64 protein-coding genes and 2 pseudogenes (2 of these 66 only partly in view) are annotated in these 55186 nt (G+C 47.7%); 37 read left to right on the top strand and 29 right to left on the bottom strand.

Features of this window, described 5'->3' with window-relative positions; all coding sequences use genetic code 11:
• Window positions 1-1057 carry the 5' portion of a zinc-dependent alcohol dehydrogenase gene (locus FSB76_RS01850; RefSeq protein WP_147051909.1) on the bottom strand. It extends 152 nt beyond the left edge of the window, so 1057 of the gene's 1209 nt are visible here — the first part of the coding sequence; the start codon lies at window positions 1055-1057; its stop codon lies beyond the left edge, outside the window.
• A 108-nt stretch (window positions 1058-1165) separates the two neighbouring features.
• Here FSB76_RS01850 and FSB76_RS01845 point away from each other — a divergent pair, with 108 nt between their 5' ends.
• The 5 genes from FSB76_RS01845 to FSB76_RS01825 are packed head-to-tail and all read left to right on the top strand — an operon-like array spanning window position 1166 to window position 5901.
• Window positions 1166-2713 (top strand): FAD-dependent oxidoreductase, encoded by a 1548-nt coding sequence (locus FSB76_RS01845; RefSeq protein ID WP_147051908.1) that lies wholly within the window; start codon window positions 1166-1168, stop codon window positions 2711-2713.
• Complete coding sequence (locus tag FSB76_RS01840; protein ID WP_147051907.1) at window positions 2703-3146, top strand: hypothetical protein; 444 nt, start codon at window positions 2703-2705, stop codon at window positions 3144-3146. Before FSB76_RS01845 ends, FSB76_RS01840 begins: the two co-directional genes overlap by 11 nt.
• Window positions 3143-4189, top strand: coding sequence for a glycoside hydrolase family 130 protein (locus tag FSB76_RS01835; RefSeq protein WP_147051906.1), 1047 nt, complete (start codon window positions 3143-3145; stop codon window positions 4187-4189). Before FSB76_RS01840 ends, FSB76_RS01835 begins: the two co-directional genes overlap by 4 nt.
• Window positions 4190-4195: 6 nt before the next feature.
• A complete protein-coding gene (locus FSB76_RS01830; RefSeq protein WP_147051905.1) occupies window positions 4196-5176 on the top strand; it encodes an SDR family oxidoreductase in 981 nt (326 codons plus the stop codon).
• Complete coding sequence (locus tag FSB76_RS01825; protein ID WP_147051904.1) at window positions 5173-5901, top strand: DUF3891 family protein; 729 nt, start codon at window positions 5173-5175, stop codon at window positions 5899-5901. The genes FSB76_RS01830 and FSB76_RS01825 overlap by 4 nt, the downstream gene beginning before the upstream one ends.
• Here FSB76_RS01825 and FSB76_RS01820 read toward each other — a convergent pair.
• The 3 genes from FSB76_RS01820 to FSB76_RS01810 form a co-directional block, all read right to left on the bottom strand.
• Window positions 5888-6358, bottom strand: coding sequence for a CinA family protein (locus FSB76_RS01820; RefSeq protein WP_147051903.1), 471 nt, complete (start codon window positions 6356-6358; stop codon window positions 5888-5890). The two genes, FSB76_RS01825 and FSB76_RS01820, sit on opposite strands and share 14 nt — an antisense overlap.
• 156 nt (window positions 6359-6514) lie before the next feature.
• Window positions 6515-6760, bottom strand: coding sequence for a hypothetical protein (locus tag FSB76_RS01815; protein WP_147051902.1), 246 nt, complete (start codon window positions 6758-6760; stop codon window positions 6515-6517).
• Window positions 6761-6814: 54 nt separating this feature from the next.
• A complete protein-coding gene (locus FSB76_RS01810; RefSeq protein ID WP_147051901.1) occupies window positions 6815-7765 on the bottom strand; it encodes a manganese catalase family protein in 951 nt (316 codons plus the stop codon).
• Window positions 7766-7995: 230 nt separating this feature from the next.
• Between FSB76_RS01810 and FSB76_RS01805 the strand changes: the two genes are divergently transcribed.
• The 5 genes from FSB76_RS01805 (at window position 7996) to FSB76_RS01785 (ending at window position 12467) form a co-directional block, all read left to right on the top strand.
• On the top strand, window positions 7996-10212 hold the full coding sequence (locus FSB76_RS01805; RefSeq protein ID WP_147051900.1) for a hypothetical protein: 2217 nt from the start codon (window positions 7996-7998) through the stop codon (window positions 10210-10212).
• Between the two features lie 134 nt (window positions 10213-10346).
• Window positions 10347-10538, top strand: a complete 192-nt coding sequence (locus FSB76_RS01800) for a hypothetical protein (RefSeq protein ID WP_147051899.1) — start codon at window positions 10347-10349, stop codon at window positions 10536-10538.
• A gap of 20 nt (window positions 10539-10558) precedes the next feature.
• Window positions 10559-11044 carry a DUF421 domain-containing protein gene (locus FSB76_RS01795; RefSeq protein ID WP_147051898.1) on the top strand — a complete coding sequence of 162 codons (486 nt, stop codon included), beginning with the start codon at window positions 10559-10561 and terminating at the stop codon, window positions 11042-11044.
• Between the two features lie 86 nt (window positions 11045-11130).
• Window positions 11131-11688 carry a YciE/YciF ferroxidase family protein gene (locus FSB76_RS01790; RefSeq protein WP_147051897.1) on the top strand — a complete coding sequence of 186 codons (558 nt, stop codon included), beginning with the start codon at window positions 11131-11133 and terminating at the stop codon, window positions 11686-11688.
• A gap of 53 nt (window positions 11689-11741) precedes the next feature.
• Window positions 11742-12467, top strand: a complete 726-nt coding sequence (locus FSB76_RS01785; protein WP_147051896.1) for a DUF72 domain-containing protein — start codon at window positions 11742-11744, stop codon at window positions 12465-12467.
• A 14-nt stretch (window positions 12468-12481) separates the two neighbouring features.
• On the opposite strand, the gene FSB76_RS33030 is transcribed toward FSB76_RS01785, so the two are convergent.
• The 5 genes and pseudogenes from FSB76_RS33030 to FSB76_RS01770 all read right to left on the bottom strand — a co-directional run bounded on the left by FSB76_RS33030 (window position 12482) and on the right by FSB76_RS01770 (window position 14882).
• On the bottom strand, window positions 12482-12574 hold the full coding sequence (locus FSB76_RS33030) for a hypothetical protein (protein WP_449406758.1): 93 nt from the start codon (window positions 12572-12574) through the stop codon (window positions 12482-12484).
• A gap of 112 nt (window positions 12575-12686) precedes the next feature.
• Window positions 12687-12803, bottom strand: a pseudogene (locus FSB76_RS32900) (hypothetical protein); the annotation flags it as partial.
• Window positions 12804-13058: 255 nt separating this feature from the next.
• The gene (locus FSB76_RS32895) at window positions 13059-13217 is read right to left on the bottom strand and encodes a helix-turn-helix transcriptional regulator (protein WP_147060818.1); all 159 of its coding nucleotides are present in this window, start codon (window positions 13215-13217) and stop codon (window positions 13059-13061) included.
• 12 nt (window positions 13218-13229) lie between these two features.
• Window positions 13230-13397: a hypothetical protein gene (locus tag FSB76_RS32005; protein WP_158642813.1), complete on the bottom strand. Its 168-nt coding sequence runs from the start codon at window positions 13395-13397 to the stop codon at window positions 13230-13232.
• An 18-nt stretch (window positions 13398-13415) separates the two neighbouring features.
• Complete coding sequence (locus tag FSB76_RS01770; protein WP_147051894.1) at window positions 13416-14882, bottom strand: sensor histidine kinase; 1467 nt, start codon at window positions 14880-14882, stop codon at window positions 13416-13418.
• Between the two features lie 297 nt (window positions 14883-15179).
• On the opposite strand from FSB76_RS01770, the gene FSB76_RS01765 reads away from it, so the two are divergent.
• Entirely contained in the window at window positions 15180-18641 is a 3462-nt protein-coding gene (locus tag FSB76_RS01765; RefSeq protein WP_147051893.1) for an ABC transporter permease, read from the top strand.
• A gap of 308 nt (window positions 18642-18949) precedes the next feature.
• On the opposite strand, the gene FSB76_RS01760 is transcribed toward FSB76_RS01765, so the two are convergent.
• From FSB76_RS01760 to FSB76_RS31995, 4 genes are all read right to left on the bottom strand, one after another.
• Window positions 18950-22192 carry an ABC transporter permease gene (locus FSB76_RS01760; protein ID WP_158642812.1) on the bottom strand — a complete coding sequence of 1081 codons (3243 nt, stop codon included), beginning with the start codon at window positions 22190-22192 and terminating at the stop codon, window positions 18950-18952.
• Between the two features lie 850 nt (window positions 22193-23042).
• On the bottom strand, window positions 23043-23207 hold the full coding sequence (locus FSB76_RS32000) for a hypothetical protein (RefSeq protein WP_158642811.1): 165 nt from the start codon (window positions 23205-23207) through the stop codon (window positions 23043-23045).
• 229 nt (window positions 23208-23436) lie between these two features.
• On the bottom strand, window positions 23437-23610 hold the full coding sequence (locus FSB76_RS01750; RefSeq protein ID WP_147051891.1) for a DUF3606 domain-containing protein: 174 nt from the start codon (window positions 23608-23610) through the stop codon (window positions 23437-23439).
• A 458-nt stretch (window positions 23611-24068) separates the two neighbouring features.
• Window positions 24069-24209 (bottom strand): hypothetical protein, encoded by a 141-nt coding sequence (locus FSB76_RS31995; protein WP_158642810.1) that lies wholly within the window; start codon window positions 24207-24209, stop codon window positions 24069-24071.
• A 16-nt stretch (window positions 24210-24225) separates the two neighbouring features.
• Here FSB76_RS31995 and FSB76_RS01745 point away from each other — a divergent pair, with 16 nt between their 5' ends.
• The 12 genes and pseudogenes from FSB76_RS01745 to FSB76_RS01690 all read left to right on the top strand — a co-directional run bounded on the left by FSB76_RS01745 (window position 24226) and on the right by FSB76_RS01690 (window position 31265).
• On the top strand, window positions 24226-24618 hold the full coding sequence (locus FSB76_RS01745) for a single-stranded DNA-binding protein (protein ID WP_147051890.1): 393 nt from the start codon (window positions 24226-24228) through the stop codon (window positions 24616-24618).
• 46 nt (window positions 24619-24664) lie between these two features.
• Window positions 24665-25723: pseudogene (locus FSB76_RS01740) on the top strand (DUF932 domain-containing protein).
• A gap of 65 nt (window positions 25724-25788) precedes the next feature.
• A complete protein-coding gene (locus FSB76_RS01735) occupies window positions 25789-26304 on the top strand; it encodes a hypothetical protein (protein WP_147051889.1) in 516 nt (171 codons plus the stop codon).
• Window positions 26270-26941 (top strand): hypothetical protein, encoded by a 672-nt coding sequence (locus FSB76_RS01730; protein ID WP_147051888.1) that lies wholly within the window; start codon window positions 26270-26272, stop codon window positions 26939-26941. The genes FSB76_RS01735 and FSB76_RS01730 overlap by 35 nt, the downstream gene beginning before the upstream one ends.
• A gap of 4 nt (window positions 26942-26945) precedes the next feature.
• The gene (locus FSB76_RS01725) at window positions 26946-27542 is read left to right on the top strand and encodes a PRTRC system protein E (protein WP_147051887.1); all 597 of its coding nucleotides are present in this window, start codon (window positions 26946-26948) and stop codon (window positions 27540-27542) included.
• A gap of 14 nt (window positions 27543-27556) precedes the next feature.
• A complete protein-coding gene (locus FSB76_RS01720) occupies window positions 27557-27775 on the top strand; it encodes a PRTRC system protein C (protein WP_147051886.1) in 219 nt (72 codons plus the stop codon).
• Window positions 27776-27833: 58 nt separating this feature from the next.
• Complete coding sequence (locus FSB76_RS01715; protein WP_147051885.1) at window positions 27834-28250, top strand: hypothetical protein; 417 nt, start codon at window positions 27834-27836, stop codon at window positions 28248-28250.
• A 41-nt stretch (window positions 28251-28291) separates the two neighbouring features.
• Entirely contained in the window at window positions 28292-28933 is a 642-nt protein-coding gene (locus FSB76_RS01710; RefSeq protein ID WP_147051884.1) for a hypothetical protein, read from the top strand.
• Window positions 28926-29669, top strand: coding sequence for a PRTRC system protein B (locus tag FSB76_RS01705; protein ID WP_147051883.1), 744 nt, complete (start codon window positions 28926-28928; stop codon window positions 29667-29669). The genes FSB76_RS01710 and FSB76_RS01705 overlap by 8 nt, the downstream gene beginning before the upstream one ends.
• Window positions 29666-30553 carry a PRTRC system ThiF family protein gene (locus FSB76_RS01700; protein ID WP_147051882.1) on the top strand — a complete coding sequence of 296 codons (888 nt, stop codon included), beginning with the start codon at window positions 29666-29668 and terminating at the stop codon, window positions 30551-30553. The genes FSB76_RS01705 and FSB76_RS01700 overlap by 4 nt, the downstream gene beginning before the upstream one ends.
• Window positions 30554-30563: 10 nt before the next feature.
• Entirely contained in the window at window positions 30564-30746 is a 183-nt protein-coding gene (locus FSB76_RS01695; protein WP_147051881.1) for a hypothetical protein, read from the top strand.
• Window positions 30747-30887: 141 nt separating this feature from the next.
• Window positions 30888-31265 (top strand): DUF1810 domain-containing protein, encoded by a 378-nt coding sequence (locus tag FSB76_RS01690; RefSeq protein ID WP_147051880.1) that lies wholly within the window; start codon window positions 30888-30890, stop codon window positions 31263-31265.
• 27 nt (window positions 31266-31292) lie between these two features.
• Here the strand turns inward: FSB76_RS01690 and FSB76_RS01685 are convergent, their stop codons facing one another.
• Together FSB76_RS01685 and FSB76_RS01680 are read right to left on the bottom strand one after the other, a co-directional pair.
• Window positions 31293-32063, bottom strand: coding sequence for a DNA-formamidopyrimidine glycosylase family protein (locus FSB76_RS01685; RefSeq protein ID WP_147051879.1), 771 nt, complete (start codon window positions 32061-32063; stop codon window positions 31293-31295).
• A 17-nt stretch (window positions 32064-32080) separates the two neighbouring features.
• Window positions 32081-32311: a hypothetical protein gene (locus FSB76_RS01680; protein WP_147051878.1), complete on the bottom strand. Its 231-nt coding sequence runs from the start codon at window positions 32309-32311 to the stop codon at window positions 32081-32083.
• A gap of 203 nt (window positions 32312-32514) precedes the next feature.
• Between FSB76_RS01680 and FSB76_RS01675 the strand changes: the two genes are divergently transcribed.
• Window positions 32515-33276 (top strand): DUF72 domain-containing protein, encoded by a 762-nt coding sequence (locus FSB76_RS01675; RefSeq protein WP_147051877.1) that lies wholly within the window; start codon window positions 32515-32517, stop codon window positions 33274-33276.
• Between the two features lie 38 nt (window positions 33277-33314).
• Here FSB76_RS01675 and FSB76_RS33025 read toward each other — a convergent pair whose 3' ends face one another.
• On the bottom strand, window positions 33315-33389 hold the full coding sequence (locus FSB76_RS33025; protein ID WP_317131379.1) for a hypothetical protein: 75 nt from the start codon (window positions 33387-33389) through the stop codon (window positions 33315-33317).
• Window positions 33390-33887: 498 nt separating this feature from the next.
• On the opposite strand from FSB76_RS33025, the gene FSB76_RS01665 reads away from it, so the two are divergent.
• The 3 genes from FSB76_RS01665 (at window position 33888) to FSB76_RS01655 (ending at window position 36343) form a co-directional block, all read left to right on the top strand.
• Entirely contained in the window at window positions 33888-34370 is a 483-nt protein-coding gene (locus tag FSB76_RS01665; protein ID WP_147051876.1) for a PA2169 family four-helix-bundle protein, read from the top strand.
• A 35-nt stretch (window positions 34371-34405) separates the two neighbouring features.
• A complete protein-coding gene (locus FSB76_RS01660; protein ID WP_147051875.1) occupies window positions 34406-35554 on the top strand; it encodes a bromodomain-containing protein in 1149 nt (382 codons plus the stop codon).
• 192 nt (window positions 35555-35746) lie between these two features.
• Window positions 35747-36343 (top strand): PAS domain-containing protein, encoded by a 597-nt coding sequence (locus tag FSB76_RS01655; RefSeq protein ID WP_147051874.1) that lies wholly within the window; start codon window positions 35747-35749, stop codon window positions 36341-36343.
• 83 nt (window positions 36344-36426) lie between these two features.
• On the opposite strand, the gene FSB76_RS32650 is transcribed toward FSB76_RS01655, so the two are convergent.
• Window positions 36427-36561 carry a hypothetical protein gene (locus FSB76_RS32650; protein ID WP_262713500.1) on the bottom strand — a complete coding sequence of 45 codons (135 nt, stop codon included), beginning with the start codon at window positions 36559-36561 and terminating at the stop codon, window positions 36427-36429.
• A 250-nt stretch (window positions 36562-36811) separates the two neighbouring features.
• On the opposite strand from FSB76_RS32650, the gene FSB76_RS01650 reads away from it, so the two are divergent.
• Window positions 36812-37111, top strand: a complete 300-nt coding sequence (locus FSB76_RS01650) for a hypothetical protein (protein ID WP_147051873.1) — start codon at window positions 36812-36814, stop codon at window positions 37109-37111.
• Entirely contained in the window at window positions 37060-37995 is a 936-nt protein-coding gene (locus FSB76_RS01645; RefSeq protein ID WP_147051872.1) for an SOS response-associated peptidase, read from the top strand. The genes FSB76_RS01650 and FSB76_RS01645 overlap by 52 nt, the downstream gene beginning before the upstream one ends.
• Here the strand turns inward: FSB76_RS01645 and FSB76_RS01640 are convergent, their stop codons facing one another.
• From FSB76_RS01640 to FSB76_RS01625, 4 genes are all read right to left on the bottom strand, one after another.
• Window positions 37996-41217: an error-prone DNA polymerase gene (locus tag FSB76_RS01640; RefSeq protein WP_147051871.1), complete on the bottom strand. Its 3222-nt coding sequence runs from the start codon at window positions 41215-41217 to the stop codon at window positions 37996-37998.
• 68 nt (window positions 41218-41285) lie between these two features.
• Window positions 41286-42788, bottom strand: a complete 1503-nt coding sequence (locus FSB76_RS01635; protein ID WP_147051870.1) for a Y-family DNA polymerase — start codon at window positions 42786-42788, stop codon at window positions 41286-41288.
• Complete coding sequence (locus FSB76_RS01630) at window positions 42781-43515, bottom strand: ImuA family protein (protein WP_147051869.1); 735 nt, start codon at window positions 43513-43515, stop codon at window positions 42781-42783. The genes FSB76_RS01635 and FSB76_RS01630 overlap by 8 nt, the downstream gene beginning before the upstream one ends.
• Window positions 43516-43526: 11 nt before the next feature.
• Window positions 43527-43823, bottom strand: a complete 297-nt coding sequence (locus tag FSB76_RS01625; RefSeq protein ID WP_147051868.1) for a hypothetical protein — start codon at window positions 43821-43823, stop codon at window positions 43527-43529.
• Between the two features lie 89 nt (window positions 43824-43912).
• On the opposite strand from FSB76_RS01625, the gene FSB76_RS01620 reads away from it, so the two are divergent.
• The 3 genes from FSB76_RS01620 to FSB76_RS01610 are packed head-to-tail and all read left to right on the top strand — an operon-like array spanning window position 43913 to window position 45037.
• Window positions 43913-44173, top strand: coding sequence for a hypothetical protein (locus FSB76_RS01620; protein ID WP_147051867.1), 261 nt, complete (start codon window positions 43913-43915; stop codon window positions 44171-44173).
• 1 nt (window position 44174) lies between these two features.
• Window positions 44175-44762 carry an alpha-ketoglutarate-dependent dioxygenase AlkB family protein gene (locus FSB76_RS01615; protein WP_147051866.1) on the top strand — a complete coding sequence of 196 codons (588 nt, stop codon included), beginning with the start codon at window positions 44175-44177 and terminating at the stop codon, window positions 44760-44762.
• A 26-nt stretch (window positions 44763-44788) separates the two neighbouring features.
• The gene (locus FSB76_RS01610; RefSeq protein WP_147051865.1) at window positions 44789-45037 is read left to right on the top strand and encodes a hypothetical protein; all 249 of its coding nucleotides are present in this window, start codon (window positions 44789-44791) and stop codon (window positions 45035-45037) included.
• On the opposite strand, the gene FSB76_RS01605 is transcribed toward FSB76_RS01610, so the two are convergent.
• The 3 genes from FSB76_RS01605 to FSB76_RS01595 form a co-directional block, all read right to left on the bottom strand.
• A complete protein-coding gene (locus FSB76_RS01605; protein ID WP_147051864.1) occupies window positions 45026-45445 on the bottom strand; it encodes a hypothetical protein in 420 nt (139 codons plus the stop codon). The genes FSB76_RS01610 and FSB76_RS01605 overlap by 12 nt on opposite strands.
• Before the next feature lie 5 nt (window positions 45446-45450).
• Window positions 45451-45642, bottom strand: coding sequence for a hypothetical protein (locus tag FSB76_RS01600; RefSeq protein WP_147051863.1), 192 nt, complete (start codon window positions 45640-45642; stop codon window positions 45451-45453).
• 66 nt (window positions 45643-45708) lie between these two features.
• The gene (locus FSB76_RS01595; RefSeq protein WP_147051862.1) at window positions 45709-47091 is read right to left on the bottom strand and encodes a PAS domain S-box protein; all 1383 of its coding nucleotides are present in this window, start codon (window positions 47089-47091) and stop codon (window positions 45709-45711) included.
• A gap of 226 nt (window positions 47092-47317) precedes the next feature.
• Here FSB76_RS01595 and FSB76_RS01590 point away from each other — a divergent pair, with 226 nt between their 5' ends.
• The 3 genes from FSB76_RS01590 (at window position 47318) to FSB76_RS01580 (ending at window position 48310) form a co-directional block, all read left to right on the top strand.
• On the top strand, window positions 47318-47755 hold the full coding sequence (locus tag FSB76_RS01590) for an Hsp20/alpha crystallin family protein (protein ID WP_147051861.1): 438 nt from the start codon (window positions 47318-47320) through the stop codon (window positions 47753-47755).
• Between the two features lie 61 nt (window positions 47756-47816).
• Window positions 47817-48110 (top strand): hypothetical protein, encoded by a 294-nt coding sequence (locus tag FSB76_RS01585; protein ID WP_147051860.1) that lies wholly within the window; start codon window positions 47817-47819, stop codon window positions 48108-48110.
• The gene (locus tag FSB76_RS01580) at window positions 48107-48310 is read left to right on the top strand and encodes a hypothetical protein (protein WP_147051859.1); all 204 of its coding nucleotides are present in this window, start codon (window positions 48107-48109) and stop codon (window positions 48308-48310) included. Before FSB76_RS01585 ends, FSB76_RS01580 begins: the two co-directional genes overlap by 4 nt.
• On the opposite strand, the gene FSB76_RS01575 is transcribed toward FSB76_RS01580, so the two are convergent.
• Together FSB76_RS01575 and uvrA are read right to left on the bottom strand one after the other, a co-directional pair.
• Complete coding sequence (locus tag FSB76_RS01575; protein ID WP_147051858.1) at window positions 48307-49101, bottom strand: HAD-IIA family hydrolase; 795 nt, start codon at window positions 49099-49101, stop codon at window positions 48307-48309. The genes FSB76_RS01580 and FSB76_RS01575 overlap by 4 nt on opposite strands.
• A gap of 29 nt (window positions 49102-49130) precedes the next feature.
• Window positions 49131-51641 (bottom strand): excinuclease ABC subunit UvrA, encoded by a 2511-nt coding sequence (uvrA, locus tag FSB76_RS01570; RefSeq protein ID WP_147051857.1) that lies wholly within the window; start codon window positions 51639-51641, stop codon window positions 49131-49133.
• An 89-nt stretch (window positions 51642-51730) separates the two neighbouring features.
• Between uvrA and FSB76_RS01565 the strand changes: the two genes are divergently transcribed.
• Window positions 51731-52504 carry a DNA-formamidopyrimidine glycosylase family protein gene (locus FSB76_RS01565; protein ID WP_147051856.1) on the top strand — a complete coding sequence of 258 codons (774 nt, stop codon included), beginning with the start codon at window positions 51731-51733 and terminating at the stop codon, window positions 52502-52504.
• A 10-nt stretch (window positions 52505-52514) separates the two neighbouring features.
• Here the strand turns inward: FSB76_RS01565 and FSB76_RS01560 are convergent, their stop codons facing one another.
• Together FSB76_RS01560 and FSB76_RS01555 are read right to left on the bottom strand one after the other, a co-directional pair.
• The gene (locus FSB76_RS01560) at window positions 52515-53582 is read right to left on the bottom strand and encodes an SDR family oxidoreductase (RefSeq protein WP_147051855.1); all 1068 of its coding nucleotides are present in this window, start codon (window positions 53580-53582) and stop codon (window positions 52515-52517) included.
• Window positions 53579-53872, bottom strand: coding sequence for a hypothetical protein (locus FSB76_RS01555; RefSeq protein WP_147051854.1), 294 nt, complete (start codon window positions 53870-53872; stop codon window positions 53579-53581). The genes FSB76_RS01560 and FSB76_RS01555 overlap by 4 nt, the downstream gene beginning before the upstream one ends.
• 76 nt (window positions 53873-53948) lie before the next feature.
• Between FSB76_RS01555 and xth the strand changes: the two genes are divergently transcribed.
• Window positions 53949-54719 carry an exodeoxyribonuclease III gene (gene xth / locus FSB76_RS01550; protein ID WP_147051853.1) on the top strand — a complete coding sequence of 257 codons (771 nt, stop codon included), beginning with the start codon at window positions 53949-53951 and terminating at the stop codon, window positions 54717-54719.
• A 3-nt stretch (window positions 54720-54722) separates the two neighbouring features.
• Here xth and ligD read toward each other — a convergent pair whose 3' ends face one another.
• Window positions 54723-55186 carry the end of a DNA ligase D gene (gene ligD / locus FSB76_RS01545; protein ID WP_147051852.1) on the bottom strand. The gene runs 2260 nt beyond the window's last position, so 464 of the gene's 2724 nt are visible here — the last part of the coding sequence; its start codon lies beyond the right edge, outside the window — the gene reads right to left on this strand; its stop codon occupies window positions 54723-54725.

Raw genomic sequence — 55186 nt, 5'->3', positions numbered from 1 at the left:
CGTCGAGCACCACTTTTTCTGTCTTTACCAATTCGATCAGGTGATCAATATAATTCAATACCGGCGCCTGGCCCATTTTTAGGGTAATGCCTTTATCAAAGACTCGGTGAAGTGGGAAGTTATCATAAGTTGAGCCATAAACGCCCATAATAGAAACCGTACCCATGCGGCGAACGGCTTTGAATGCCATATCCAGTACCTTCATGCTGCCCACTTCGAAATTGAAAAGTGCTTTAGCTTTATCCAGGATGTCACGTTCGGGTTCGAATCCCACAGCGTCTACGCATACGTCCGCGCCGCGGCCGCCGGTCATGGCTCTGATAGCTTCCACTACGTCTACTTCATGCGGATTGAGGGTTTCTACTTTATTAACCGCTTTAGCTTTTTCTAATCGGTAGTTGAGCGGATCAATAGCGATTACACGGCTGGCGCCATTCAGCCAGGCAGCTTTCTGCGCCATCAGGCCCACCGGGCCCGAACCAAATATCGCCACCACCTCGCCGCCTTTTAATTGCGCCCAGTCGATAGCTGACCAGCCGGTAGGGAAAATGTCTGTCAGAAACAAGACCTGTTCATCTGTCATGTTCTCGGGCACAACTCTTGGACTGATATCGGCATAAGGTACACGCACATATTCAGCCTGGCCACCGGAATAGCCTCCATACAGGTCGGTGTAACCAAATAAGGCTGCACCTTTTTGGTCGGCGATGTCGCCGTCAGGGCCATAATGTTTGTAATTGGAATTTTCGCAGGCAGGCGAGGCATCGTGCTGGCAGAAAAAACAATGTCCACAGGAGATCGGAAAGGGAACCACCACACGATCACCTTTTTTCAGATTTTTGACGCCTTTGCCCACTTCTTCAACGATGCCCATAAATTCATGCCCCATCACCATGGGTTTGGGTTGCGGTACACCTCCACTTAATATGTGGAGATCTGAACCGCAGATGGCGGTGGAAGTAACTTTTAAGATCACATCCGTGTCCTGTTTCAGTCGCGGGTCTTCAACGGTATCATAACGGATATCGCCGGGTTTGTGAAATACTGCTGCTTTCATAAGTTTAGTTAAGTTTTGATGTCTATAATTAACTTTAAGTAAATTTTTTTGTTTAATAATATGTAAGATAGTTTCAAACACAGTGCCCGCGTTTTTTGTAGTTAGTCTATGGCAACAAAAACTCAACCGATCACCCCTCGCGACGGAGCGCAGGAAAGCCCCTGGCAGGCAGCTATAATTAATAGAAATATAACCGGGAAAACAGCAGCCGGACAAATCTATGATGCCTTGATTGTTGGCGCCGGCATCACCGGGCTGAGCACAGGGCTGCTGCTCCAGCAGGCAGGTAAAAAAGTGCTTATCGCTGATGCGCATTCCCCGGGCTTCGGTACGACTGGCGGCACCAGTGCACATATCAATACTTTTGCAGATACCACTTATCCGGAGGCAGAAAGCGCTTTTGGCGAAAAAGGTGCTCAGTTATTCAGGGAAGCTATCGCTGAAGGGCTGAATCTTATCAAGACTCAGACAGCAACGCTTAAAATAGCTTGCGACCTTGAATCCAAAACAGGCTTTCTTTACGCTGAAACTGATGATGAAGTCAAACAACTGGACGAGATCTACAAGGGTGCGGTGAAAGTCGGCGTACCCGTAAGCTATACGAATGAAGTACCCACACCCGTGCCCTTTGAAAAAGCATTGAAATGGGATGACCAGGCACAGTTTCACCCATTAAGATATCTGCAAGGACTTCAAAAAACTTTCGTGGCTGAAGGTGGTGTTATTCTTGAAGAAACGCTGATCACCGGTGTGGAAACTAAAGGCGGTATTCATACGGCTGCATCAGCAGAGGGCAATATTCTGGCAAAAGCAGTTATCTACGCTACGCATTTGCCGCCAAATATTAATGTCTTTAATTTCGAGTGCGCGCCCTACCGTAGTTATGTGATGGCCTTTAAACTTAAAAGCGGCGATTATCCGGATGCCTTGATCTATGACAGCCAGGAACCTTACCACTACGTTCGATCGCACATCATTGATGGCCAACAACTATTGCTTGCGGGTGGTCATGATCATAAAACCGGTCATGGGGATCCGGAAAAAGCGTTCGCAGACCTTGAAAAATATGTTTGTAAATATTATAACATAGCCTCTGCTAAATACCGCTGGTCGTCGCAATACTATGTGCCTGTCGACGGACTGCCTTATATCGGGCAGATGCCAATGGCTCCCGAAGGTATATACTGCGCGACCGGTTACAACGGCAATGGAATGATGCTGGGCAGCGTAGCCGGGAAAATTTTAAGTGACCTCGTCTTGAAGAAACCTAATAAATTCAGTGAGCTTTTTTCACCTGGCCGTATAAAACCAGTGGATAGCTTCAGCGAATTTGTAAAAGAAAATGCGGATGTAGCTTATCATTTTATTGCGGACCGTTTAGGTACGCATGAAACTGATTCGCTGAAAAGATTGCAGCCGGGCACCGGTAAAGTTGTCGAGGTGGATGGTAAAAAAATTGCGGCTTACCGCGACGAGGCTGGTGCCATTCATGCGCTCAGTCCTGTATGTACCCATGCAGCCTGTATAGTTAACTGGAATGGCCAAGAAAAAAGCTGGGATTGCCCTTGTCACGGTGCGCGTTATGATATTCACGGACAAGTTTTAACCGGGCCGGCGACTAAGAACCTTATGAAAATAAATCCCGATGAAAACTAAAGAGATACTAGTGAGTGGCATTGCTGGGACGAGCTTTATGACGCTATTCAGCTACCTCGTATCGCTGGCAGACGGTGAAAACTTTAGTGAGCCCGAACGCTTGGGGCAACTGGTCGGCCGTCTGATTCCAAAATTAGATGAAAAACAAAGTCAGGCATTGGGTTGGCTAGGCCATTATGGGGTTGGTTTGCTATTTTCGCTGGTTTACGTTGAACTTTGGCGTGAGGGTAAAATCAAACCTGACTGGAAAACTAACCTTTGCCTTGGCGGTATTAGCGGTCTGATAGCAGTGGCTATCTGGAAGTCTACTTTCAAAATGCATCCCTTGCCGCCTAAACTTAACTTTGACAAATACTATTTACAACTGGTTCCGGCACATGTCATTTTCGCCCTGTTTGCCAGGATTGGTTACCAGCTCATCCGGAAAAAATGAACGATATCACTAAACGTTTTCCTGAAAATCCGCTCCTGCTGCCCAAAGATCTTCGGCCCAGTGCTGAAGGTCTGCAAATTATCAGCCTCCTAAATCCCGGAGTTTTCCGGTTTAATAAAAAAATTTGGTTATTGGTCCGGGTGGCCGAAGGTGTCGCCCAAAAAGAGGGCGTAATATTTTTCCCGGCGCTGAATGCCACTGGAAATACGGAAATCATCGAAGTGCCGCTGAACGATCCCGACCTAATCGCCACCGATGCCAGGGTCATTAGTTATAAAGGACTGGATTACCTGACCACCGTGTCACACCTGCGTTTGTTGTGCAGCGATGACGGTATCCATTTTTCGGAGCCACAGACAAACGCCGCCCTGTTTGGTAAGGGTTACCTGGAGCGCTTCGGCATCGAGGATTGCCGGGTTACACAGATCGATGATATTTATTATCTGACCTATACTGCCGTATCAGACAGCGGGGTGGGCGTCGGTTTGAAATCCACTAAAGACTGGCAGCATTTTGAAAGCGGCGGAATGATCCTGCCTCCGCATAATAAAGACTGCGCTATTTTTGAGGAAAAGGTGAATGATAAATATTACTGCCTGCACCGGCCAAGCAGCAAAGAGATCGGCGGCAATTATATCTGGCTGGCCGAATCTTCCGACACCCGCCAATGGGGAAATCACCAGTGCCTGATCAAAACCCGTCCCGGCCTGTGGGATAGCGCCCGCGTAGGTGCCGGCGCAGCACCCATCCGTACGGAACAGGGCTGGCTGGAGATCTACCATGGGGCCAATGCCGAAGACCAGTATTGCCTCGGCGCTTTTTTGATGGACCTGGATGCCCCGTCTGAAGTGATCGGCCGTACCAAAGACCCGATCATGGTTCCGACCGAAGCTTATGAGCTCAGCGGTTTCTTTGGTTATGTAGTTTTCACCAACGGGCATGTCGTCGACGGTGACCGATTGACCATCTATTATGGCGCAGCCGATGAATTCGTTTGCGGCGCTCATTTTTCTATTCAAGAAATTCTCACCCTATTAAGCTAACGAAACATGAACAATCTACAGGACTTACAAGGCAAGACCATCGTTATTACTGGTGCCTCCAGCGGTGCAGGAAGGGCGGCAGCCTTGGAATTCGCGAAATACCGAACCAAACTCGTACTGGCCGCCCGTAATGAAGCTGCCTTAAATGAGGTCAAAAGCGAATGCGAAGAACTGGGTGCGCAAGCCATTGTGTTAGTTACGGATACCGGCGACAGCAAAGCCATGATCGCCTTAGCCAACGCGGCCAATGACTGGCAGGGACGGCTCGATGCCTGGGTCAACAATGCAGGCATTTTGGCCGCGGGTGATTTCGATAAAACGCCGATGGCGGTCCATGAGCAGGTCATCAGAACCAACCTCCTGGGCTATATGAACGGCACCCATGCCGTGCTGCCCATTTTTAAAACCCAGGGCCATGGCATCATTATTAATAATATTTCCATCGGTGGGTTCCTGCCGGTGCCTTACGGGGCCGGCTATACGGCTGCCAAATTTGGTTTGCGCGGCTGGTCGGAAGCGCTGAAAGGGGAACTGTCCGCATTTCCGGATATTTATGTCTGTGACCTGTACCCTGCCTTCCTGGATACACCGGGTATCCAGCATGCCGCTAATTATACTGGTAAAGTGCTTAAACCAGCGCCCCCGGTCTACGATCCGGTCCGCTTAGCGCATGCCATGGTAAAAGCAGCGGCCGATCCAAGTTCAAATACTTATATCGGCAGTGTATCTCTTTTATTAAAGTTATCGCATGCGATCTTTCCCGAACTGACGACTAAAATGACAGGTTTTGTTATGCATAAATACCTGAATATGGCTGACCCCATAGCGCTTAGCGACGGGAACGTATTTAATACCGTAGATTATGGCATGAGCACGCATGGCGGTTTCGGTTTGCCGGGCGAACCAAAAGCACACCGCAAATATATCGCGGGCGTTTTGATCACCGGTTTGGCTTTGGGCATTTATCTGGTCAGTAAGCGGAAATGATTGTCAATTATACAGAAAGCGGCTGGGAAGTAATCACGCAGCGAGCGCACGGCCTGCTGGCGGCGCAGATAGCGCAGCAGTGGAAACATTATATCAGGTCTAACCGCTGGACAGAACTGCTGCTGGCCATTGCCGAACATGATGACGCACAGGTGGAACTGGAACGCGATAACCTCCTCACACCGCAAGGCGGCCCCATAGATTTTAAAATGAAAGTTTTTGAACAGCGGCACTGTACCCAAACTATAGATTTCGCTTTATCCAAAAGCCGCTACATCGCGTTACTTTGCTCCATGCACCTGGATTTTGTCTATGGTACGGAGTGCATACACAATGTCCCGGCCCGAAAATTCATGCAGGAACAAAAAAATCTTCAAAAGCGCTGGCGAAAAGAATTAGGGCTGACCCAGGCAGAAGCCGAAAGAGATTATCGTTTACTGGAATGGTGCGATGCTTTGTCATTGTTGCTTTGCCAGCAGGAGAACCAGCCGGAAGCACGGGCGGTGGAGATCAGCAAGGGGCCGGATAACAAAGAACACCGCCTCATCCAATCGGCAGATCATACCTTGACGGTCGAGCCCTGGCCTTTTGAAAGTTCCGGTTTCGAGGTATGTTTTGAAACGCGGCTTATCCCGCAGCTGCGCTTTAAAAATGCGGCAGCGTTTCGGTCGGCATTCCTGGAAGCGGCCGTTACCGAAAAACGCTGGACATTCAAACGTGGCTGACCACTAACGCTGCCACATGGATAATCGTCTGCTTAATGATCTCCTCGCATTTCCCTTTGAGTTCATAACGTTTTGCAAATAAATGACCTTTGATTAAGGCCGAAACGAACATCGTGCCCACAGGCTTTTCAGCAGTCTCGCTGCCACCGGGCGTAGTCAGTCCGGTTACTGCAACAAAGATATCTGCCGGTATAAGTTTGCCCAGTCGCCGGGCCAGTTCATCGGTCACTTCCTGCGATTCGGGCGTGTATTTCTCGATCAATTCATGCGGTACGCCCAGCAGGCTTTTCTTGAGGTCCGCATTATAACAGGTAATACCGCCCTCCAGAACCTGCCCGGATTGTTCGGTCAGAGCAAACTCTGAGCAAAGCCAGCCAGCAGTGGCACTCTCCACAAATGCAATGCTTAGATTTTTTTCCGCCCGCAGTTTGGCGCAGTCGGCGATCTTTTGTTCCATAATATAAAAGTGGCTAAAAAGGAAAGCCGCCCTGTAGTAATTGCGCCGCTATCTAATTTTACGACCACTTGATCACCGATGGTTTCCAGTACGGAGCCCTTACCTTCCGGCGTAGTTAGTTGCTGCCCATTGGGCATACTTGGATTATCCATCTGATTAATTTTTAATACGTCCCGACGGGTCTGCGTTACCTTTGCCGGCATTGCTTTTCCCTGAATTTTTAGCAGAATCTCTCCGGTCTTTAGTAATGGTGGCGGTATCCCTGATAGGCGGACCGCCAGCCTTGTTAACACTTGTGGTGTCTTTACTGTTCCTTATTGTTTTCTGACTGGCATTTTGGTCACAAGCCGAAGCAGACAAAAGGCAGAGTGCCAGCCCGGTTAATTTTAAGATGTTTTTCATTGTTGTCGGTAATTATTATAATGGACCGTAGATTTACCCACGGCCATTGGCTCATTATGATTCAATATCCGGCTGATCTTTGTAAGTGCTCCATTGCGCCACGCCTTTAGGTTCAAACAACTTCACTTCGGCACTTTTAGCTGCACTCATTTCCTTATCAGTTTTCTCTTTAGCTTTTAATTCTTTGGAGAAATCTTCCGGCAGTTTGGTCTGACCTTCGGTGTCGCGAGCCTGCTGGATCGGGTTCTCGATATAAACAAAACTTTTACCCACACCTTTGATCTCGCCTTCGTTCCAAGGCCCGCGGACAGTACCGTCCGAAAGGTTGTAAGTGTTTTGCAAAAACCTTGGATCAGCAGCTAAAACACCCGGCGGGAAATTTGGCTGAATGCTGTCTAATGCAGCTTCAAACATTTTATAATGCGTTACTTCACGGGTCATCAGGAAAGAAAGGGTTTCATGAATATAGGGGTCATCGGTGAACTTCATTAAGTGCTCGTAGACTAATTTGGCACGTGATTCTGATGCCAGGTTACTGTGCAGGTCAACCGTCAGGTCACCATTACTGTTGATATAAGAGGCGCACCACGGTACGCCCTGGCTATTTCTTGGTGTCGGTCCGCCGCCGGTAATGATCGGGAACTGCGGGTTGGCAGAAAGAGCTGCGTGAATCACGCTTTCCTTTTCGGCCTTGCCGTTCATGGCGACCATGATCTCGCTTTGCTCAGCGGCATCCTTCAAATCACCGTTGACGCCTTTCAATAACATTTGAATGGTAGCGCCGACAATTTCCAGATGGCTGAATTCTTCGGTGGCAATATCCATTAACATGTCATACTTGTCGGGGTGCGGCACTTTTGCACCGAACGCCTGGGTAAAATATTGCATAGCTGCCGCCAGCTCACCATTTTCTCCGCCGAATTGCTCCAATAGTAAGTTAGCAAACCGGGGGTCAGGGCGCGATACACGCGCATTGAATTGTAAATCTTTTACGTGATGAAACATTGTTTTAAGTTTTTTATGGATTAGAAATTAGGCAGCGGCTTGACAGATAGGAAGCGGCTCTCATATACAACTATACGTGTTAAACTATGTTTCAATTAATAATATTTTTTAATAGTAAAAATTCGCAAACAATTATTAATCTACAGTAGTTGTTGTACTACATTTTTTTAACGCTAACCGCAGCGTTCACGGAGTAATCAAACAATTGTTGAACGATTAATTTAATTACAATGAATGCAACCTCAGCCTGGCTACTAACCGCTAATGCTAGATTAAACGACCCAGAACTTATAGCCGTATATGAGCAGCAGGTCAAGGCGTATTTCCTAAAGGTATATCTGACCGGTGACAGCTGCTGGTTGGTTGCAAGCTGGCCAAAGGGCAGCCGAATCGCTTTTAGGTTGGCTTATTCACCAAATGATGAACTGCAATTGAAAAAGGTGACGGAGCAAAATGACCAGGTGATATTTAAAATCAGCTGCCGCCTGGGAGATTACCAAGCCACGCTTAACCTGCCCGATGCGGAAAATCTTGTATTCCGGCTGACCACCGTGCTAAAAACCGCTGCACCTTTATTATTTCCTTACTGGCCGCGGGATATTGTAGTACTGGGTGCAAAAGGCAGCGATACACTGGCGGACGGCGAAATCAAGGTTACGCAGATTGGCACACGTTCGGGCCAACTTTATTTTAATCTTACCCGTCCAAAAGCGGGTTCCGTATTTTATTTGCAAAACCTGACGGCGCTAGGAGATTATAATCAAGTTACCGAAACTTCGGCCGGCGACACGGTAGGCGGTGAATGGCCGGAAATTGGTTTTGCCTTACCACCAACCTTGAAAAATAGGCCGTTGGAAGCCGGTCAAAATTATACTTTAAGTGATGCTTTTGTTGCTTTAACTGATGAGTTTCCGGCCGATGAAGCTGCAATGGCCCGCCAATATTTGGATATGCTGGCCGCGATCTATCTTAAACTACCGTTGCCGGAAACCAACTATAAACATTGGCCGGAAGTGCTGGTCAAGGGCTTAAAGGATCTGCAGGAGAGCCCCGGTTGCTGGTCCCAAGTCGATGGCAACCATTATTTTAACGCCTATGTTTCCGATTACAAAACCCCGCCAGAGGTCATGGTGCAGCTGGCCGTACTCCTGCCTTTACTGGATTACGTCGAGTGGAATAATGTCCAGCTGGAGGTTATGAAAATCATAAAAAAAGGTTTGCCGGCATTTTATAATGATGAGCTCAAAACCATGATGCGGTGGCACCCGAAAGTCGCCGATACCATGGAGGGTGAGGAAGAACACAAAAAGCCGCTCGTTATGGATTCTTGGTATCTGCAGCATCCCATGCTGAATTTGTCCCGTTTAGCCTTGCAAGGCGACAAGGAAGCTAAAAAACTTTTCCTGGATTCGCTGGAATTTGTTATCAAGGTTGCCCGCAAGTTCAATTATAACTGGCCGGTGTTTTATAAGATGGACACGCTGGAAGTTATCAAAGCCGAAACACAGCCGGGCAAAGGTGGTGAAAAAGATGTACCAGGGCTGTATGCACATGTATTATTGCAGGCCTGGGAACTGACGGGTGAAAAGCGTTACCTCGCAGAAGCTGAGAAAGCTGCCCAAAAATTAAGAGGTCTGGGCTTTGATCTTTTTTACCAGGCTAATAATACCGCTTTTTCGGCCGGCGCGTTACTGCGCCTTTATAAAGTGACCAAAAAAGAAGTGTATAAAGAACTGAGTTATTTGTGCCTGGCAAACGTATTTAAAAACGTCAGGCTGTGGGATTGTAATTATGGCTACGGCAAAAACTTTCCTTCCTTCTTTGCGCTTTTCCCTTTAAACGATGCTCCCTATACTGCCGCCTATGAAGAAGAAGAAGTTTTTTGCGCTTTTCACGAATATCTAAAACACGCTGAAGGTCAGGAAATATTACCTTCCCTCAGATTGCTGTTGGCGGAATATATCCGATATCTTTTTGACCGTGCGGTTTATTATTACCCGCCGATGCTACCCAAAGAAATGCTTTCTGAAGAAGTTAAAACGGGTGAGGTGGACGCCTACCTGTGGATTGCCCTGGAGGATATGCAAGATGGCTGGGAAAAATCCGGCCAGGTGGGCCAGGAAGTATATGGTGCCGGCAATGCTTTCGGTATTTTACCACGACACTATATGCAGGTCGAAGGGCAACCGTTCATCATTTGTACGGATTACCCGACTTACGGATTTTCGCCGAAAAAACACCGGCCGGCTAACTTCCGGCTGGCAGGTGATGGCCGTTTGAGCAGCCGGATGGTGATCGCTAAAACGGATAAAGGAAAAATGCCGGAGTTTGAAGTTACCCTTAAAGGGCAAAAGGATATTTTAAAAGGAAAAAAAACTAAAGCCGGCCACCTGGAATATATTATTCCAGGTGATAGCCAGGTACATATAGACTGGAAAAACAACTGATATGAAGCCATTATATTTTAAACTGGAAAGCGGCTTAAAGTTTATGGTTATCCCGGATACGCAGGCACACCTGGACGGCCATACGATTATCACGCACCTATAGTGTTTTTCGTGATAATGGCCTGGGGAACCCTGTGGCCCGCAGTAAGGAGAGCACGCCTCACCTGGAAAAAATAGAAGACCCTGATTATTTTGGTTTTATCACATTTGAAAAGCCCGGATCAATCTTTTATTATACCTCGGACGGCCAGCAAGAGCTGACTTCAGGGCAAGCCAGTGAGCGGATTGAACACTTAAGCCATGTCCGTGATAACCCGGCCTTATAGAATACTAAAGATTAGCAATTATGGAAACATTAAAACTATTTTTTGGCGAAGGTAAAGACCTGAATGCGCTACAGATGAGCGACCGGGGCGTAGTAATGTTCCTCATCGCCCTGCTGTTAATACGGATTTCCGGCCGGCGTTCTTTTGGGGTCAGAACCCCACTGGATAATATCATCACCATATCATTGGGCGCCGTGATGAGTCGGGCAATTGTTGGCGCATCGGACTTTGTGCCGGTCGTGGTTTGCTGTTTCGTAATAGTTTTACTGCACCGCCTGTTTGGCTGGCTTATTGCCCACAGTAAGGCTTTCGGAAGGTTCATCGAAGGAGATAAAATGGTGCTTTTTGAAAAAGGACACTTCAACCACGAGCATATGGAAGATGCGCTGGTATGCGAAGAGGATATCATGCAGGGGGTACGCAAATCAGCTATGACGGAGGAAATGGATCAAATCGATAAAGTTTATATGGAGCGCAACGGCGAAATCAGTTCGATCAAGAAATGAGATTTTTTGGAATGCAAATTGTATTAACCACTGCGATTGATTACGCAGTCATAGATCATATCAAAAACCATTAAAAAATTTACATTATGCCTACAAAAACAAAGAAAAAAGCGACGGCAGCAGCTGCAAGCCGCTCTGAAGAAGCCGTAAGCGCTTTAAAAGAATTATTCGTTGATGAGTTAAAAGATATTTATTGGGCTGAAAAGCACTTAGCTACCGCCTTACCAAAATTGATCAAAGGAGCAACATCGGAAGACCTGAAGCAAACGATCACCACCCACCTGGAAGAAACCAAAAACCAGATCACCCGTTTGGAAAGCGTGTTTGCCTCAGTGGGCGAAAAAGCGGCGGCCAAAAAATGCCTGGCCATGGAAGGTTTATTAGCTGAGGCGACCGAATTGTTATCAGATACGGATAAAGGAACTGAAGTACGCGACGTAGCCATTATTTCGGCCGCTCAGAAAGTTGAGCATTACGAGATCGCCTCTTATGGTACCCTGCGCACTTTAGCAGGCACTTTAGGTTACAGCGAAGCGCAAAGCTTGCTGGATGAAACCCTGGCAGAAGAAAAAAATGCGGATTCTCTGCTGACGCAGGTAGCAGAGAATTATGTTAATGAAGCCGCTGCTGCGGAGGTTGAATAATTAATCATTGTGATGGAGGGCTGCCGTATGGCGGCCCTTTTTTATTTGTGACTATGATAGACTGGCATATCGGTTGTTCGGGTTTTCATTATACACACTGGAAAAATACTTTTTATCCGGAAGGCTTGGCGCAGCGCCGCTGGTTCGAATATTACGCCAGCCATTTTAAAACGCTGGAACTGAATGTAACCTTTTACAGGTTTCCGAAACTTTCTTTCCTGCAAAATTGGTATGATATATCGCCCGATGATTTTCAGTTTTCCGTCAAAGCACCGCGTGCCATCACCCATTTTAAACAGTTCCATGGCACGGTCGATATGCTGAGCGATTTTTACGGCACCCTCAAGGCGGGTTTACAGGAAAAGCTCGGACCGGTTTTGTTCCAGTTACCGCCCCGCCTGGCATACCAGGAAGAAAGGCTGGAGCGTATCCTTTCCCAACTGGATTTTAACTACAAGAATGTATTGGAATTCCGGCATGCCAGCTGGTGGAACCCGCTTGTCTATGAACGGCTGGCCGAAGCAGGTGTTACCTTTTGCGGAATGAGTCACCCGGAACTGCCTGCGCAACTGGTAGCCAATACGGATACTGTCTATTACCGATTTCACGGCGTACCTAACCTATATAGTTCTGCGTATGGTGAAGAGGCGCTTAAAAAATTTCTTGTGGAGGCGAGGTCTGCTGATATTAAGGAGGCTTGGTGCTATTTCAACAATGATGCAGCGGTTGCCGCGATTCCCGACGCGCAGACGCTTATACGTTTCACTGGTAGTGAATAACCTGAATAAGAACTTTACTGGTAGGAAGCTACCAGCAGGGTGAACCAAAATACACAACCCTGCCCAAGTTCTGACGAAACGCCAATGTCGCCGCCATGTTGCTTCACAATTTCTGCAGCGATATACAGACCAAGTCCGAGTCCTCTGAATACCTTTTGGATCGAGCCGGTAATAGCGCCCGAAAATCAGTGGCACTTTATCTGCAGGAATGCCCGTCCCTTCGTCAATGATGCATAATTTAATATAACCTGAAACAGTCTCTGTTCGTAGCGTAATTGGCGAACCGGGCGCGTATTTCAGAGCGTTCTGTATCAGGTTGATCAATACCCGCTCCACCTTTTTCCCGGTCGGCGCTTAATTTGATATTATTGTCGCCTTCAATGATTAATTATCAGCACTTGTTCCAGTTCCGCGGCAGCGATCTGGTTTTTCAATTTTGCTAAGTTCTCCATTGTTTTTTGTTTTTATTGGTGAATAAATCTATTATCCCAATTTATTCATATCAACAAAGGATAACTGAACATTATCAAGAATCGACTTATTACCACCTTATCCTAATTATTCATTTAGAATAGATTGCATCAATCGCTACTACAAACCCACAAATATAGTTTGCATATATCGAACCTGTGTTAATCCCTTTATCGTTTTAAAGATCTTTATAAAATGGCTGGAGGTTGAATAAACAACTTCGTACTCGACCTCCTTCACATCCAGATCAGAATGACGTAGTAAGCGCCTGGCTTCCAGCGTTGCATGCTCCTATACCGTCTCTGTTGCCAAGCGGCCGGTGATCTGTTTAATGGTATCGCTGAGGTGCACAGTAGTGATATTTAACCAGATGCCTTTTCTACCCTCCCAAATGGTACTTTCCATATTATACTGGAATACCACATCATGTTCAACTATAGCGCTAAAATCATTGGTCAAAAAACCGATGATTCATCTTTATTTTTCCTTTAAAAACGTCATCTCGAAACTCGTTCCCTTTTTCGGCTCACTCTGAATCGAGATGGTGCCGTGCAGCGCGTCCATATGACTTTTAACCAGAAACAGGCCCAGACCTTTCCCTTTTCTCTCGTTGTTGAATCGTTTATAGGGTCTGAAAAGGTCATCCTGATGCCGCCTCAAGTCGATGCCTATCCCATTATCTGTCAACTGAACAACAAGTGATTCCGGCGAATCCTCCACTAAAATAGTAACTGTGGGCGGCTGCGTGGACCTGTATTTGATAGCATTGTTGATTAAGTTGTAAAAGACACTGTAAAGGTATGCTTTATGGGAATGCAGGAGATAGTTACCTTCCGGCACATGGATGACGGCTTGCGTTTCCAAAATAGACTGGTTCAAGTCGGCCTTCACCTTATGGATGATTTCCAGTACATCGATAGGTTCTTTAGTAATCTCCATACTTCCATCTGTTACGGAGAGGATGGTACTTAGGTCCCTTATCACCTCATCCAGGCTACTTCCGGAAGCTTTCATACCGGCGATACAAAAGTCAAGGGTTTCCGGGCAGTCACGTTCGGCTTCCATAAGATCAGCTATGCCGATGATATTGGCTACTGGTAAGCGCAAATTGTGAGAAACGACGTAGCCGAACTGATGCAGTTCCCGGTTCCGTTTATAGAGGTCTTCCGCAAATTGCTTCAACTCGGCAAGCGATTTCTTGCGCTCTGAAATATCGTGCATCGCTCCAACCATTCTAATGGCCTTTCCGGACGCATCTCGAATAACAAAACCGCGGTCAACCACCTCAGCGAAACTGCCGTCGGCTCTTTGGTACCGGTATTCCTTTTTCCAATTAGTTTCGCCGCGATCGATGACGTGGTAAACGCTGCTGACGACAGCCTGTGCATCCTCAGGATGCACGTGTTCCGTCCATGATCTGATGTCATCGGTTATTTCTTTGAGGTTATAGCCGAATACCGAAGTAAAGCCTTCTCCCCAATATAAAGTATTCTTTTCCAGGTTCCAGTCCCAAACGGCATCGGATGTGGCTTTAGTCACATATTCATAGCGTATGTTGCCTTCTTCCAAAGACCGTTGCAAGGCTTCCGACTGTTTTTTTCCGCTGCCGTCTCGGGCAATACAATACATAATCCGATCTTCAGCGTCCCAGTTCGATGACCACAACACTGGTTTGACATTCCCGTCTTTGCCGACATATCGGTTCTCGAAGCTTTGCACCATGCGGCCAGCCATGATCGCTTCGGTATAGTTGCGGGTGATACCGCAGTCCTCCGGATAAACGAATTCCCAATAAAATCTACCTTTCAATTCTTCCGGCACATAACCCAAAACCGGACCCGAAGCTGCACTTACTTTGACAAAGCGCCCTTCTTCATCCATCGTACAGATCAAATCGAGAGAGAAGGCCATAATTTTTTCCAGTTCCGATTTATTTCTTTCCACGTCTGTTGGTTTTACCACTTATACGAATAAGCCATCGATCTTGTTCAACTTAAAATCAAGGCTTGCTTTCAGTCACGGGTCGGTAGGCCAGCTTATTGAATTTTAGAATTATATATTCGAATGATTGCCACCGGTAATCTATAATTATTACCCTGCATGAAGTCTTAAAGGCAGCGCCCTTCAGGTCGGCCTGGCAATATCAATCCTATTTCAGCCCCGGACACCCATTGTTCGATTTCGTTACATTTGCCCTGACTGTATTTAGTTTAAATTACTCTTGCTCAGGTTTTTATTATTTTGGAATATACCTTGACGCGAAAAAAAGAAATGAACGGACACCAGTTGTATATGAATTTCGACAACATGCTGCTGCTCGGCCTGATTTTTATCGGGCTGGCTTTTGCAGCGTTATTATGGCTGATTAAGGGACCCGAGACGAAAGCCAACAGGTTTCTGGGGTTGGCACTTGTTGTTGTAAGCTTTTGGTTGATCCGGGTCATGGGCGGGCAGCCATGGCCGCTCAAACTTTCATTTGCAATCGGACCGCTGCTCTACTTTTATGTGCGTCAGCTAACCCAGCCGGATCAACAGAACCGCTACCAAGATCTGCTCCATTTTGTTCCTGCGCTGACGGAACTGTCCTTGCAACTTGCCGGTCGGGACCTGAGCCCGGGTTTTACCTTTTGTTCTGCCGGCTTTTATTTATATCTGTCACGCCGTGCCGTGACCAGGTTTTATAATGTCCAGCAATTTCAGGAAGGTGACCGCTACCGTAACCGCTTGAAAAGCGTTCATATTTCCATGCGCTTGTTAGGAATTGCTGTGCTATTGGCGGTAGGTTACGGCATGGTCAACCTGTTTTTTTACCGGTTAAACTTAACTTGTACGCCTTGCTACCTATTGCCAGCAGCGTTGCTAATCCGCATGGCAGCATTGGCAATCATTAAGCCGGTGACCCGGCCGGTAGCGACGGTCGTACCAGTTACCCAGCGCCGGTCGGAACTGAAGCGTGAGGCAACCTGGTTAAAAAAGACGATACAAAGCGGTCACTATCACCGGAACCCGGAACTGACACTGAACAGTCTTGCCGAAAAGTTGCTGCTGACAACGCATGAACTTTCCCGGCTGATCAATCAGGGGTTAAAAAAAAGTTTTAACGATTTTATCAATGAACGCCGTATAGCGGAAGTTATCGAAAAAATGCAGGACCCGGCTTTTGACGGGTTTACACTGGAGGGGATCGCTTATGATTCCGGTTTCAACTCGCCCAGCACTTTTCACCGCGCATTCAAGCTGGTGACCGGTAAAACGCCCGCCGCTTATAAAAAACAACTGTCATCTTATAACTTGACATATGGTTCCCCGCCGGCAGCGGTAATTTCGGACCAGGTAAACCGCAATCATATGTTTAAAAATTATTTGAAAATCGCCTGGCGGAATACGATCAGGAACAAAGTCTCTTCTTTCATCAATATCAGCGGGCTTGCCGTAGGAATGGCTGTCGCCATGATGATCGGTTTATGGATCTGGGACGAGGTATCGTTCAATAAGTACAACAGGTCTTATGACCGCATTGTGCAGGTAGTGGCTAATAAGCATGTCGGCGGCGGCATCGCAACGCAGGCCTCGCAGCCTTTTCCGCTTGCTGCAGCATTGCGGGGTCAATATGGTAGCGACTTTGAAGCTGTTTCCGCCGCCGTGATCTACGAGCAGAACATCAATTATAATAATCATGCCTTTTCCCGGACAGGTTGTTTTGCCGAACCTGCTATGACCGATATCATAACGTTGCATATGTTGAAGGGATCGAAAACATCTTTCAGGCAACCGGGAACCATACTGATCAATGAATCATTTGCTCGGGCTCTGTTTGGAAATGCCGATCCCATCAATAAAATGATCAAGATTAGCGATGCTTACCTGGTACAGGTTGCCGGTGTGTATCAGGACCTGCCCCAAAACACACAGTTCGGCAATGTGGATTTTATTGCGCCTATCCGCCTTCTGTTTAATAACACCGAAGACATGGGTAACTGGAATAACAGTTCTTTCCAGGTTTTCGCCTTGCTGAATGAGAGCAGTCAACCGGCCCAGGTAGCCCGCAAAATACAGAACATCCTGTATGAACGGCGGAAAGATCCGACCAAACCCGCGATGGTTTTATTTCCGATGCGCCAATGGCACCTCTACGAGTTTAAGGACGGCGTTGCCGTGGCAGGCCGCCTACAGTTTGTGTGGCTTTTTGGTATTATTGGCTTATTCGTACTGCTGCTGGCCTGTATTAACTTTATGAACCTGAGCACGGCACGAAGTGAAAAACGTGCAAAGGAGGTGGGCATACGTAAAGCCATCGGCTCCTTGCGCGGTCAGTTGGTAGCGCAGTTCCTAAGCGAATCATTTTTGATCGTTGTTTTATCTTTTCTGATCGCTGTTCTGGTAGCCTGGCTAAGCCTACCTTTATTTAACGATATTTCGGGCAAGCAGCTGCACCTGATCTGGACTAACCCGCTGGTATGGCTGACCTGCTTTTGTTTTTGCCTTTTCACAGGGCTTATCGCAGGCAGTTACCCAGCGCTTTACCTGTCATCTTTTAACGCCGTAAAAGTATTAAAGGGCACTTTCAAAGCGGGGCCCGCCGCCGCCCTGCCGCGCAAAGTATTGGTGGTTATCCAGTTTGCTGTTTCCGTCACCATTATTATCGGTACCATCGTTGTTTTCAAACAAATTGAATTCGCCAAAGACAGGCCGGTCGGTTATGACCGGGACAACCTGATATCCATCCCTTATAACGGGATCAAGGAGTACAGCGCTCTTCGCCAGGAACTGCTGAACACCGGCGCAGTGTCCGGCGTATCGCCGTCTGGAAACCCGACGACCGCAACATGGTCGTCGGCAGACAACCTGAGTTGGAGGGGCAAAGATCCTAACCGGCAGGAAGTATTCGGCACGGTGCTGGTCGATCCCGACTTTGGCAGCGTGGTAGGATGGAAAATGAAGGAAGGCCGGGATTTTTCCAGGCAGTTCCTGAGTGATTCGTCGGGCTTTATATTTAACGAAGCTGCCATCAGGCAGATGGGATTGAAAGAACCGGTGGGCGAAATCATCAAATGGCACGGTAAAGAATGGAACGTACTGGGTGTAGTGAAAGACATGGTGATGAACTCACCTTTCGACCCGGTAACCCCGGTCGTATTTCTGATGGATGACCGGGAGCGGTCATTCAATGTGATCAATTTGAAGCTTAAGGCGGGGCTACCTGTAGCGAATGCATTAGCCAGTATCGAAGCGGTCTTTAAAAAATTTGCACCGGAAGCGCCTTTTACTTATAAGTTCGTGGATAGCGAATATGCGCAAAAATTCCTGGCAGAAGAACGCACCGGAAAGCTGGCCTCTGTCTTCGCGGTGCTCGCCATCTTCATCTCCTGCCTTGGATTATTTGGTGTGGCCTCGTTTGTAGCAGAACAGCGCATTAAAGAGATCGGTATCCGCAAGGTACTGGGGGCATCGGTGATGAGCATCTGGGGCTCGTTGTCCAGAGAGTTTGTCCTGCTGGTGGGAATCGCCTTGCTCATCGCCGTTCCGTTGTCCTGGTATTTCATGCATCAGTGGCTGCAGCATTATACATATCGCACCGGATTGTCCTGGTGGATTTTTGCAATGACCGGAGCAGGTGCGTTAACAATCACTTTGCTCACGGTCAGTTACCACAGCATCAAAGCCGCATTGACCAACCCCGTAAAAAGCCTTCGGTCGGAATGATGTTATTATAAGAACTTGAATCCATGAGATGGGGTTCGGGATTTAGTTGACCCATATAGGGTGCGTTCCGGGGTGAGATACGGAACGCATTATTTGTGTATAGCAGGACGGGTCATATCAGTCCTTTTACGAACGGAATGTTGTTCGATAATGAAATCCAAACGCATCGTATAGGCGTATCTCCAAACTTAGCAGTAAAAAAGAATAACTATAACCAATAGATGACTTAGAGTTAACGTCTTGCATGACAATAAATTATAACCTTAAAGCTGACTACCTTTCATTTGCCGGATGATATATCAGCGTTATTACTCGCTCCTCAGGCTTTTAACCGGATTAGCTATTGCTGCTTTTATGGACTGGAAGCTAACGGTTATAAATGCGATAACAAGGGCTACCCCCGATGCCAGCAAAACTACCCACCACTGGATATCGATACGATAGGCAAAGTTCTGTAACCAGGTATTCATTGCCAGCCATGCGAGCGGAGAAGCGATCAGGATAGCCAGCAACACCAATCGGACAAAATCTATAGACAGCATACGTACAATACCGGGCACAGTCGCCCCTAATACTTTACGTATACCGATCTCCTTATTTCGCTGTTCGGCGGCATAGGCGGCAAGTCCAAACAGGCCCAGGCAGGCAATAAGTATTGCAAGGGTGCTAAAGGAAAGGAATAACTGTGCTATTCGCTGCTCTGAGCGGTAGGTGGCGTCAAAGTCCTGGTCCATAAATGAATAGTTAAATTCCTGGTTCGGAGAAAAGGCCTTCCACTTATCTTTAACCGTATTCATAAGGCTGGGTAAGTTTGCTGTCCGCACCTTTATGCTAAGCGTCCCCCGGCTATCGCCGTAAATGAGCGCCAGCGGTTTTATCTCTTCTCTCAATGAACTGTAATTAAAATCTTTTACCACGCCAATGATGTGGAATTTTTCTATGCCTATGCTATTACGGTAGATCGGTTTGTTTAACGGATCTTTAAAACCAAACTGCTTAACAAAGGCTTCATTAACGATCAAAGCGGTGCTATCGGTTGACATCTCCCGCGAGAAGTTTCTGCCGGATAATAATTTGATCTGCATCGTGCTTAAATAATTTTCATCGACAGGCCAAAACTGGGAAAGTACATCCTGTTTGATATCGATCGGCAATTGGGGGAATAAGCCCGTCATATTACGGTCCTCGCCTGTTGGCACGTACGAAGACAGAGTTGCATTTTCGACGCCCTGCAATCGCTTCAGTTCATTCCTAAACACCAGGGCCTGGTTACCGAGCACCTGTACATTTTTGATGGTGAGTACCTCATTACGGTCAAAACCCAGGCTTTTGTTGTGAATAAAATTCAATTGGTTGTAGATGACAACGGTGCCTATAATCAGAAATACAGAGATGGAAAATTGGAAAACAACAAGGAAGCCACGCAAAAAGCTTCCCTTGAACCCGGTTGATAATTTACCTTTCAGCACTTCGATAGGCCTGAACGCCGACAGGACGAACGCCGGATAGAATCCTGCCAGCGATCCAACGATAATAACGGTTACCAGTAAAGCCGGTACCAGCCATAATAAAGACCCGAAACTGAAAGAAAGATGTTTTGCGGCAACATCATTAAAAAAGGGCATGGCCAGCCAGGCGATGATGATAGCGATAACTCCCGCTATCAAGGTCATGAGCATAGATTCGGTCAGAAATTGAGCGATCAGCGATTTCCTTGCCGAACCCAGTACTTTTCGTACGCCAACCTCTTTGGCACGCCCGGAAGAGCGTGCGGTAGAAAGGTTCATAAAATTCACACAAGCAATCAGGAGTATAAATATTGCTATAAGCGAGAAGGTGTATACATATTGGATATTACCACCTGTGGATAGCTCATCCCGGCTATGCGAATAAAGGTGTATTTTTAAAATCGGGGTAAGTTCATAGTTAAAATAATTCCCGCCCTGGGCAAAAGAAGGCGGGAGGTGTTTGAGGAACTCCGTCCGCATCCCGGCTTCGAGCTTTTTGATATTAGCCTGCGCCTTAAGCAAAATGTAGTTATGCACGCCGCTGTAACCCCAACCGGCCTCCTGGTATTCGGGTATGGAACTATAAGATAACAGAAAGTCAAAATTAAAATGTGAACGCGCAGGAATGTCCTTGATAACGCCGGTAACTTTATAAATGCTTGTATCGTTAAGGGTCAATGTTTTGCCAAGCGCATGCACATCATTAAAATACTTTTTCGCCATGCTCTCAGTAATAACAGCTGAATGCGGCGCTGTTAAAGATGTAGCCGGGTCGCCCTCCATCATCGGCAGGGTAAAGACGCTAAATAAGCTTGATTCTGAAAAAGCGACATGCTGTTCTTCGATATTAGCATTGCCCTTTTTAAAATTAAACTTCCGGGAAGTCTTAAAAAGGGTCTCTTTAGGAATGATCCTTGTATATTTTTCAATCTCGGGATAATCAGCGAATACCTCCGTCAGGAGTTTTTCTGAACCTGCATAAGAGGCTTCATTGCCATTTAACTTCACATTATCCGTTACCCGGTAGATCCTGTCGGCATTTAGATTGTACTGGTCGTAACTTATTTCGTCGGCTACGTATAAAACGATCAGCAGGAAGGTCGCCAAACCTGCTGATAAGCCTAAAATGTTGATGGTGGTAAAGCCAAAGCTTTTTTTAAGGCTGCGGCGAGCCATTTTAATGTAATTCCTGATCATCGCGATTGAGTAGTTAAAGGTGTAACGAAACGGGATCGTTTTCTTTAACGAAATTACCTTTGCGAGTGGAGACGCAGGGCCCAACTTATAAAATGGGCGCTCTTTTTTTATGGTATCTTTATAGACAGCCGCACTTGTACCTGTTATTTGTTTAAAGGTGCGGTTAAATGTTGTCTTGGAATTAAAGCCTGAGCTGTAGGCAACCGCCAGGAGCGTCAGCCGGTCATAAGCTTTATCCTGCATTTTTCGTATTACATCACGGACGCGGTATTCGTTTACAAAATCATTAAAGTTTTTTTTAAGCGCCACATTGATGATCCGGGACAATTCGTGCGGATGAATGGCCAACTTAACGGCAAGCGTGTTTAAACTGAGTTCAGGATCTTCATAATACCGGTGAGTTTGCATTGTCTTTTTTAACCACGCGCTTCGCTGCCTGAGCTCGGCAGGCACTATTGATGAGGCATCCGGTACTGATGGAACGGGTATTGGCGGTTGGCTGTGTAAAAAGCCGGTAACCCCCACCCAAATAACGGCTCCAGTGCATATCAGGTATAGAGGATAATAGGCAGTGATGGGCAAACCGTAATTATAAATAATAAAATCTGCCAAGGTAAACGGCATCCATAGCAGCCAGGTAAGCCCGAGCCAGACCAGTATACGTTTTAGCCAACCCAGTTCCTGTCTGCTTCGGTCCCCTCCCTGGAATTGTTTTTCCTTGTAAAAATTATTGATGGACCTGTGCGCACGGTATAGATAGTAGATCACCGAAATGGAAGTGAATGCCGGGATCATTACTTTAAAGCTTACTTTATCTTTCTGCCCAAAGCCGGCGAGACATAGCATAATTATCAAAGGGCAGAAATGAAAGAGCTGGTTAGCGGCTAGTTTTCGGTCCGGAGAGCTAAACCGTTGTACATATAAAAATAAGAACGGTCCTAATACCGTCAAAATCGACAAAGCCATCCGATCCACAAGGGAAAATCCGCTTATTAAGCCGAGGTGTACGCTGACCAAATTTAACGGCCATACCACTACCGATAAAACAGCCATTGCCAGCAACCTGTTGGCCGATCGATTAAGCCGTTCTGTAAACCACAACAAACAGCAAAAAGTTAGGCCGATAAAAGCTGTTACCAAAAAGACTAGGTCAGAAAAGCTGATGTAAAATTTATAACTATCCACAGAAACATTACCTCAATTGTTAGTCCACATTGTCAATTGACTGATAAACAAAAAGTAACGATAAAAATTCATAAATAATGTAACAAAACCGGACGCCTGATGTGCGGTTATGATCGTATTTTGACCCGTCTTGAATTAACGATAGGATGACAGATTTGAGCATGCAGTATAATGAAAAATTATCGCGTAAACTACCGCAAAATGCGTCGCACAACCTCATGAAAATTATATTGGTTGTGAATATTTATAAATAACATAAGTTGACTTTACACTTTTTATACAAGTAGATTTTACATTATTGGCACCATACGTGGATATTCCGGCGCGTTTGAACATGCTATTCCGTGCCCATTTGACTAATGAGTTGTATTGATGAAATCAAATTTCAAATACCTGACTCAGGTAGAAAGCATGGTCAAAGTGTAACGGAACTTCATGAACTATTTACCGGAATACATTGTCAATGGCTACAGAATATGCAGCCTTATCGTGAAACAAGCGGTAATTCGTGTTATTGATCATATATTTGACGCTGTGTTTTTTTGATCCGGCCAAATGGAAAATCCGCGTTTGCCATTTCGATCAGGTGCTGGCCATGGGCAGACAGGTATTTGACCGCTGAGGGGCCCAGGCCTTCAGCGGCTCCCAATATCAACCAGGTCTTTTGTTGTTTCATAGGCAAAGGTCGGATACCTGGCCGAAACCGTTGATAGTCAAAACAAAGAAGGACATATGAATTTCAAAGGAGCCGTTTAGTTTTGCAAGCATACGAAATCCGGATGGGTTTCTTTGAGCCAGCGCATTAGGATTTCCAAACGGCCATTAATGCCATTGATGTTGTAGGTCGCAATCTTCATTATTAAAGCAATTCCGCCGGAATAAAGTTTATATTTTCCTCGTCCTTTCTACTTGCTCAAATGCTTCCTAACAGCGGCAACAGAAGTGCCCCCCGCTTTAACCGCTGCTTTTAATTCTTCCTTGCTTACACCCAACTCTTTTGTCCAATATTCAACTTCGTAATCCTCATTCACATTAATGAATTTACTATCGGGGCTCCCGGTTTTACTTTTATCCTCCATGTTCTTAATTGTTTAATAGCTATACGTATAAAACGCAAACTGATGCCTTTAGTTTAATAACAATGATCATCGGCTATCAGTTCGTTTACTGCTAAACCATGCATTTTATCTATTGGCGTTAGTAGCAATTCCCTTCCAATTTCAGTTCAATGGCATCCCCTTCGGGCCGGGCTTTCCGCTGTATCTGCTCCGCAGGATGCCGCTTCCAATCCCATGATGCGAAAAGTGGATGGTGTTTCTTTTTTGGGAGTCGCCAGGTATTTATTGGTTTGCCGCCTTAGTTCATTTTCTTTCCCGGTAAAGGTTCTTTATCGCCTGCGGCTCCAATGGCAATTTTTTATTAAATCATATTTTTTTTCAGTCGAAACGGGTAAAAAGCGCAGCTAAAATCAAGCCCGGATGTGTCGTTGGGTTTGCAAAAGACTTCGGCATAATTCGGTCACGCGTTCCGCGTTCCCTCAGCCTTCGGCACTTATTCCGATTCCTTTTGCCCGCCGCCGGGCTTTAAGATTTGCTTTCTTTTTTCCCTTTTTCTTTTGAAAAAAATCATCCCAAAAGTCACGGCGAGAAAAGGAAATCAAAACAAAATAATTATTCATTTAAAATCTTAAAAGTATGCTATTCACAGGAAGACTAACCGCAAACGCAGAAGTAAAAGCGGTAAAAGGGAACAAACAGGTAATTAATTTTACTGTAGCCATTAACCAAAAATGGAAAAACAAGGACGGCGAAAAAAAGGAGAAAACCGCATTCGTTGATTGCGCTTACTGGCGCAACTCCGGCATTGCCGAATACCTCGTCAAAGGCGCAGTAGTTGAAATTTCAGGGTGGATGGAAGCGCAGGGCTATGAGAGTAAAAAAGACGGCATCCGTGCAAGGCTCATTTGCACCTGCGACACCATCAAGCTGTTTTCATTGGTTACCAAAACAACCGACCCGGCCGACAGCAAAGAAAAAAAGCCGGTAACCGAAGGCGCAGATAAGGACGACGACGACCTGCCATTCTAAGCAAATCCATCATTGACAAATTTCTAAACATTAAGAATTAAACATCATGGCACACAATATCAATTTCAACGAGCAAACAGGACAGTACAGTTTTTTCAGCGTAAAGCAAAAGGCATGGCACGGCTTAGGGCAAATTGTACAGGATTACCCCACCAGTAAAGAGGCATTGCAATTCGCAGGGCTTGACTATGAGGTGATCAAATCACCGCTCTTTACTCAAAACAGGGCAATGACCGTAGGCAATGAGGGCAAGTTAATTGCAGGACTGGACATTGCCGTCCCTAACTACTATGCCACCATGCGCACCGATAACAATACCGTTTTAGGTGTAGTTGGCAGGGATTACAGCATTGTACAGAACCGGGACGCATTCAGCTTCTTTGATGCCATTGTCGGCGGGGATGGGATGCAATAAGAGACCGCAGGGGCTTTAGGCAATGGCGAACGCATATTTATCACCGCCAAACTCCCCGGCTATATCAAAGTAGGCAAGGACGATTATATTGAAAAATACCTTTTCCTGGCCACCTCGCACGATGGTTCGGGCAGTATCACCGCAGCATTTACCCCCGTTAGAATTGTTTGCCAAAATACCCTAAGTGCTGCACTCCGTAACAGCTCCAATACGATTAAGATACGCCATACCGCAAGCGCAGAGGACAGGCTAAAGGAAGCCCACAAGGTCATGGGTATCTCTAACAAAATGGCCGATGAACTGGACGGCATCTTTAACCAATGGACAAAAGTGCGCATTACCGATAAGGACGTCATGAAGCTTATCCAACAGGCTATGGCACCGAGCAAGGAAGTGCTAAAAAGCCTGAAAACAGGGGAGGAGCTATCCACTGTTTTTAAGAACATCTGCGATAACGCCTTTATATACGCAATGGCAAGCCCGACCCAACAGACCGAAACCACCAAAGGCACTTTGTTCGGGGCGTTCAATGCCATCACAGGTTACTTTCAAAATGTCAAGGAATACAAGGACGATGAAGCCAAAGTAAAATCCATTATAGGCGGTACGGTGCAACTGCGCACACAGGTGGCGTTTGACTTATGCCTCGGTTATGCCCAAAGCGGTTCAGAAATTTTAACCCTTAACTGATAATCAATAGGCGGGGCAATCCCCCTCATTTTAAAACATTAGAAAGCAAAATTATGGGACGATACATGACCGTAGTACTCAAAGAAACCCACCGCAACGATGATTTTATAACAGCACTGAACGCACAGCTAACCAATATTTATGGCGCGAATACAGGCAATAAGTTTAACTCATGGCAATACCTGCAGGAGGAAGCAGACTACATCAATCACGACCCCGAAGGCAAAAAACAACTGCCTGATTGGGAACGGCCGATTACCAAAGAAGCCCTTCACAGGAATTTCTTTTGGTTGCGCATGGGTGAATTTTCCTTTAAACTGTCGGGGGGCGGGACGGCGGACGAGGCACGGGATGCGGTTGCCGTTTGCAAATGGCTCATGCAGACCAAATGCAAATTTATAGACAAACTCTGTTCGGAAAACTATACCGCAAAAACAGTAAAGGAATACCTGAACTACCTATTTGAGGAAGACGGGTACAACCTGACAGAACTATGGAAAATGCCGGACGGCAGTACAAAATTTACCAACCTTAAACAACGGAACGATGAAAACGCTAACACTCAAACTGTACAGCTTTAACGAACTGGACAGGGAAACCAAAGGAAAGGCACTAACGACCTATCGGGATTTGAATGTCAATTTTGATTGGTGGGACGATGAATTTGAGGATTTTATAGAACTGTGCTCTTATATGGGAATAGCGGTTATTAAAGATAAAATAACCTTTAGGGGGTTTTATTCACAGGGGGACGGCAGCGGTTTTTCCGCTATGGTTGACATACCCAAACTGATAAGCGCAATCACCAATGAAGCGTGGAAAGACTATGCCCCAATGCAGGAATTTTCATTTTCCGTTCCGCAGGTTGACCGCAGGGTATTGGCATTGGTAGCAGGTGGCCTGTTGCCAAGCGAACCACAGATTGTTAGCAGGTCAAGGCAATACGGGGTAGTCACAGATTTGGGTATTTCGGAAGTTGTCAAGGACGGCAAAACGCATGATAACATCTTTGAAGAACTGGACAAACTGGAAGAATGGCTACGGTCGGTTGCCGAAACCCTGAACCGCCATCTGTACGAATCGCTTGAAAATCAATACGAATTTCTGACCAGTACCGCCATAAAGGAAAGCATTTTAAACAATGAATACCTCTTTACCGCAGATGGCAGGTCGGCAAACCATTTAGTTGAACTGAACAATCGCATACCTAAAAAGTAAAAACATGACAACAAACTTTTTTGAAAACATAAACGCAATGAACGTTCCCGGCAACTGGAAATTTGCCATTCATAACGACGAACAGGGGCAATTTACCGTATCTGCATTATTCACCGGCCTGCACAATGCGGACAACGCCACCAAAGCTATACCACCCATGTTGTTCAAAGGGACGGCAACAGAATTGGACGAGGGCTTTTTTGGGGCGATAACCCAACCCGTACAGGAAACCGCAGGGCTGTATCACAACCTGAATGCCTACCACAAGGAATTGGAAAAGGCTCGCTCAGCCTCCAAAATGGAGCAGGACAAGAAGAACAGGAACAACGCAAAACCGAAACCCGCAGCAGGCGAATCGTCGGACAGCGATATCGAAATGGGCGAACCACAACCCAATAAGGAGGAAAAGCGCAAGGCTTACGTTCAGACCATGATCAAAATCAATGAACTGAATGCTGCCTGTAAGTACGAAGAAGCTTTAACCCTGCTGCCATCAGCCACTGACTACCCCGAAAAGGAAGCCGAACTGAAAACCAAATCAGCTGACCTGACCCGCAAGCGGGATCAGATGGCACAGGCACTATCATTATTTAATACTTAAAACCGCAGAAAGCCATGTTAACGACAAGCACATTACAGCGAGTGTTTTTACACAAAGAAAATAATATAGAAATCGTATTGACAGACCCCGGTGAGGCTTTTGCCCCCGAAGCGGTGATGACCTTTTACTCGGCAACTTATCCAATTCTTACCAACGCCAAAATTGTTGGCCCCGAAATCAAAAACGACCAGATTCAGTACCGCTTTGAAAGTACGATGGGGACGAAAGGATAAAGACCATGAAACAACTCAAAATCAAACGTAAGATACTCATTAATAAAGAAAACGACCAATGGCAACTGCATCAGCGATTCAAAAATTTCACGCAACAACTCGACAAACTGCCGGACGCCGGAGAAGTAAGGCGCAACCCGCAAAGGAGCGCACCGCAGGGCATCGTACCAATGGTTTTCTAAAGAACCGCTTTCTGCCCTTTTGGGCAATACAGGCGAGGAACTACAGGCAGGTGGAAGCGGAATTTTTCCGCTCCCTTACCAACCTCTGTTCAGTGTATGAAATACCTGAGCCGGATGTTTCAGACATCGCTTTTCCGCAGAACGTGACCATTGCCTATATGCAGGTAAAGGAAGCCCTGAAGCTTAAGGATAAAAATGCGGATTGTATCATTATCAAAGACAGCGGCACAGCGCGACACTGGCGGTACTTAAAAATTTTGATACGGGTATGTGCCTGTATTATATCCCGGTAAGGCCGTTATGGAACTTGGTGCAGACTGCACAGCAGCAGCCTTTGACGGAAATGCTCCTGTCTGTTTATGCCTACCTGTACCAAATCGCAAAGCTGCCGTACCATACCGAAAGTGACAGCTATTTGTCCGGTGAGTATGCGGTGTTACAGCAATGGATAGATGAAGCAGATGACGAGGGGGACGAAGAGCAACAGTACCGGGATGAACAAACCGAAGCCATGGATTTGCACAACCATGCGGGTGACCGCCTCGTAACCCTAATCCGGGATCATAACTATCTGCTGAGATGGGAATCGAACATTCAAACCTACAGGCAGTGCGGGGATCGGGACTTGGAAACGGAATCTCTGGCTGACCAGTTTCTGACCCTGTTTAGGGAATACCCGAACCGTACCCTTTTTGACAATATCCATGACGAACTGGTAGCACCCGAAGAAACCGACCGTATCAGGATGGAGCAATATGTCAGTTTTTACTGGAGCAGCAACGACTGCTTTTATGATATGCTTTTCGATGTGGTCAATAACGAATTTCAGGAATGTGGGGTAACAGACGAGCCGACATCTGTGCAGTTATTTGATACTCCGCAACCGAAGATATTGAACAACCTTGATTTTGAAAGGCGGCTTTTTGACTTGATAGACAAACTATGCGGAATACTAAATAAATACGACCATGAATAACGTAACCAACGAGTTTAACGATAAATATATCCCCTATAAAGCCTTATTGATTTACAACTGCGAGCGGGAAAATGACTATAACAGCAATACCGATGAAGCCGTTTCCATGTATGTGGAAAGCTACGACATTGGTTTGCAGGGAAATCCGATCAATGCGCATCCCTTATCCTTACAGGAAAGCATCGCTTTAGCGGAATTATTGCAAAGCAGTGCAGAAATGCAGAACGGCTTTTTAAAATCAAAGGGAATGTTTCCAAATAACCTGCTCTATGTCAACGCCGATACCAATGGCTATGCAGTATGGTACACACCGCCACAGCAAAGGGAATTGTTCTTTGTCAAAGATTTGGGCATCCCCTGCGGTAAGGCTTATGTTCCCGGAATGGTATGGAAAGCCACGAGGGACAGCCTTTTCATTTTTGCCGTCAAAGGCAAGTCCAAACCCACCGCCAAAACAGCTTTGCATTATGCGCCCTATTTCAATATCTATTCCGATGGACGGGTGTGCATGGGCAATGTGAACATCAATATCGACCGGGGGACGCATTTGGAGAATTTCATGACGCAATGGGAGGCTTACTTTTTCGGTAGCTATTTCAGCCATACCATCAGCGGAGGAAGCCAGATAAACGGGAACATCGTGCAATTATGGCAGCAACAGGTAAGCACCGAAAACAGGTTTAACGAATTGCTATTGGTTAAAAACGGTTTAACCCTTAACCAGCTTATCCGATGAAGAAAATTAAAATAAAACAGCCTCTGACAGCCGTTCATATCGTGGAAAAGGAATGGCTTAACCCCTATAACCCGATTGTGGTTAACCTGATCGGGGCAGGGGGGACGGGAAGCCAGGTGCTTACCGCTTTGGCGAGAATGAACCATGCGCTTATTGAACTGAACCATCCCGGCCTGTTTGTGCGCCTGTTTGACGATGATAAAGTGGAACGTGCCAACTTAGGCAGGCAGCTATTCGCCACCGCTGAACTCAAACAATATAAAGCGGTTGCCCTCATTAACCGGGTGAACCTGTTTTTCGGGACAAACTGGAAAGCGGTAACTGCACGATATGACAAGGCTACTTTCAAACAACAGCCGGAACTGGCACAGGCTGGGTTGACCATCTCCTGCGTAGATACCGTACAGGCAAGGCTGGAAATTGCCGACATCTTGAAAAATCTGCATAAACACTCCGGGCATGGCCGTAACAGACTAGTTTATTACATGGACTTCGGCAACAGCCGTTTTTCAGGACAGGTGTTGCTATCGACCATCGGTAAAGTACAGCAGCCGGAAATGAAAAAGTATCAAACCGTAGAAACCCTGTCGATGATTACCGATGAATTTCGGGAACTGCTTCTGGCCTCGGAAAGCACCGATAATACGCCAAGTTGTTCGTTGGCGGAAGCCCTCACCAAACAGGATTTATTTATTAATTCAGCATTGGCCAATGCCGGGTCATCCCTGTTATGGCAACTGTTCCGGGAAGGGATGTTAGTTAACCGGGGCTTTTTCCTCAACCTTAAAGAATTCAGAATGCAGCCCATAAAGGTTGCCGTTCCGGTTGTCGTTATCGTTCCGATGAAGCCAAAAAGGACTAAAAAAGAAAGCTGCATAATATAAAATGAGCAAGATGAAAATCATTGATTTAGGCGGAAAAGAAATGACCGTGACAGATTTGGAACTGGCGATCATGCAGGCGGATGATTACCGCCATTACAGGCATACCGACCCCTCGTTCAAATTACTGGATGACGGCTTGCAGGCCTATTGGGAAGATGTGTACCAAAAGCTGTTGAGGCTGAAAAGCGAATAAATCGCACGCCAGACTGCCACTTGCTGCTTTCATCCGCAACAGGTAGTCTGGCGTGTTGGGTCGCCTGACTTTCAAAAAATCAATACCCGCCTCCGGCCACCATTGCTTTTTTGAAACACAGGACTGTTTCAAATTAAAACTATGGTGAAGGCTACTGCCTTAACGGAGATCAAATCCGGCCGTAAACGAAGCCATTGGATGTGGTATGTTTTTCCGCAGATCGCGGGGCTGGGTTGTAGTGACATGGCCAAAGGATATGCCATCGCCGATCTGGCCGAGGCGACAGATTACCTCGCGCACCCGGTGCCTGGCAAACGTATAAAGGAAATTACTGCCGCGTTATTGGGATTGGACAGCCATAATGCGCCTCAGGTGATGGACAACCCCGATGACCTGAAGCTACGCCCCAGCATGACGCTATTTGCGCTGGTCGAGGGCGCGGGTTCTGTTTTAGAGGCGGTGTTAAAAAAGTACTTTGACGGTCATAAAGATCAGGCCACAATACAACTGATACGTTAAATCGCCTAGTAACTTTCTCAAATAACGTTACTCAAATAACTCCTGGCCTTCGGTATAGTACGTTTTTCGTGAGGCGATCTCTGCAACCAAAATAGGTTCGCCATTGGGCGTCAGCTTGTGTTTGGGCAGGTGGACCTTTAGAAAATCGCGTTCCTTCTCCGTAATGGTATCCGGGAAGTTTTGAAGGATATGTGCTTCCGCCTCTGTTAATACTTGTTTGATCGCTTTGGTCAGGGTATCGATTTTCGCTTCAGGGATTTTAGCGGCTATAGAAAAAGGGGACAGGTTTGCCGCGTAAAGGATCTCGTCTCCGTAGGCATTGCCGATACCCTGGACGAGCTTTCCATCGGTCAGTACAGTTTTGATCGGCCGGCCGATCTTCTTCAGTGCTGTTTCCAGGTAGCCTTCCTTTAGCGCCAGCGCGTCAGGCACCGTTGATATTTCCGGATCAAGGGTCAGCGTGACCGATTTCTGCCAGTCGGTAATGGCAAGTCCCGTACCATCCGAAAAAAGCAGCTCGGCGATCGTAAACTTATGCTCGTTTTTACTTTCGTACCAGTGCATGGACCCGTACAGCATCAGGTGAAGACCCAGGACATGCCGGTCAAATTCGAAGTACAGTTGCTTTCCCACCCGCCTGACCGCCGTCAGTTGCCTTCCTTCAAGAGCTGCTTTAAAGGCAGCTTCGGGTTCCTTAAGTTTTCGCGGAACCCCAATGTGAATGTTGCTTAACGTCCTACCCACAAGCCGTTTGGCGAGGTTGCCGCTGAATATATTGAGGTCGGGTATCTCGGGCATAAGTATTGTTTTTCCTTTTATTGATAATGGCTCTCTATTCTCAAACCGATTTCCGCAATGGTCTCTTCGGGCAGGATCATGCCGGAGTCCAGCATCCAGTCCCAGTGATCGTTATACGCGATCGACGCCATCCATTTGCCATCAAAGAGAACGTCATAATGGCCGTCCTTCATCACCGCTTCACAATAGATCAATCGGCTGCCATATTCGAGGCCAAAGCCGATCACCGGGTATCCGTAGTCTTCCATCGTTACAAAATAAAACATTTAAAACGAAGATTTTTGCTACGGTACTTCCTTATTATTTAATTTTACAAAATGGAATTTGGACATGTTGACGACGCCATTGCAGCGATTGACTTTTCGCTGCCTCCGGATACGGCCGGGACCAGGCGTACACTGGCCGCAACTAAAGATGACGGTGAATTGCAGGTGTTCGTAGGTGCACCTAAATGGGGCGAGAAGGGCTGGATGGGCAAAATTTATCCCCGGAAAACCGTGGCAACGCTTTGCTTCCGCTCTACTGCAAGAATTTTAATACGGTCGAGTTCGGTCCTACTTTTTATTCGATCTACACTGCAGAGCAACTCAACCGGTGGGTGCAACAGGTCGCTGATGCACCGGGTTTTAAGTTTTGCCCGAAGTTCCCGCAGCATATCACCCATATACGCCGGCTGGCCAATGCGGAAGAACAAACGGCTAAATTTTATGAAAGCCTGGATGCGTTCGGAAATCACCTGGGCCCCTTATTGCTGCAACTGGGCGAAAATTTCTCGCCGAAAAGCTTTCCCCAACTCAAATCCTACCTGCAATCTTTACCGCCGTCCGTGAAGGTCAGTGTAGAAGTACGGCATAAAGATTGGTTTGGCATTGATTCAAATCGGCATGAGCTGTTTGAATTGCTCCGGGAACTAAATATAGGTACAGTGATTTCGGATACCGCAGGCAGAAGGGATTGTGTTCATATGGAATTGACTAACAACCAGGCCGTCATTCGTTTTGTTGGTAACGACCTGGCCCCAAGCGATTACACCAGGATGGACGAATGGGTGGAAAGGCTGAATACCTGGAAAACCAAGGGGCTGAAAACAGTATGGTTCTTCATGCACCAGCATAACGAACAATTTGTGCCTGAAGCGTGTGCTTATTTGATCAAACGCCTTAACGAAAAGTTAGGTACCTCAATTGCCGGACCCAGGTTTCTGACTGAATAAGCGCGCAAACATCCGGGACATTTAGCTTTTTTAACGAATTATGATTTGAGCGCCGTCGCGCCGACGCCGTCGATCTTACAGTGAATATGATGATCGCTTACTGTTAAGCGGATATTTTTGACCTTAGTGCCGGTCTTACTGGTTTGGGATGTTTCTTTTACCGGAGGTTTTTAACCGTGACCACCGTATCGCCGTTCACCAGAATATTGCCATTGTTATCTTTGAACCCTCCTGAGGTGTCGTTTATGCTACTGTGCGCTATTCATGACGATATTCCAGGCAAACCAATAGGGTAATCAGTTCATAGGTGTAAGGAGACAATCAACCTGGAAAAGATATAATAAAAAAGTGCCGAAATAGTCCGGCACCTGGTTCGTCGGGCACATTGCCGATTGAACCTTTTCCGAAATTTAGCGACATATTAATGTTCTTTAAAGGATACAAATTGTCTTATAATAACAATTTCTTGCGTGGTTAAAGTTGGTCGTTTTTTTTCAACCGGGACATTTTTTTGGTGTATTTATGGGCAAATAGGCCTAATAAACAATTATACCCCCAGGCGTTGTGTATTGGCTGTTGTTTTGTCATCAGCACGGTATCAAATCAAACTCATGGAAAACATCAAGGCATCATCATTAAAAACCAAACAAGAAGTTATCGGAGACCTGAAGGAATTATTACAGCTCGTGAACGACAGCAAGGAAGGCTACAAATCGGCGGCGGATGCAACGGAGTCGGCGGATCTGAAAGCTTTATTTTCAAAGTTATCCGGTGAGCGCATCGTGTATGCAGCCGAATTGAAAGAGCATATTGCCCTGCATGGTGAAGATGCTGTAAATGAAGCTGGAGGTATTCTGGGCGGTTTGCACCGTAGCTGGCTTGCCATCAAACAAGTTTTGAGCAATAATGATAACCTGGACATTTTAAAAACGATCACCACGGGGGAAAGAGCGGCAATCGAAAAATATGATGTGCTCATCGCTGATTATGCGGACCACGCAGATCATATGAAACTATTAGCAGAACAGCGCGATGGTGTTCAAGCTGCGCTTGCGGCCATAGAGAAAGAGATCGTTATCCGCAACGAAGATTAATGTTTAAATCGTCATACTGTATATCCTGAGCCTATATGGAGCAACGCATTTTTACCCTGGAACAAGCGGAAATCGCTAACTTTCAATTCGATCTTCAGGTTCGCAATTTTTTACTGGGCTGGATAAGGGAAAACGATGATTGTATGTCCCTTCGGTTTGATCAGTCGATAGCTGAATATCTGGCTAACAATGCTTTAAGAGATTTCTTTTTAAACACAAGGCAACCCGTGGTTCGACTATTGAAGAACCGCGCGGTGGCTGGTCACCTGGGGCGAACGGCGGAACATGTTTATTTTGACCCCGTGACTGGTGATCCGCTATTTGCATCCTCGGAACAGCGTTTTTACAACCTGGCGCGGCGGTTAAACAGTGAACAAATTCATATTCCGTTTCGTTCTGTACACCCTGGCAAGCAGACTGAAACCGGCGATACTGCGGATATTAACTCTTACCCGACAGGGTCAGAACAGATCCGCTATAATAGTGGCAACCATTTTTCCAGCAGACCGGCCAATGGAAATGTACTTGAAGAAAACGGGAGGCGCTGCATGGCTAAGTCAAAGGATAATCTACACATCCTTTTCAAGCGCGGGTTTCTGGAAGAAAGGTTGAACGATATAAAAACGCTTGCAGCAGATCTACATCAAAACGGAAAAAGGAACCTTCAATTTTTCGTGATCTGCAGCAGGCATTCGCCAAGGGAGGGACATTTTGGCGCTTCACTGGTCATTATGGATCCTGCGATCCCCGAATTTCCAAAACGTGTGATGGTCTGCGATACCCTGATGAAGGAATTGCCGCACCGGCCAGGGTGGTGGAATCATTTTATTCAGGAATATACCAATGTGTTTGGTGATGCCATAGCAGAATTAATCGAAGATGTTTCGCACCCTTTGCAGAAAATAAATAATAGGGGTGACGAACCCTTTCGCCATGACTGGGATTGTCCGTATTACGTAGCCAGCATGGCCGAGGCGCTGGCGGAACTGGTTACTAACTGCCCCGGCCTCTTACTGAATGGTAGCGCATGGGAAATTCACGGGGCAATGAAAAAAATTATGCCTGATTATTACCTTGCAACGCAGGAGATAAAAGACAGGATTACCATTCAGCAAATCAACCGGTTAAAGCGGTGGAATAGCGGTCGTGAGGTCATCAGACACTGGGTAACAGAAATTTTCTAAGCGAAACATGAGATTTAGGTGCTTCGAAGGAATCACCGAAAGATATTCAGGTTTCCGTATTATTTTCGCATCAATATTAAACAGTTGTACCATCAAACCTGGTGGGGCATTACGGTACTCCGCGAATTATTGGCAATGGTTCCGTACCCGGAGCCGGGCAAACTGGCATATTAATTAACGCAACTTTAAGTCATGCAGTATCATCCTCAAATAAACGCGTTTTTAAAGAACTCTTCTTTTTTTTATACCATAGCAATTGGTATGGATAGCAGGTATTCTTATGTCAGTAAAAATTATGATCGGAATTTTGAATTTACCAACGGCACTTTATTGGGACGGCATTTTAGTGTCACGCTCCATCCGGAAGATGTAGCAATTTGTGAGCAGGTCGGTATGCGCTGCTTTTCAAAACCGGGAGAGCTATTTTCGGCAACGTTACGAAAGCACGATGGCCAGGGCGGGTTTGTGACAACACAGTGGGAGATGCAGGCGTTATTTGATACGGACGGAAACCCGGATGGTATTTTTTGTATTGGTTATAATATAACTGAATTCGTAGACGCAAAAACCAAACTTGATTCTGCAAACAACCAATTAAGTGAAATTGGCTTTATACAATCTCATGCTGTACGCAAGCCCCTGGCCAACATTATGGGATTAACCGACCTTATATACGATAACGGGGATGAATTTACCCGGGATTTATGTGAAATGCTACAGAAAAGTACAGTAGAGTTAGACCAGGTAATTATCGAAATATCTAATAAAACCACACTAGATGTTAGATAATTGCGCTATTCATACTTATTTTTTCCTAGGTCGACCAATCGAAGCAATAGACTTATTGATTATTATTAACTATATTAATATGTTCAGAAAGGGATGCTGGAAATTTTCTCGGGGCAATTGGCCAAATGGCAAAATATCGTTCCGACCCTTGGATCGAATGTGGTTTGGGTTTTTACAGCTATGAGCACAATAACCTTGCGAATAAATTTGTCGGGCATCAATCGGTTTGTATAAGTTTAATGAACAACCGGGAGGCGATTAGAATTGAAACTCACGCGGGCGAATTTAAAGTATAGCAGGTGGGATGAGATGCAATTATCAATCACATAAAAAATAGCCTGGATGATCATTTTACAATTCAGGGTGGGGTAAATATCGGGATGGATTGGCTGCTTATAATTCAGCATTTTTTTTGTTTTACTAAAATATTTAGCATGTTTGTTATTGTTAAATAAATTGTAACTTTAAATGGCAGTTAAACAGCGATTTGAAATAATTTACAAAGATTCGGCGGCGAGCGTAGTGGAATACAGCCTGCGGAGCGGCAGGGTATTTCGTGTTAAATTTATGGATGACGCCCTGAAACCTTTGGTGGTTACGGTTGCCCGTGATGCAGACGATAAAAAATTCTGGACATCCGTGCCGGAGGGGCGGCAGCAACTGGCGGCCGAAATCGGGAAGCTGATTGCCACTTACATTAGAAATTACCAGGAGATATGTGTTACTATAACGGTCAAAAAGTCACCCGCACCGAGTTTATTCGACTGAAAAAGCTCGAAAAGGAAGTCCGCCGCTACAATTTTTTGAATGTGGGCGTTCACAATGGTTTCAATTACGCGCCCTGCGCGATCCTGGTTCCTTCAGCGGACGGCAGGGATTTCGACATCGTACAGGCGGAATGGGGCTATGTCCCCGGGTTCGTGAAAACGCGGGCGGAGGCTAATCTATTCCGGGCAAAATATACCACGCTCAATTTTAAATCAGAAAACCTTTTTGTAAAAGAGGACGGTAAACGTTCCATGTGGGCGGATGCCGCCAAAAACCGCCGTTGCCTGGTGCTGTCTACCGGCATCGTGGAAAGCCGCCATGTGCCAAAGATCGGCAAGAAAGGCCAGCAGTTAAAAGAAACGATCAAATACCCTTATTATGTGACGGTGAAAGGGCAGGAGTACTTTTTTATGCCCGGCCTGTATAACGAATGGCTGGATCCTGAAACCAGCCAGTTTGTAAATACCGTCGCTATTGGTATCACAGAAGCCAATGCGCTGATGCGCCAGGTCCATAATTCCAAATTGCGTATGCCGACCATTTTAACGGAAGACCTCGCGTATGAATGGTTACTCGAAAAACCATCCGAAGGACGTTTAAGCACCATCGCCCGTACACAGATACCTTCGCGCTTGCTGGATTTCTGTACGATCGATCCGGATTACCGCACCGCCAGAGAAGCAACGCCCCGTGATTTCCATGATTTAGCGCCGATAGATACGGCTTACCTGGATGTTGCCGAGGAACTGCAGTTTAACCACTGGCCGGAGGATCTGGAACCGGTACTGGCCGGCGGCGAGCTTGCAAACGTTGGGTTAGCTGACACGACCGTCCGAGCCAATTCTGCGCAGCGCATGAAGCCCCAGGGCGATCTGTTTAGTTGATCATTTAAAATTCCTCCCCTTGTGCAAGTAGTTGGCTGATTCACTATCAGTCGACTTCAACGGCTTTTCCATCGGAATGAATGGCGATGATTTTTCATCCGCCCTGGAAAGCGTTAATACCGGTTGATGATCATTTTTTATCTCAGTCAGGTTAGCGAGTAATTTGGTAATATCAAATACCCTGCGGACAATGATGTGCGTGACCTGGGTTTGTTCAACCACCCCTTCAACCATGAGTAGTTTCGCATGTAAGATCTCTTTACGGTATTGATCGAAAAGTTTTGGAAAAACAACCAGGTTGGTCGTTCCGGTCTCATCCTCCAAAGTGATGAAGCATACGCCTTTTGCTGTCCCGGGCCGCTGGCGGATAAGTATCAGGCCTGCCGTTTTGATCAGCTTTTTATCTTCCGTCTGATTGGCATCCTTTGCTGTTTTGATGTGCAGCATTTCCAGCTGATGCCGGATAAAGGTGAGCGGATGCCCTTTTATCGAAAGGCCGGTCGTGGCATAGTCCTGTACGACATGTTCTGACAGGCGCAATTCCGGCAGATTGGGTTCTGGTTCCTGCAGGCTTTCTGAGGGTTGGCCCTGCATCAGCTGTACCGGCCTGTCATGAAGCGCGGCAACTTCCCAAAGGGCATTCCTGCGGTCAAGGTCCATGGAACGGAACGTATCAGCGTTGGCCAGCCTTTCCATCGTAGCGATACTCACCCCGGCGTCGCAAAGCTGATGCGGCTGCGTATAAGTTTGGTTTGGCCGTTGGCCCCTGCCTGCTATTAGTTTATCAATCTCCGCTTGTTTGATGCCGTCGATCTCCCGAAGGCCCAGGCGCATGGCGAAATACCGGCCCTGTTTGGCTTCCAGTATGTTGTCCCATTGTGAGCGGTTGACGTCTATCGGCAAAATGATCACGCCATGTTCCCGGGCATTGCGAACGATCTGTGCCGGTTGGTAAAAACCCATAGGCTGGCTATTCAGCAGCGCCGCACAGAAAACCTCCGGATAATAGAATTTGAGCCAGCAGGATACGTAAACCAGCAAAGCGAAGCTGGCCGCATGGCTTTCTGGAAATCCATAACTCCCGAAACCTTCCAGCTGTTTGAATATCCGGCGGGCATACTCTTCCGAGTAACCCCGGGAAGTCATACCATTGATTAGCTTATGCTCGAACTTACTAACCATACCGTTAAACTTAAAAGTGGCCATTGTTCTTCTCAGCAGGTCGGCTTCACCGGGCGTAAAGCCGGCGGCGACAATGGCCAGCTCCATGGCCTGTTCCTGGAACAGCGGTACGCCGAGCGTACGTTCCAGTATAGACCTGATCTCATCAGAAGGGTAATCGACGGCTTCTTCACCATTTCGCCGTCTGATGTACGGATGCACCATATCGCCCTGGATCGGGCCGGGCCGTACAATGGCAACTTCAATCACCAGGTCGTAAAAACAGGTCGGGCGCAGGCGGGGCAGCATAGACATTTGCGCGCGGCTTTCTATCTGAAATACACCAAGTGTATCTGCGGCTGTGATCATCTCATATACTTTGGGATCATCCTGCGGAATATTAGCCAGCGTCAGCGCTCTGCCATAATGTTTCAGGACAAGGTCAAAAGCCTTGCGGATACAGGTAAGCATACCCAATGACAAAATATCCACTTTCATGAAACCCAGCGCGTCGATATCATCTTTGTTCCATTCTATATTCGTCCGGTCTTTCATTCGGGCGTGGAAGATCGGGCAAAGATCGCTGAGCTTGCCGTCGGTGATGACAAAGCCGCCGGTATGCTGGCCAAGCTGCCGCGGAAAGCCGATAAGCAGGCCGGTGAGTTCGATGACTTTCAATAGATGCGGGTCCTGAAAATTCAGGCCGAGTTTTTTGAGTTCGGCCGCAGTGATCTCTTCATCAGAAAGATCGCCGTAGGCATCTGACAGCATTTTAGTCGTATCCACCGACAGCCCCATCGCGCGGGAAACATCGTTGACCGCGCCTTTGTAATGCAGCATAAATACTGTGGGCAGAACGGCGGCGCGGTCGCGGCCAAATCGGTTATACACGTATTGCATCACTTCTTCCCGCCTTTCATACTCAAAATCCACATCGATGTCAGGTGGTTCGTTACGTTCTTTGGAAAGGAAGCGGGCGAACAGCAGATTGGATTTATCAGGCGCGACAGAGGTGATGCCGAGTACAAAGCAAACCGCTGAGTTGGCGGCGGAACCGCGCCCCTGGCAAAGGATGTTTTGGTTACGCGCCCAGGTGACATAGTCTTCCACGGTCAGGAAATAATCTGGTACGTCCAGCTCGGCTATGATCTCCAGTTCATCCTCAATGGCTTTTTTTACCTTTGTGGGAATAGTATTTTTGTAAAACTCATTCGCCCCTTTCCAGGTGAGGTAAGTGAGCTGTTCCATCGGCGTCCTCCCGTCCGTAGTTAGCTCGCTGGGATATTTATATTTCAAGGATTTGAGGTCAAAAGTGCAGGCATCGGCTATTTTCCGGGCATTGCTGATGGCTTCGGGGTAATTACGAAACAGCCGTTCCATTTCTTTTTTTTCTTTGAGGTGGCGTTCGGCGTTCTGGTGCAGCTTATACCCCGCATTGAAAATATTGCACTTTTCCCGGATACAGGTGAGCACGTCCTGCAGCTCCCGCCGGTTAGGATGATGGTAATGCACATCATTGGTGGCGACCAGCGGAACGCCGAGTTCAGCTAAGAGGAACAAGCGCTTGGCATCGTCACCCGTATAGTACCTGGTCGCGGCCATGTATAGGTTTGACAGATGGGTTTTGTAGTCTTTGACATGATGCGTAAAGACCAGTTCAAACTCAAAATCGGGCGTGATCTTATCAGGCGGTATAATGATGAATATCGACCCTTCAGCGTGGTGGTAAACATCGCTTTTGGAGATATAGCATTTTTCTTTTTCCGCGCGCAGGTTGCCCAGCGTAAGCAAAGCGGAAAGGCTGCCGTAAGCTTCTTTATTGGTCGGGTAAGCCAGCAGGCTCGGTCCGTCGAGCAGGTCGAGTCGAACGCCGGGAATTAATTTAATATTACGGTCTTTGGCAACCACATAGGCGCGAACCAAACCGGCAAAAGTATTGCGGTCGGTCAGGCCGATGGCATCATAGCCGAGGTCAGCCGCCTGGTCGACGAGTTCTTCAGGGTGACTGCCGCCGCGCCGGAAGCTAAAGTTGCTGGTCACCTGTAATTCGACATAACTCATGGCCGTTATTGTGCTGTTGTAAACCTGATGAAAGTATTTTTAAATCGTATTGTTGTTTTTTATTACGTTTATGCAAAAAACCCGTGCAGGTACCAGTGCTGGTTATTTTCTGCGTTGTAGTGCCCGGAGCGGAAGAGCCAGTACCTTTTGCCGTCTTCGTCTTCGGCGATATAGTAATCGCGGTGTTCGCCGGGTTCCAGCCACCATTCGCGTTCGATACGTTCAGGCCCGTCGGCTGCGACGATCACATGGAGCCTGCCTTGCCAGCTGAATTGTTTTGGCGGGTAATCAGGCGTAAGCGCCATAGCGGTGATCCGTTCCGGCTTGTCCAGTAGCTGCATTGGGCGCGGTTTATCCGTGCGCCAGTCGCTTTCGGGTTTCTTTTTGAGGTTCGTATTAGCCTCCGGTGTGCGTTCGGGCCAGTAATGCTCACCGGGCAGGTAACGGTTGATGTGTTTGGTGCCGATACGGACGGCAACACGGTCAAGCAGTTCGGCGACCTCTTCGCTGCCCAGGGTGCCTTTGGCTGACCAGAGTTCGCTTTGCTTATCGCTGACGGGTTCGGTCTGGCCGGCATCCAGGGTAAAAAGTTCGATACCCAAACCGGGGGCGACATTATCCAGATGGATGAAGAACAGTTTGAACAGGTGCTGCACGCGGTTGCTGGCATGGTTAGTGCCGATCGTGATATGGCCGTTCTTGCCGTCTACCCGGTACCAGGTCAGCGTAGCGCTGCGCAGCCCAAGGCCTTCGCCGTAAAGGCGTTTGCACAACCTTTCCAGCAGGTTGTGCAAAGCGATCTCGATAGTGGGCCGGGTTTTAATGGCTTCCAAACATTCCAGCCTTTCCGTGTAGGGTACGGGCTCTTTCAGCGGGAAGAGGTATTCTACTTCCAGGCCGCGTGCCTGGTTGAGGCGCAGGATCATGTTTTTGCCGAAGCGGCGGCGCAGCACGCTGTCGGGCATATAGATGAAACTGCTGATCTGATGCAGGCCCAGGTTGCGCAGTTTGAGCAGCTGGTCAGAGGGTAAACGGAGTGCTGCAGGCGGAAGCGGCATGAGGGCGGTACGGTGTTCACCTTCAGGGATGATCATTTTGTCGGTGCCGCAACGGGCGACGCCCCAGGCGGCACCGATGGTATCGGCGATAGCAGGACGCACATCATAGCCGAGGATTTTCAGTCTATTAGTGATGTCCTGCAGATAGGCTTTTTCCCCGCCTTTCAGATGGGTGCAGCCGGTAACATCAAGTAATAAGCCGTCTGGCGGGTCGAGCTGCACGAGTGGCGTATAGCGCAGGCACCATTCGGCCAGGCCGGTCAGCAGTTTGGTATTCCGGCCGGTTTTACCGTCAAATACCTGGAGGTCGGGAGCGATGACACGGGCATCGGCAACGGTCATGCCTTCGATAACGCCGTACTTTCGGGCCTCATCGGTCAGCGCGGTAATGAGCATTCGTCCATGGTCAGGTTCGGCGAAGACATAGGCCTTCCCTTTGAGGCCGGGCTGGCGAATCGCCTTCCAGTCTGTCAGCAAATGCCGGAACCAAAGGGATGCAAAGCGCTTAGGCATATTTTCTGGTTTCTTCTGTATTTGTTGCAGCGTTTGGTTTTGGAATTATTGTTTTGAAATGCTGTTGCTTCCATTCTATCGTCCAGTTGCCGGGTTTTCCGTTCTTGACTTTCAGTAGTTCCACCTGCCAGCGGGGATAGCCGACCCCGGGCATGCCGGTTCTTAACTGGCTGCGTACCGGGCGTATCCGCCAGCGGGTAACACAAGCCGTAGTATTGACTTTTTTGACATCTTTCCGCAGTACGAAACCGGTCACATGGCTTTTTTCTACGGCCAGCTGCAAACGCTGGGATTCAGTGAAACTAAGATCTTTGGTTTCACAAATAACGGTAGCTACGCCCTCGCATTTAAGCGCTTCTTCGGCGACCCAAAGCACATCTTTTTGCAGGGGCACATCCACGAAAATGACGCGGTCGGGATCTACGCCGAAGAGTTTGAGCGCTGGCGGGTAGATCCTTCGGGTATAACTGATCCACAGGCAGGTACCACCGCTGTCTAATAGTTTTTGAACCAGGCCGGCAATGAATCCGCCGCTGGCAGCGGTGTCCTCCGGACTGCTGCTGATAAACTCGTGGATGGCCCCGGTCGGAAATACTCCGTCGGGAAAGGCGCCGGCGACGATACCGAGGCCGAGATCATTGCTGGCACCGGGCTGCGGCGGTCGGAAGCCTTCCCAGTTCATGATCTTCTGGCGGAGGCCGCTGATAATTTCTTCCTTGGTTTGCATAGTACAATGTTTTAAAAGTCAAAGGCCATTTGATCAAAATTCAGTTGGCGGCTGCTGTTGTACCGGCGGATGGCGGGAGCGATCACTTTGATCTCATCGTGCGAAAAGACCTCCTCCTCGCTGTAACCGGTAATTTTTTCACGTGACAGCGGTTCTTCTTCGATGTTGACAAAGACCACCGATTGGCGGTTAAAAGTCCTGACCTGGTAACGCATAAAACCCGTTTCATCAGCCAGTTGATCCAGCTGTTCAGCGGAGATGGTCGTCAGTAAATTAGTGAGTTCGAGTTGTAAATTAAAAGGTACCATGATTGTCAATTTTGAGGACTATAAAGTTATGCTAATATTTTTAGCATTTTTACTATCTTTTTTACATTTTTTTCTTCACATTTGTTTTTATGAGAAGCAAGTTGTTTAGTGACAGACCGGAAACGGTGCGTACAGAAGGCAGAAGATGGGTGCGGGTTTTCCCGGATGCAGGTGAAGGGCACCGGCTGTATGACCCGATGGAAGAGCAGGAACTGGGGCGGATCTTATTTGATGCGGCGGGTCACTGGATCTATGACGGGCAGGTTTTGAGTGTTTATGAACAGGAAGATGTGGCCGGCTTTATCACCGGGCATCACAAAGAGATGGATGAGTTGATCAAAGATCTGTAAAATGGAACAATTGAGTTTTTTCGCGGAGGCGGGCCAGAGTAAGGATTTGCCATTGGATATGCTGGAATACCGGGCAGGCTTGTTCAGTGTTGCGGAAAGTGATGTATTTTTGGCGAAGTTCATTTCGGAAACGCCCTGGGAGCAGACAACCCAGAAACTGTGGGACAAAGAATACCTGACGCCCCGGTTGACCTGCTGGTACGGGGACACGGATAAGATCCTGGGCACGCGGCCCTGGACACCGGAATTGCAGGCGATAAGGGAGCGCGTTGAGCCGCTGGCGGGCATCCGCTTTAACAGTGTGCTGTTAAATTATTACCGCGATGGCAACGATTCGGTGGCCTGGCACAGCGATAAGGAAAGTATCATGGGCAGCCAGCCAGTCATCGCTTCGGTGAGTTTCGGGCAGGTGCGCAGTTTTGATATCCGGCGCAAAAGCGACCATAGTGAAAAGTATTCCGTGCGGCTGGAGCATGGTTCATTTTGCCTGATGAAGGCGGGGCTGCAGGAGGCTTTTGAGCACCGGATCGCGAAATCGGTCAATCCGATGAAGGGGCGGATAAATTTAACTTTCCGGTTGGTGATCTGACCGGGCGATATTATTTTAGCATCGTTATGACGGAGACGTTTATTCTACCAGTTGATTATTTGGGGACCGAGCATGAGTTTAAAGCGCGGTTGGAGCGCTATGGCTATACGCACCGGATAGCAGTGCTGATCGATGAGCATACGTTTAATTTTGAACCGGATGAGGAAGGATGTTACCGGGCGATAAATACGCCGGAGCAGCCGAAAGCTCCCAATGTGGTAAGCATTAATTTGCTGCGGGCGGTTGCCGAAAAGCTGGCGAAATTAGGCGCCTGAGCTGTTCGCTTTTATCCGGCGAATAATTTCTGCTTTCAGATCGGTATCGTAAATATCACCGCCGGTGACTTCCCAGTCTTCTTCCAGCAGTTCGAGCTGCGCGGCGGGGTCGCGGTTGATCATGACCACAAAACGGCCTTCGAGTTTTACGATGCTGATCTGGTGCGTGATGCGGTTTTTGCCGTATTTGAATGTTAATTCAGGTAATTGTTGTTGTTCGGATTCTTCTTTGACCAGTATAATGCCATTATCGCTGGGCCGGTGTTTACCGGCGGCCAGGTCCTGGATGCAGTCGACGATTTGCCAGACCTCGTTTTCAGTCAAACGGTCGCCTTCATACCTCCACTCAAAATAAGCGACACCGGTAAAATGCAGTTCGCCGAGGTAACCGGGATTGGCTTCGCCCATCAGGGTCAGGCTTTCCAGATATCGCTCATGGGCCTCACTGTAATTTTGGTGTTGCTGAGGTTGGGGAAGCCGCGATAAAGCTGGAAAGTGCCGGTGGCTTTGACTTGTTTTTCCTCCTCCAACGGTAAGAGCGCAGCTTCGATGATATCCCAGGTATTATCGGCGCGCCGGACTTGCAGGTTGATCGGATCGGTCATGAGACAAATCTAGAAAAAGCTTACTTAACTAGGTTGGCTGTTTTTCCGCCACTGTCGGTTAACTGTTCAGACCAGGTCGTCTGTTAAACCGGTGATGTCGATGATCACCTGGTCCAGGTCTTCGGCCGATTTTTTCAGCATCGGGATGATCTCAGCATTTGGGGAATCGTGGAGGTCGCAAAGCTGGACAAGCCCCAGGATACTGGCCAGCGGCGCGCGGACGCGGTGGGACTGTATCCAGGCGATCTCCCGCAGCCGCCTGTTCTGGTCTTTAATTTTAAGAAGGTACTCTTGTGATTCGGTGATGTCACGAAGGAAACAGTTTACACCGATGACCTCGGTATGCATGTCGCGGATGGGGTTAAAACTTAATTCCTCGTAAACCTGTTTGCCATCGATGTCCCGCTGCCTGATGAAGCTGAAAGCCTCACCCTTGAAGGCCCGCTCATAGCTTTCAAAAAAAACCTTGACCCTTTCCTGTATAAAATCGGCATTGGTTACTTCGTCCTCTTCTTTGCCGGTCAGTTCCTTTACCCGGTCCCAGAATGCCTGGTTACCTGTAATGATCTTGGATTGTTTATCCACCGACCAGATCAGGTCGCGGGTGTTGTTAATGATCGCCCGCAGGTTCTGCCCGTCGTTATAGATCTTTTCCTGTATCTTTTTTTGTTCGGTAATATCGACGAAATAAACGGAGATGCCGTCCTTGGTCGGGTAGACGTTCATGGAACCCCATACCCCCAGCGGCGCGTATAGTTCTTCAAAATGCACGCTGACCCTTTCGTTCATGGACCGTTCATACTCGGCATAGAACCGGCCTTCTCTGGAACGCGGGAAAAAGTCCCAGAGGTTCTTGCCCATCACTTCTTCCTTTTTACAGGCCAACGCCTTTTCGGCTGCCTTATTAATAAATGTGACTTCCCAATGCTGATTCAACGCATAAAAACCATCGGTAATACTGTTGAGTATATTTTCAAGCTCGGCAGATTTCTCACTGACGATCTGTTCGGCCCGCATCTTTTCATCGATATTGACGATCAGGACCTGGCGGGCGTCTTTTCCCTTAAAGAGGGTATGGTGGGTATAAACGCTGACATAAAAGCGTTGCCCCGCCTTGTTGATATGCAGCATGCGGCCCGCGTTCACATGGCCTTTTGGCAAGGCTTCATGAAATTTGAGCAGGGCGGGGATCTCTTCCGGCGGCCGGATGTCGGTGAGTTTCAGTTTTTGCAGGAACTCATCCCGGGTGTAACCATATTGTTCAATGGCAGCATCGTTCACGGCCAGAAACTGAAAGGTCCGGTCATCATAGATATACATTGGCGTGGGTATGCCATCGAAGAGCCGCTTATAATCCTCCGAGCTGTTCGCCCGCTGTTTACCGGATCGTAAGTAAAGCACTATAGCAATGACAACGATCAAAACTAACCCGGCACCAGCGACATCCATAACAATAAGATTAAACGGTTTATAGGGCGAAAGTACGTGCAAGTTAGGGTTTTTATTCGGCACGGAGGCAAATGAAAATTTGACACTGGCGCTGAAAATTTTTCAGTGGGAAACTGTAATTTTTTCAGCATTAACCGGCTGGCATGACCCTTGTAAAAAGCCTGTTAAGTTTAATTAATCTTTTGTTCAACTATTTTTTAAAGTAAAACTTAAAGGAGAAGAGGCCATGACCTTAGTTAAATTCAACAACAAAGCTAACAACACATTAATGCCAGGCTTTAATGATGTTTTTGATTCAATCTTCAATGACACTTTCTTCAGTGACCGCATGGTGGCCCGCGTACCTGCGGTGAACATCAGCGAAAGCGAGAATAACTACCATGTGGAACTGGCTGCGCCGGGTCTGAAAAAAGAAGATTTCAAACTGAACCTGGAACGCAACCAACTGACCATTTCGGTGGAACAAAGTGCCGACCACCAGGACAACCAGAAGAACTATAGCAAACGTGAATACAGCTATAGCTCGTTCATGCGTTCATTCACCCTGCCTGAAAGCGCTGACCATGCCAATATCGAAGCTTCTTATATTGAAGGCATTCTACGCATCGATATTGCTAAACGTGAAGAAGCCAAAGCGGTGCGCCGTCAGATCGAGATTAAATAAGTGCTTTATAGTCTTTAACCAAAGAGCTCCTGCTTGCAGGGGCTCTTTGATATTAGATGCTATGGAAACGCAATTCTATATCTTACTGAGCCTGAAAACACCGCAGGGCTTCTGCGACTATGGTCAATATTTCTTTGGCAATGACCGGCAGGCTGCCTATGAATTGTTCAGGCAACTGAAAGGCAGTGAAAAAATCAAAGATAATTGCCTGCTTCATATTGACCTGATGGAGACTGTGGACGAAATACCTGTAAAGATTAAAACAATTTGCTGTAACCTGGAGGAGCTGGCCTCTAACTGCAAGTTGATCGCGCGGGAAATATTCCGGCTTAAAAATCTGGAGGATATGATATGAGCAAGGTTGAACATTTCAGGTCACTGCTGTTTGCTGCACTGGTTTGTTTGCTAATCTGGGATGGGCTGTTATGGATAACCGATCCTGTCCACTGCCTGCCCGCAGGCCATAAACAATTGCTGCTCACCGGGACGTTGCTTTGGTTTATCCTGGTGCTGTCAGGTAAAAACAGGGATGATGACTGGGCCGGTGAATGCTAAGGTTTCGTCCACCATTTTAAAGGAAATTCGATCTCATCTACCGAGTCAACAACAAGGTGTGGCCTGTACCCATATTTGATCAGTTGTTCCTTGTCTGCGATCCCGGAAAGGACGAGTATCGTTTTGAACCCCATATAAATACCGCCGATAATGTCGGTTTCCATCGTATCGCCGATAATGGTGACCTGTTCCGGCTGCAAGCCCATATAAGCTGCTGCCGAGCGCATCATCACGGGGCTGGGTTTACCGATCACGAATGGTTCTCGCCCCGTAGCTTCTTCGATCATAGCTGCCGTAGCGGCAATGCCCAGGTTGTTCCAGCCCTCGCGCCGTGGCGAAGGGTCGCGGTTCGTGGCGATGAACCGTGCCCCGGCCAAGATCATATCGACTGCGTTATGCACTCTTTCTAAACTGAATTCCTGTCCTTCGCCGAGGATAACCAGATCGGGTTTTTTATCGACCATAGGTATCCCGGCATTCTTCAGGCTTTTCAACAAGCCTCCCTCACCCAGCACATGGACGCAGCAGCCCGGGTAATGTTCTGTCAGAAAAGTAGCCGTTGCCATGGCGCTGGTATAGATATGCTTTTCCGTAACGTTTATCCCCAGCTTCGCGAGTTTTTCAACGGCATCAGCGCGGCTTTTGGAACTGTTGTTGGACAAGAAGGTGAAAGGTATCTTATCTTTCAGCAGCCGTTTTATAAATACATCTGCGGCCTTGATCAGTTCTTCACCGGCGTAGATCACGCCGTCCATATCGATCATTAAGCCATGCTTTGTCTGAGTTTCCATGTTATTAATACAATGTCACGTCCGGATTGTTAGTTCAGATGTTTGGCCAGGTAGGGCGCGGTGCGGCTTGCGCTATGCCGGGCAATTGCCGGTGGTATCCCGGTGGCGACGATCTTTCCCCCGTCTTCACCGGCTCCAGGCCCGATATCGATCACCCAGTCGCTGGCTGCGATCACCTGCATATCATGCTCCACCAGGATCACGGTGTTCCCAGAATCGACCAGGCGATTCAGTTGCAGCATCAGCCGTTCCACGTCCGAGGGATGCAAGCCGGTGGTTGGTTCATCCAGGATGTAGAGCGTTTGCCCGTGCTGCGCGCGCTGCAGTTCGGTGGCCAGTTTGATGCGCTGCGCCTCGCCGCCGGAAAGTTCCGTCGCAGGCTGACCTAAGCGCAGATAGCCAAGACCAACTTTGCGGACGACTTCCAGTGCGCGGCTAATAGTTGGTTCTTCATCAAAAAAATCAGCGGCAGCGTCTACGGTCAGACCAAGCACCTCTGCTATATTTTTATCCTTATATGTCACTTCGAGCGTTTTGGGATTATAGCGCGTGCCGCCGCAGGTCGGGCAGGGCGTGTAAACACTGGGCAGGAATAGTAGTTCCACCATGACAAAACCTTCGCCTTCGCAATGCGGGCAGCGGCCTTTAGCTACGTTAAAGGAAAAGCGGCCGGCATCGTATTTTTTTGCTTTCGCCCTCGGAGTAGCGGCGAACAGTTTTCGCACGTGGTCAAACAGGCCGGTGTAGGTGGCCAGGTTGGATCGCGGTGTGCGGCCGATGGGTTTCTGGTCGACCACGACCAGGCGTTTGATATGATCCATGCCGGCAGTGATCTTACCGCCCAGCGTTTGTACTTTGGTTTGTTCGAGCGGGTCCGCGTCGGTTTCACCAGTGATATCTACCTGCACACCTAATTGTTCAGCGACCAGTTCTACCAGTACCTGGCTGACCAGGCTGCTTTTACCCGAGCCGGATACACCGGTTACGCTGGTCAGCACCCCCAGCGGAAATTCCGCATTTAATTGGTTAAGGTTATTCCGGGTGACGCCTTCCAGCTTTAACCAGCCTTTGGGTACCCGGGGATCATTGGCCGCTTTGGCTGCTTCCCCATAGATATAGTGCCGGGTCAGCGAAGCTTCAACTTCCTTTAATCCTTCCGGCAGGCCACTATAGAGGATGTGCCCGCCTTTTTCGCCGGCTGCGGGGCCGACGTCCACGATCCAGTCGGCATGGCGGATGACATCGATCTCGTGTTCGACCACGAACAGGGAATTTCCGGAGGCTTTAAGTTTATCCAGCGCCCGGAGCAATGCCTCGGTATCGGCGGGGTGTAAGCCTGCTGAGGGTTCATCCAGCACATAAACCACACCGAACAGATTGGAGCGCACCTGCGTGGCGAGTCTCAACCGCTGCAATTCACCCGGTGACAAAGTCGGTGTGATGCGTTCGATGGTGAGGTAACCCAAGCCCAGGTCCAGCATGACCTGCAGCCGCGCCAGGAAGTCTTCAGCGATACGTTTAGCGACGATCACTTTTTCCGGATTTTTCGCCTCCAGCTTTTTCAGTGTCGGTGCATCGCCCTTAGCATAGGGCCGGAAGATCGTGGCCAGCTTGTTCAGCGCCAGGCCGGATAGCTCAGCGATATCATAACCGGCAAATTTGATACTGAGCGATTCCTGCTGCAGTCTTTTGCCATGGCAAAGCGGGCATTCGCTGCTGAGCATATACTGGCTGACGCGCTTTTTCATCAACGCGCTTTGCGAATTGGCAAAAGTATGGCGAACATACCGGCGGGCCCCGGTAAAGGTACCCATGTAATCCGGCTGGCGCTTGTTTTTGATGAAACGCTGGATCTCCTGATGACTGTAGCCGGAATAGACGGGCACGACTGGTTGTTCTTCAGTAAACAGTATCCAGTCCCGGTCTTTTTTGGGCAAGTCCTTCCAAGGGACGTCGATATCGTAACCCAGCGTGGTCAGTATGTCCCGCTGGTTCTGTCCCTGCCAGGCCGAGGGCCAGGCGGCGATAGCCTTTTCGCGGATGGTGAGGGTGTCATCCGGCACCATGGTTTGTTCGGTGATCTCGTAAACCCTGCCCAGCCCGTGGCATTCCGGACAGGCGCCTTCGGGTGTATTGGGTGAAAAGGATTCGGCATAAATGATACCCTGTCCCTCGGGATAATCACCTGCACGCGAATAGAGCATGCGGAGCAGGTTGGATAAAGTGGTGACGCTGCCGACCGAGGAACGGTTACTGGCCGAACCCCTTTGCTGCTGTAAGGCCACCGCCGGTGGCAACCCCTCGATCTCATCCACTTCGGGGATAGCCATTTGGTTAAATAGGCGGCGCGCATAGGGAGATACCGATTCCAGGTAACGGCGCTGCGCCTCGGCATATAACGTTCCGAAGGCCAGTGATGATTTACCGGAACCGGAGATACCGGTAAACACGACCAAAGCGTCCCGCGGGATCTCCAGGCTGACATTTTTCAGATTGTGCTCCCGTGCCCCCTTAACTTTTACAAACCCTTTAAATTCCATGCCTTTGCTAACAGGTGCCCGGCGCCATTGTTTTTATGTTTTCCGGCAACAGTTTAGCTGCTTCGTTGTTGACCTTAAAAAAGACCATCATGGCTGAACTACCCGACCTGACCGTATTCGCGCAGATCCTTACCCGGAGATTTAAAGGCAAAGTGCTGGAAACAGTTGATGTCACGGTCGCCAAAAAGCTAAATGTGACCACTGCTCAATTAAAATCAGCATTAGAAGGGCATGAACTGACAGGCGTGTCCCGCGAGGGCAAGACCCTGCAGTTTCATTTTGACGGCGGCCAGGTCTTAGGGCTGCACCTGATGCTCCGGGGGGAACTCATCAGTCTGGACGGTGACAAAATACCGCGCTTCCAGGTCATGGCCTTTCATTTCAAAGGCGGCGGGGGCTTTGCAGTCGTTGACCTGCAAAAAGCGGCCACACCAACTTTGCAGCCCAAACCGGCCGCGGCTCCGGATGCCCTGCAATTGGAAAAGGACACTTTTATCAACTTACTGGCTAAAAAACGTTCGGTCATTAAAACCTTATTGATGGACCCTAAGGTGATGCGTGGTATCGGCAATTCTTATACCGACGAGATTCTCTACCATTCCCACATCTCGCCATTTTCGATTGCCAATGCGATTCCGGAGAAATATGCGGTGCAGCTCTTCAAAAGCATGAGGATGGTATTAGAAAAGGCGATTGCAGATATTGCCGAAGCCAATGGTGACGAGCTTACTGGTGAATTAAGGAATTTTATGGCTATCCATAACCCGGCGTTAAAAAAGACGGCGAAGGGCGAAGAAATTTTAAAAGATAAGATCGGCGGACGGACGACTTACTATACGAAGGCGCAGGAGTTATTTGTCTGAAGCACTAAGCTTACGGAATAAGTTTGGCGCCGCGCAATTGTGCAAAGAGATCGTAAAAACTCTCTTCCGTCTCCTGATACGCAGTAAAGCCGAATTTGCGGCTTTTGGACATATCGGTCATCACTTCAATTGGCCTGCCGAGATCCAGGTCGGTATGCCAGGGACTGGCCAAATGATTGAGGTCTGTTTCTTTCAGGTCGTACTTTTGCGCGATCTCCTGCCAAACAGCTATATCATTCACCATCGTTTGCTCCAGTAGATGAATGGTGCCGTCAAAACCTGAAGACTCAACGCTAAAGTAAGCTGCGATCTTATTCCATAGGCGGCTCCAGCGAAAAACATCGCCATTCACGATATTGAAGGCTTGGTTACGGGCAGCTTCCGTAGTGGATGCCCAAATCAATTGCGCGGCAAGTATCCTTGCATCGGTCACGTCGGATAGGCCGTTCCATTGGGCGGCTGAACCGGGGAAAATAAAAGGGCGGCCGGCTTCCTTGCAGATCGAAGCATAGACCGCCAGGGTCGTGCCGAGGTTCATGGCGTTACCCACGGCCTGTCCGATGACAGTATGCGGACGGTGGATGCTCCAGCTAAAGCCATCGCGTTCGGCAGCAGCGTAAACTTCGTCTTCCTGGGCATAATAAAAGTTTTCGATGTCCAGCCTGGGATGTTCCTCCCTTAAAGGAGTTTCCGGCAAGAATCCCGCTTTGGCATAGGCCTCGAACGGCCCTAAATAATGTTTTAGTCCGGTAACCAAAGCTACGTGCCGAACTGATTGGTGAATGGTCAATACTTCCAGCAGGTTGCGTACCATCAGGCTATTCACCCGGATATTCTCCGCTTCCGTTTCGTTCCGCATCCAGGTAGTGATGTAAACATGGTTAGGCCTGATCGTTGCCAAAGCTTGTAGGAGGCTATCTTTATCCAAAAGATCGGCTTTTAGGGCTTGCAGACCGGCAATGTCATGGCTTGGATTACGGGCCAGTCCATAAGTTTCCCAACCTTCAGCGATCAATTGTTTGGCCAGGTTACTGCCTGCGATGCCGCTGGCACCCACGACCAATGCGCTATTGCTCATGATGCCTGCTGTTCGAGGAAACCAATCAGGTGTTCCTCCAGTAATTCCGCATTGTAATCACTCTCCGTAGCCAGCAGCGTAACCGTCAATTCCACGTCGGTTATGGCGATATTAAGCGCGGGCCCTTCGATTACTTCGGGAAAGGATATATTGATCTCGTTGAATACATGCGCATATTCAATAGCCAGGTTGGAACCTAATTTGCTGTTGATATAATCCGCGAAACTGGTCTTTAATAAGTCGAAGAGCTTCTCTGCGCTGAGTGGCTGAATGTTTTTGATTGTTGTCATAGGCTTATAGAAGCATCGGGACAAGATTTAGTTTGATGTTTAGGGAACTATATATGGCGGAAGATGTTGTTCATGAGTGAAAATTGCCACTTATAATATCAACGGGATTAACGGGCGGATCGAAAATTTGAAGCGCTGGCTGGCGCAAGCAAATCCCGATGTCGTTTGTTTGCAGGAATTAAAATGCGAGGATAAAAGGTTTCCTGAACAGGCATTGCTTGATGCCGGGTACCATGCTATTTGGCATGGACAAAAAAGCTGGAACGGCGTTGCATTATTATCACGTTACGGAGAGATCCAGGAAACCCGGCGTGGATTGGATGGAGATCCGGACGATACCCACAGCAGGTATATTGAAGGCTTTATCAACGGAATTGTCATTGGCTGTTTATACCTGCCAAATGGCAATCCATTCCCCGGCCCGAAGTTCGATTATAAATTGAAATGGATCAGGCGACTTACCGCTCATGCTAAAAAGTTGCAGGGCTTTGATTTGCCGGTCGCATTAATTGGCGATTTTAATATTATGCCAACCGACCAGGATACCTATAAGCCGGTGAAATATAAGGATAACGCTTTATTCCGACCGGAGGCAAGGAAGCTGTGGCTGGAATTACTGAAGTTGGGTTGGACAGATGCGATCCGTAAACTATATCCTGATGATCGGATTTATACCTTTTGGGATTACTTGCGTAATGCCTATGACAGGGATGCGGGTTTAAGACCTGACCACTTCCTTCTAAATGGTAACCTTCAGAGCCGCCTGAAATCGGGCGGCGTTGATAAGGATGTTCGGGGCTGGGATCATAGCAGCGACCATGCGCCGGCCTGGATAGTAATCGACTAACTGCTAATGAAATTTACTTTTCACCTTCTTCAACGTTTCTTCCAGGTCAATCCCTTTGCCTAACACGCCTTTAAACAGATCACCGGTTTCTTTGAAACGGTCCATCGCATTCCTGATGTTGAAATGTTGTATGGTTAAACCGGGTTTTACCTCATCCCAACTTAAAGGCGTAGATACAGTGGCGCCCGGTTTTGGACGCAGTGAGAATGGTCCGGCAATCGTAGCCCCGGGACGGTTCTGCAAAAAGTCGAGGTACATCTTTCCGTTCCTGGCAGCGATGCTTCTTTCGAGACTTGTATAGTCCGGGATTTGCTTATGCACCAGTTTCACAACGATGTTGGCAAATAATTGTGATTGCTGGTAGGTGTATTTAGCCCCCAGCGGGATATAAATGTGCATTCCTGTCGACCCGGAGGTTTTTGGATAGCTGGGGACGTCAATGGCATCCAGTATTTCTTTGGTGATCC

It is taken from the genome of Mucilaginibacter ginsenosidivorax (genome assembly GCF_007971525.1).
Classification (GTDB): Bacteria; Bacteroidota; Bacteroidia; order Sphingobacteriales; family Sphingobacteriaceae; genus Mucilaginibacter; species Mucilaginibacter ginsenosidivorax.
Note: the sequence above shows the minus strand (reverse complement) of the source record. Positions and strands in the feature narration are given on the sequence as shown.

Excerpts from the sequence above, each read along its gene's own strand:
- FSB76_RS01665 (WP_147051876.1), top strand. The coding sequence starts at position 33,888 with ATGGAAAACATCAAGGCATCATCATTAAAAACCAAACAAGAAGTTATC.
- FSB76_RS01565 (WP_147051856.1), top strand. The coding sequence starts at position 51,731 with ATGGCTGAACTACCCGACCTGACCGTATTCGCGCAGATCCTTACCCGG.
- FSB76_RS01610 (WP_147051865.1), top strand. The coding sequence starts at position 44,789 with ATGACGGAGACGTTTATTCTACCAGTTGATTATTTGGGGACCGAGCAT.
- FSB76_RS01635 (WP_147051870.1), bottom strand. The coding sequence starts at position 42,788 with ATGCCTAAGCGCTTTGCATCCCTTTGGTTCCGGCATTTGCTGACAGAC.
- FSB76_RS01680 (WP_147051878.1), bottom strand. The coding sequence starts at position 32,311 with ATGGAAGACTACGGATACCCGGTGATCGGCTTTGGCCTCGAATATGGC.
- FSB76_RS01660 (WP_147051875.1), top strand. The coding sequence starts at position 34,406 with ATGGAGCAACGCATTTTTACCCTGGAACAAGCGGAAATCGCTAACTTT.
- FSB76_RS01750 (WP_147051891.1), bottom strand. The coding sequence starts at position 23,610 with ATGGAGGATAAAAGTAAAACCGGGAGCCCCGATAGTAAATTCATTAAT.
- FSB76_RS01835 (WP_147051906.1), top strand. The coding sequence starts at position 3,143 with ATGAACGATATCACTAAACGTTTTCCTGAAAATCCGCTCCTGCTGCCC.
- FSB76_RS01650 (WP_147051873.1), top strand. The coding sequence starts at position 36,812 with ATGGCAGTTAAACAGCGATTTGAAATAATTTACAAAGATTCGGCGGCG.
- FSB76_RS01785 (WP_147051896.1), top strand. The coding sequence starts at position 11,742 with ATGATAGACTGGCATATCGGTTGTTCGGGTTTTCATTATACACACTGG.
- FSB76_RS01735 (WP_147051889.1), top strand. The coding sequence starts at position 25,789 with ATGACCGTAGTACTCAAAGAAACCCACCGCAACGATGATTTTATAACA.
- FSB76_RS01825 (WP_147051904.1), top strand. The coding sequence starts at position 5,173 with ATGATTGTCAATTATACAGAAAGCGGCTGGGAAGTAATCACGCAGCGA.
- FSB76_RS01555 (WP_147051854.1), bottom strand. The coding sequence starts at position 53,872 with ATGACAACAATCAAAAACATTCAGCCACTCAGCGCAGAGAAGCTCTTC.
- FSB76_RS01585 (WP_147051860.1), top strand. The coding sequence starts at position 47,817 with ATGGAAACGCAATTCTATATCTTACTGAGCCTGAAAACACCGCAGGGC.
- FSB76_RS01645 (WP_147051872.1), top strand. The coding sequence starts at position 37,060 with ATGTGTTACTATAACGGTCAAAAAGTCACCCGCACCGAGTTTATTCGA.
- FSB76_RS01715 (WP_147051885.1), top strand. The coding sequence starts at position 27,834 with ATGGCAACTGCATCAGCGATTCAAAAATTTCACGCAACAACTCGACAA.
- FSB76_RS01720 (WP_147051886.1), top strand. The coding sequence starts at position 27,557 with ATGTTAACGACAAGCACATTACAGCGAGTGTTTTTACACAAAGAAAAT.
- FSB76_RS01760 (WP_158642812.1), bottom strand. The coding sequence starts at position 22,192 with ATGCTATGTCTCGCCGGCTTTGGGCAGAAAGATAAAGTAAGCTTTAAA.
- FSB76_RS01815 (WP_147051902.1), bottom strand. The coding sequence starts at position 6,760 with ATGAAAAACATCTTAAAATTAACCGGGCTGGCACTCTGCCTTTTGTCT.
- FSB76_RS01805 (WP_147051900.1), top strand. The coding sequence starts at position 7,996 with ATGAATGCAACCTCAGCCTGGCTACTAACCGCTAATGCTAGATTAAAC.
- FSB76_RS01580 (WP_147051859.1), top strand. The coding sequence starts at position 48,107 with ATGAGCAAGGTTGAACATTTCAGGTCACTGCTGTTTGCTGCACTGGTT.
- FSB76_RS01590 (WP_147051861.1), top strand. The coding sequence starts at position 47,318 with ATGACCTTAGTTAAATTCAACAACAAAGCTAACAACACATTAATGCCA.
- FSB76_RS01620 (WP_147051867.1), top strand. The coding sequence starts at position 43,913 with ATGAGAAGCAAGTTGTTTAGTGACAGACCGGAAACGGTGCGTACAGAA.
- FSB76_RS01695 (WP_147051881.1), top strand. The coding sequence starts at position 30,564 with ATGAAAATCATTGATTTAGGCGGAAAAGAAATGACCGTGACAGATTTG.
- FSB76_RS01675 (WP_147051877.1), top strand. The coding sequence starts at position 32,515 with ATGGGGCGAGAAGGGCTGGATGGGCAAAATTTATCCCCGGAAAACCGT.
- FSB76_RS32650 (WP_262713500.1), bottom strand. The coding sequence starts at position 36,561 with ATGCCCGACAAATTTATTCGCAAGGTTATTGTGCTCATAGCTGTAAAA.
- FSB76_RS01730 (WP_147051888.1), top strand. The coding sequence starts at position 26,270 with ATGAAAACGCTAACACTCAAACTGTACAGCTTTAACGAACTGGACAGG.
- FSB76_RS01705 (WP_147051883.1), top strand. The coding sequence starts at position 28,926 with ATGAATAACGTAACCAACGAGTTTAACGATAAATATATCCCCTATAAA.
- FSB76_RS01700 (WP_147051882.1), top strand. The coding sequence starts at position 29,666 with ATGAAGAAAATTAAAATAAAACAGCCTCTGACAGCCGTTCATATCGTG.
- uvrA (WP_147051857.1), bottom strand. The coding sequence starts at position 51,641 with ATGGAATTTAAAGGGTTTGTAAAAGTTAAGGGGGCACGGGAGCACAAT.
- FSB76_RS01600 (WP_147051863.1), bottom strand. The coding sequence starts at position 45,642 with ATGACCGATCCGATCAACCTGCAAGTCCGGCGCGCCGATAATACCTGG.
- FSB76_RS01845 (WP_147051908.1), top strand. The coding sequence starts at position 1,166 with ATGGCAACAAAAACTCAACCGATCACCCCTCGCGACGGAGCGCAGGAA.
- FSB76_RS01625 (WP_147051868.1), bottom strand. The coding sequence starts at position 43,823 with ATGGTACCTTTTAATTTACAACTCGAACTCACTAATTTACTGACGACC.
- FSB76_RS01820 (WP_147051903.1), bottom strand. The coding sequence starts at position 6,358 with ATGGAACAAAAGATCGCCGACTGCGCCAAACTGCGGGCGGAAAAAAAT.
- FSB76_RS01595 (WP_147051862.1), bottom strand. The coding sequence starts at position 47,091 with ATGGATGTCGCTGGTGCCGGGTTAGTTTTGATCGTTGTCATTGCTATA.
- FSB76_RS01560 (WP_147051855.1), bottom strand. The coding sequence starts at position 53,582 with ATGAGCAATAGCGCATTGGTCGTGGGTGCCAGCGGCATCGCAGGCAGT.
- FSB76_RS01630 (WP_147051869.1), bottom strand. The coding sequence starts at position 43,515 with ATGCAAACCAAGGAAGAAATTATCAGCGGCCTCCGCCAGAAGATCATG.
- FSB76_RS01690 (WP_147051880.1), top strand. The coding sequence starts at position 30,888 with ATGGTGAAGGCTACTGCCTTAACGGAGATCAAATCCGGCCGTAAACGA.
- FSB76_RS01830 (WP_147051905.1), top strand. The coding sequence starts at position 4,196 with ATGAACAATCTACAGGACTTACAAGGCAAGACCATCGTTATTACTGGT.
- FSB76_RS31995 (WP_158642810.1), bottom strand. The coding sequence starts at position 24,209 with ATGAATAATTATTTTGTTTTGATTTCCTTTTCTCGCCGTGACTTTTGG.
- FSB76_RS01575 (WP_147051858.1), bottom strand. The coding sequence starts at position 49,101 with ATGGAAACTCAGACAAAGCATGGCTTAATGATCGATATGGACGGCGTG.
- FSB76_RS01790 (WP_147051897.1), top strand. The coding sequence starts at position 11,131 with ATGCCTACAAAAACAAAGAAAAAAGCGACGGCAGCAGCTGCAAGCCGC.
- FSB76_RS01685 (WP_147051879.1), bottom strand. The coding sequence starts at position 32,063 with ATGCCCGAGATACCCGACCTCAATATATTCAGCGGCAACCTCGCCAAA.
- FSB76_RS01655 (WP_147051874.1), top strand. The coding sequence starts at position 35,747 with ATGCAGTATCATCCTCAAATAAACGCGTTTTTAAAGAACTCTTCTTTT.
- FSB76_RS01640 (WP_147051871.1), bottom strand. The coding sequence starts at position 41,217 with ATGAGTTATGTCGAATTACAGGTGACCAGCAACTTTAGCTTCCGGCGC.
- FSB76_RS32000 (WP_158642811.1), bottom strand. The coding sequence starts at position 23,207 with ATGAAACAACAAAAGACCTGGTTGATATTGGGAGCCGCTGAAGGCCTG.
- FSB76_RS01615 (WP_147051866.1), top strand. The coding sequence starts at position 44,175 with ATGGAACAATTGAGTTTTTTCGCGGAGGCGGGCCAGAGTAAGGATTTG.
- FSB76_RS01795 (WP_147051898.1), top strand. The coding sequence starts at position 10,559 with ATGGAAACATTAAAACTATTTTTTGGCGAAGGTAAAGACCTGAATGCG.
- FSB76_RS01840 (WP_147051907.1), top strand. The coding sequence starts at position 2,703 with ATGAAAACTAAAGAGATACTAGTGAGTGGCATTGCTGGGACGAGCTTT.
- FSB76_RS01725 (WP_147051887.1), top strand. The coding sequence starts at position 26,946 with ATGACAACAAACTTTTTTGAAAACATAAACGCAATGAACGTTCCCGGC.
- FSB76_RS01605 (WP_147051864.1), bottom strand. The coding sequence starts at position 45,445 with ATGGGCGAAGCCAATCCCGGTTACCTCGGCGAACTGCATTTTACCGGT.
- FSB76_RS01745 (WP_147051890.1), top strand. The coding sequence starts at position 24,226 with ATGCTATTCACAGGAAGACTAACCGCAAACGCAGAAGTAAAAGCGGTA.
- FSB76_RS01810 (WP_147051901.1), bottom strand. The coding sequence starts at position 7,765 with ATGTTTCATCACGTAAAAGATTTACAATTCAATGCGCGTGTATCGCGC.